General features: G+C 66.3%; 41 protein-coding genes and 3 pseudogenes. 11 read left to right on the forward strand and 33 right to left on the reverse strand.

Annotated features, from left to right (window positions below):
* The 16 genes and pseudogenes from NYP07_RS22375 to NYP07_RS22450 all read right to left on the reverse strand — a co-directional run.
* Positions 1–330: pseudogene (locus tag NYP07_RS22375) on the reverse strand (NAD(P)(+) transhydrogenase (Re/Si-specific) subunit alpha); the annotation flags it as partial.
* A gap of 298 nt (positions 331–628) precedes the next feature.
* A complete protein-coding gene (locus NYP07_RS22380) occupies positions 629–2,257 on the reverse strand; it encodes a long-chain-fatty-acid--CoA ligase (protein WP_268154142.1) in 1,629 nt (542 codons plus the stop codon).
* A gap of 4 nt (positions 2,258–2,261) precedes the next feature.
* Positions 2,262–2,522 carry a hypothetical protein gene (locus NYP07_RS22385; protein WP_268154144.1) on the reverse strand — a complete coding sequence of 87 codons (261 nt, stop codon included), beginning with the start codon at positions 2,520–2,522 and terminating at the stop codon, positions 2,262–2,264.
* Between the two features lie 136 nt (positions 2,523–2,658).
* On the reverse strand, positions 2,659–3,297 hold the full coding sequence (locus NYP07_RS22390) for a 3-oxoacid CoA-transferase subunit B (protein WP_268154146.1): 639 nt from the start codon (positions 3,295–3,297) through the stop codon (positions 2,659–2,661).
* 3 nt (positions 3,298–3,300) lie between these two features.
* Positions 3,301–4,008 (reverse strand): CoA transferase subunit A, encoded by a 708-nt coding sequence (locus tag NYP07_RS22395; protein WP_268154148.1) that lies wholly within the window; start codon positions 4,006–4,008, stop codon positions 3,301–3,303.
* Between the two features lie 34 nt (positions 4,009–4,042).
* Positions 4,043–5,458 (reverse strand): gamma-aminobutyraldehyde dehydrogenase, encoded by a 1,416-nt coding sequence (locus NYP07_RS22400; RefSeq protein WP_378990142.1) that lies wholly within the window; start codon positions 5,456–5,458, stop codon positions 4,043–4,045.
* A gap of 71 nt (positions 5,459–5,529) precedes the next feature.
* Entirely contained in the window at positions 5,530–7,170 is a 1,641-nt protein-coding gene (locus NYP07_RS22405; RefSeq protein WP_268154152.1) for a choline dehydrogenase, read from the reverse strand.
* The gene (locus NYP07_RS22410; RefSeq protein ID WP_268154154.1) at positions 7,167–8,489 is read right to left on the reverse strand and encodes an aspartate aminotransferase family protein; all 1,323 of its coding nucleotides are present in this window, start codon (positions 8,487–8,489) and stop codon (positions 7,167–7,169) included. The genes NYP07_RS22405 and NYP07_RS22410 overlap by 4 nt, the downstream gene beginning before the upstream one ends.
* A 182-nt stretch (positions 8,490–8,671) precedes the next feature.
* Positions 8,672–10,168 (reverse strand): flavin-containing monooxygenase, encoded by a 1,497-nt coding sequence (locus NYP07_RS22415; RefSeq protein ID WP_268154156.1) that lies wholly within the window; start codon positions 10,166–10,168, stop codon positions 8,672–8,674.
* A 101-nt stretch (positions 10,169–10,269) separates the two neighbouring features.
* Entirely contained in the window at positions 10,270–12,378 is a 2,109-nt protein-coding gene (locus tag NYP07_RS22420) for an outer membrane protein assembly factor BamB family protein (RefSeq protein WP_268154158.1), read from the reverse strand.
* 258 nt (positions 12,379–12,636) lie between these two features.
* Positions 12,637–13,335 carry a hypothetical protein gene (locus NYP07_RS22425; RefSeq protein WP_268154160.1) on the reverse strand — a complete coding sequence of 233 codons (699 nt, stop codon included), beginning with the start codon at positions 13,333–13,335 and terminating at the stop codon, positions 12,637–12,639.
* A gap of 46 nt (positions 13,336–13,381) precedes the next feature.
* Positions 13,382–14,566, reverse strand: coding sequence for a helix-turn-helix transcriptional regulator (locus tag NYP07_RS22430; protein ID WP_268154162.1), 1,185 nt, complete (start codon positions 14,564–14,566; stop codon positions 13,382–13,384).
* A gap of 300 nt (positions 14,567–14,866) precedes the next feature.
* A pseudogene (locus NYP07_RS22435) lies at positions 14,867–14,992 on the reverse strand (IS110 family transposase); the annotation flags it as partial.
* A gap of 311 nt (positions 14,993–15,303) precedes the next feature.
* Positions 15,304–16,023, reverse strand: a complete 720-nt coding sequence (locus NYP07_RS22440; protein ID WP_268154164.1) for a c-type cytochrome — start codon at positions 16,021–16,023, stop codon at positions 15,304–15,306.
* Positions 16,020–17,504, reverse strand: coding sequence for a flavin monoamine oxidase family protein (locus NYP07_RS22445; RefSeq protein ID WP_268154166.1), 1,485 nt, complete (start codon positions 17,502–17,504; stop codon positions 16,020–16,022). Before NYP07_RS22445 ends, NYP07_RS22440 begins: the two co-directional genes overlap by 4 nt.
* A gap of 31 nt (positions 17,505–17,535) precedes the next feature.
* Positions 17,536–17,811, reverse strand: a complete 276-nt coding sequence (locus tag NYP07_RS22450) for a hypothetical protein (RefSeq protein WP_268154169.1) — start codon at positions 17,809–17,811, stop codon at positions 17,536–17,538.
* 525 nt (positions 17,812–18,336) lie between these two features.
* Here NYP07_RS22450 and NYP07_RS22455 point away from each other — a divergent pair.
* Positions 18,337–19,683 (forward strand): APC family permease, encoded by a 1,347-nt coding sequence (locus NYP07_RS22455; RefSeq protein ID WP_268154171.1) that lies wholly within the window; start codon positions 18,337–18,339, stop codon positions 19,681–19,683.
* A gap of 8 nt (positions 19,684–19,691) precedes the next feature.
* Entirely contained in the window at positions 19,692–20,132 is a 441-nt protein-coding gene (locus NYP07_RS22460) for a phasin family protein (protein ID WP_268154173.1), read from the forward strand.
* A gap of 102 nt (positions 20,133–20,234) precedes the next feature.
* Here the strand turns inward: NYP07_RS22460 and NYP07_RS22465 are convergent, their stop codons facing one another.
* From NYP07_RS22465 to NYP07_RS22480, 4 genes are all read right to left on the reverse strand, one after another.
* A complete protein-coding gene (locus tag NYP07_RS22465) occupies positions 20,235–21,473 on the reverse strand; it encodes a patatin-like phospholipase family protein (RefSeq protein ID WP_268154174.1) in 1,239 nt (412 codons plus the stop codon).
* Positions 21,474–21,736: 263 nt separating this feature from the next.
* On the reverse strand, positions 21,737–23,191 hold the full coding sequence (locus NYP07_RS22470) for a TolC family protein (protein WP_268154177.1): 1,455 nt from the start codon (positions 23,189–23,191) through the stop codon (positions 21,737–21,739).
* A 15-nt stretch (positions 23,192–23,206) separates the two neighbouring features.
* Positions 23,207–26,266, reverse strand: a complete 3,060-nt coding sequence (locus tag NYP07_RS22475; protein ID WP_268154179.1) for an efflux RND transporter permease subunit — start codon at positions 26,264–26,266, stop codon at positions 23,207–23,209.
* A 10-nt stretch (positions 26,267–26,276) separates the two neighbouring features.
* On the reverse strand, positions 26,277–27,224 hold the full coding sequence (locus tag NYP07_RS22480) for an efflux RND transporter periplasmic adaptor subunit (RefSeq protein WP_268154181.1): 948 nt from the start codon (positions 27,222–27,224) through the stop codon (positions 26,277–26,279).
* 404 nt (positions 27,225–27,628) lie between these two features.
* On the opposite strand from NYP07_RS22480, the gene NYP07_RS22485 reads away from it, so the two are divergent.
* The 3 genes from NYP07_RS22485 to NYP07_RS22495 all read left to right on the forward strand — a co-directional run bounded on the left by NYP07_RS22485 (position 27,629) and on the right by NYP07_RS22495 (position 32,198).
* Positions 27,629–28,660 carry an AraC family transcriptional regulator gene (locus NYP07_RS22485; RefSeq protein WP_268154183.1) on the forward strand — a complete coding sequence of 344 codons (1,032 nt, stop codon included), beginning with the start codon at positions 27,629–27,631 and terminating at the stop codon, positions 28,658–28,660.
* Positions 28,661–28,825: 165 nt separating this feature from the next.
* Positions 28,826–31,189 carry an efflux RND transporter permease subunit gene (locus NYP07_RS22490; protein ID WP_268154185.1) on the forward strand — a complete coding sequence of 788 codons (2,364 nt, stop codon included), beginning with the start codon at positions 28,826–28,828 and terminating at the stop codon, positions 31,187–31,189.
* Between the two features lie 16 nt (positions 31,190–31,205).
* Entirely contained in the window at positions 31,206–32,198 is a 993-nt protein-coding gene (locus NYP07_RS22495; RefSeq protein WP_268154186.1) for a YCF48-related protein, read from the forward strand.
* A 280-nt stretch (positions 32,199–32,478) separates the two neighbouring features.
* On the opposite strand, the gene NYP07_RS22500 is transcribed toward NYP07_RS22495, so the two are convergent.
* From NYP07_RS22500 to NYP07_RS22545, 11 genes are all read right to left on the reverse strand, one after another.
* Complete coding sequence (locus tag NYP07_RS22500; protein ID WP_268154187.1) at positions 32,479–32,643, reverse strand: hypothetical protein; 165 nt, start codon at positions 32,641–32,643, stop codon at positions 32,479–32,481.
* Between the two features lie 159 nt (positions 32,644–32,802).
* A complete protein-coding gene (locus NYP07_RS22505) occupies positions 32,803–33,450 on the reverse strand; it encodes an aminotransferase class III-fold pyridoxal phosphate-dependent enzyme (RefSeq protein ID WP_268154188.1) in 648 nt (215 codons plus the stop codon).
* 15 nt (positions 33,451–33,465) lie between these two features.
* Positions 33,466–35,301, reverse strand: a complete 1,836-nt coding sequence (locus tag NYP07_RS22510; RefSeq protein ID WP_268154189.1) for a DUF1302 domain-containing protein — start codon at positions 35,299–35,301, stop codon at positions 33,466–33,468.
* A 44-nt stretch (positions 35,302–35,345) separates the two neighbouring features.
* Positions 35,346–36,710: a DUF1329 domain-containing protein gene (locus NYP07_RS22515; RefSeq protein WP_268154190.1), complete on the reverse strand. Its 1,365-nt coding sequence runs from the start codon at positions 36,708–36,710 to the stop codon at positions 35,346–35,348.
* 73 nt (positions 36,711–36,783) lie between these two features.
* Positions 36,784–36,948 carry a hypothetical protein gene (locus NYP07_RS22520; protein WP_268154192.1) on the reverse strand — a complete coding sequence of 55 codons (165 nt, stop codon included), beginning with the start codon at positions 36,946–36,948 and terminating at the stop codon, positions 36,784–36,786.
* Positions 36,941–38,134 carry a pyrroloquinoline quinone biosynthesis protein PqqE gene (gene pqqE / locus NYP07_RS22525; protein WP_268154194.1) on the reverse strand — a complete coding sequence of 398 codons (1,194 nt, stop codon included), beginning with the start codon at positions 38,132–38,134 and terminating at the stop codon, positions 36,941–36,943. Before pqqE ends, NYP07_RS22520 begins: the two co-directional genes overlap by 8 nt.
* A complete protein-coding gene (gene pqqD / locus NYP07_RS22530; protein ID WP_268154197.1) occupies positions 38,112–38,393 on the reverse strand; it encodes a pyrroloquinoline quinone biosynthesis peptide chaperone PqqD in 282 nt (93 codons plus the stop codon). Before pqqD ends, pqqE begins: the two co-directional genes overlap by 23 nt.
* Positions 38,390–39,097 carry a pyrroloquinoline-quinone synthase PqqC gene (pqqC, locus tag NYP07_RS22535; RefSeq protein WP_268154199.1) on the reverse strand — a complete coding sequence of 236 codons (708 nt, stop codon included), beginning with the start codon at positions 39,095–39,097 and terminating at the stop codon, positions 38,390–38,392. The genes pqqD and pqqC overlap by 4 nt, the downstream gene beginning before the upstream one ends.
* 17 nt (positions 39,098–39,114) lie before the next feature.
* A complete protein-coding gene (pqqB, locus tag NYP07_RS22540) occupies positions 39,115–40,047 on the reverse strand; it encodes a pyrroloquinoline quinone biosynthesis protein PqqB (RefSeq protein ID WP_268154201.1) in 933 nt (310 codons plus the stop codon).
* Between the two features lie 41 nt (positions 40,048–40,088).
* Entirely contained in the window at positions 40,089–40,163 is a 75-nt protein-coding gene (gene pqqA / locus NYP07_RS24180) for a pyrroloquinoline quinone precursor peptide PqqA (protein ID WP_378990140.1), read from the reverse strand.
* 131 nt (positions 40,164–40,294) lie between these two features.
* Positions 40,295–40,552 carry a hypothetical protein gene (locus tag NYP07_RS22545; RefSeq protein WP_268154203.1) on the reverse strand — a complete coding sequence of 86 codons (258 nt, stop codon included), beginning with the start codon at positions 40,550–40,552 and terminating at the stop codon, positions 40,295–40,297.
* A 367-nt stretch (positions 40,553–40,919) separates the two neighbouring features.
* Here NYP07_RS22545 and NYP07_RS22550 point away from each other — a divergent pair, with 367 nt between their 5' ends.
* The gene (locus tag NYP07_RS22550; RefSeq protein ID WP_268154205.1) at positions 40,920–41,606 is read left to right on the forward strand and encodes a TetR/AcrR family transcriptional regulator; all 687 of its coding nucleotides are present in this window, start codon (positions 40,920–40,922) and stop codon (positions 41,604–41,606) included.
* Between the two features lie 32 nt (positions 41,607–41,638).
* On the opposite strand, the gene NYP07_RS22555 is transcribed toward NYP07_RS22550, so the two are convergent.
* Complete coding sequence (locus NYP07_RS22555; RefSeq protein WP_268154207.1) at positions 41,639–42,400, reverse strand: TetR/AcrR family transcriptional regulator; 762 nt, start codon at positions 42,398–42,400, stop codon at positions 41,639–41,641.
* Positions 42,401–42,440: 40 nt separating this feature from the next.
* Between NYP07_RS22555 and NYP07_RS22560 the strand changes: the two genes are divergently transcribed.
* From NYP07_RS22560 to NYP07_RS22580, 5 genes are read left to right on the forward strand one after another with little or no spacing between them, the layout of a single operon-like run.
* Positions 42,441–44,144 (forward strand): methyl-accepting chemotaxis protein, encoded by a 1,704-nt coding sequence (locus NYP07_RS22560; RefSeq protein ID WP_268154209.1) that lies wholly within the window; start codon positions 42,441–42,443, stop codon positions 44,142–44,144.
* Positions 44,141–44,896: an SDR family NAD(P)-dependent oxidoreductase gene (locus NYP07_RS22565; RefSeq protein ID WP_268154211.1), complete on the forward strand. Its 756-nt coding sequence runs from the start codon at positions 44,141–44,143 to the stop codon at positions 44,894–44,896. The genes NYP07_RS22560 and NYP07_RS22565 overlap by 4 nt, the downstream gene beginning before the upstream one ends.
* A gap of 11 nt (positions 44,897–44,907) precedes the next feature.
* Positions 44,908–46,101 carry an acyl-CoA dehydrogenase family protein gene (locus NYP07_RS22570; RefSeq protein WP_268154213.1) on the forward strand — a complete coding sequence of 398 codons (1,194 nt, stop codon included), beginning with the start codon at positions 44,908–44,910 and terminating at the stop codon, positions 46,099–46,101.
* Entirely contained in the window at positions 46,094–47,161 is a 1,068-nt protein-coding gene (locus tag NYP07_RS22575) for a phosphotransferase family protein (protein WP_268154215.1), read from the forward strand. The genes NYP07_RS22570 and NYP07_RS22575 overlap by 8 nt, the downstream gene beginning before the upstream one ends.
* 45 nt (positions 47,162–47,206) lie before the next feature.
* Positions 47,207–49,336, forward strand: coding sequence for a TonB-dependent receptor (locus tag NYP07_RS22580; protein WP_268154217.1), 2,130 nt, complete (start codon positions 47,207–47,209; stop codon positions 49,334–49,336).
* A 40-nt stretch (positions 49,337–49,376) separates the two neighbouring features.
* Here NYP07_RS22580 and NYP07_RS22585 read toward each other — a convergent pair.
* Positions 49,377–49,514, reverse strand: a pseudogene (locus tag NYP07_RS22585) (IS630-like element ISCARN39 family transposase); the annotation flags it as partial.
* Positions 49,515–49,632 lie beyond the last annotated feature (118 nt).

The following is a 49,632-nucleotide window of genomic DNA, read 5'->3' on the forward strand; positions in this document are numbered from 1 at the left end:
GGTCAGGCCGGCCGCGGCCAGGGCGGCCAGGCCGTCGCGGTCGAAGGGGTTGAGCATGCCGACCAGGGCCGTGCCGGGCTTCATCAGCGCCAGCTCGTCGGCGCCGGGGGCGCGTACCTTGAGGACGAGGTCGGCAGCGGACAGGCAGTCGATGCCGCCAATCGTTGCGCCAGCCGCCACATAGGCCTCGTCCGGCGCACTTGCCCGCAGGCCCGCCCCGGCCTGGACGCAAACGCTGTGGCCCTGGGCCACCAGTTTCTTCACCACCTCGGGTGTCAGTGCCACGCGGTTTTCGCCCGCTGCGGTCTCGATAGGAACGGCAATGCGCATGTCAATGGCTCATCTCTGGGAATGCAAAGGGCTAGGGCCTGTGAACGCTACGGCAATAGACCGCGAAGGTCGTTCGCCAGGGGCCAATCAAGGCGCAGCGCGCCGCCCGCATTGATATGCGGGCCAGCGGTGCAACGCGGAGTGGCCCCTGGCGAACGACCTTCCCTTCGGGTTGTGGCCAGGAAGGCCGCGCGCGGCGTTGCAAATCCTCGCCGGGCGGCTAGCCCGGCTGCGGTTTGCGCCTTGCTCGCGGCCTTCCTGGCCACAACGCGGCCTACTGCCGTAGCGTTCACAGGCCCTAGGGCGAAACGCGCACGAGCAGGTCGCCGTAGGTTTCGCGCAGCTTGTTCTTCAGCACCTTGCCGGTGCCGCCCAGCGGCAGGGCGTCCACGAACAGCACGCGGTCGGGCACCTGCCAGCTGGGCAGCTTCCCGTCGAAGAAGGCCTTGACCGCCTCCTCCGTCACGTCGGCGCCGGCGCGCCGAGTGACGATCAGGATCGGCCGCTCGTCCCATTTCGGGTGGCGGGCGCCAATGGCCGCCGCCGCAGCCACGCCCGGATGGGCCATCGCCAGGTTCTCGAGCTCCACGGAGGAGATCCACTCGCCGCCCGACTTGATCATGTCCTTGGCTCGATCACGGATGACCATAAAGCCGTTGGCGTCGATGGTGGCCACGTCGCCGGTGTCGAACCAGCCGTCGGTGGTGAGCGCCGGGGCCTCCGCCTTGAAGTAGGTGTCCACGATCCAATGCCCGCGGATCTGGAGATTGCCCTGCGTCTGCCCATCACGCGGCAGCTCTCTGCCGTCGTCGCCGGTCAGGCGCAGCTGCACGCCGTAGGGCGGGCGCCCCTGGCCCTGGCGCAGCTCGGCCTGGGCCTGCGGGCTCCATGACTCATGCTTCGCCAGCAACTGGTTGAGCGTCCCCAGGGGGCTGGTTTCGGTCATGCCCCAGGCATGAACGAGCTCGACGCCGAACTCGTCCCGGAACGCGGCGATCATCGACGGCGGCATCGCCGACCCGCCGACGATGGTGCGCTTCAGGCTCGCGGGCCGGCTGCCGCGCGAGCGCAGCGCGGCAAGCAGGCCCGCCCAGATCGTGGGCACGCCGAACGCGACCGTGACCTTCTCGTCCTCGATCAGCCCGGCCAGGCTGGCGCCATCCAGGCCGGGGCCGGGCAGCACCAGCCGAGCCCCCTGCGCCGCGGCGCCATAGGGCACGCCCCAGGCATTGACGTGGAACATCGGCACGACGGGCAGCACGGTGTCGCGCGCCGAAACGCCCATGCCGTCGGGGCTGTTGCCAACCAGGCTGTGCAGCACGGTGGAGCGGTGGCTGTAGAGCACGCCCTTGGGATGGCCCGTGGTGCCGGACGTGTAGCAAAGGGACGAAGGCAGGTTCTCGTCGAGCACCGGCCAGGCGTAGCTGTCGTCGCCGGATGCGACGAGCTCGTCGTAGAAGCGCAAGCCCGGCAGCAGGGCCTGCGCCTCGTCCTCGCGCGGCCCCATCAACACCACATGCTTGAGCGTCGGCAGGCTGGGCGCCAGCTTGGCGACCGCGGGCAGAAACGTGCGGTCGACGAAGAGCAGCTTGTCCTCGGCGTGCTTGAAGATGTAGACGAGGGTCTCGGGCGAGAGCCGCGGGTTGATGGTGTGGCAGACCATGCCGCCGCCCGAGACGCCGAAGTAGATCTCCAGGTGGCGGCGGTTGTTCCACGCGATGGTGGCGCAGCGGTCGCCGGCCTGCATACCCAATTTGCCGAGCGCCGACGCGAGCCGCCGTGCGTTGCGCTCGACCTGGCCCCAGTTGCTGCGTTCCACGCCACCGGTCGTCTCGACGGAGACGATCTCCGTGTCTGCGTGATAGCGCTGGGCATGGGCGATCAGCCCGGAGATCAACAGCGGATCCCCCATCATCTTTCCAAGCATGGGTCTATTTCCTTCGAATGTTGCTGGTTTCCAGGGCCTGCCAGGAGACGTCGCCGGTGTAGCTGGACGCCTGCCAGGCCGAATGGGCGCAGAAGGCCGCGCCTTGCTGCGTGTTTGCCAGGCAGGCGGACGTCGCGCCAGCCGCGGCCATTGCATCGGGATCGGGCAGGTCGGCAGACAAGCCCAAGATCAACGCCGTCTCAGCGAACGCTGCGACGGCCAGCAGGCCCCACAGCAACACACTCGCACGTCGAACCGTCTTCATCGCCGTCTCCTTGCAATCCTGCCCGGGCCATGGCCGCGGCAGTCGATGACTCCGGGCCAGCTGCGCCGCGGGCATTCGCCCGCCGTCGGTGTCCCGGTGAATCCGATGGCTCGCCTCATGCGGGCCGATCGCCTTTTCAATGCAGCGGAACGCCCGTCCTCGCCTGCACCTGCTCACGCGTGACGCCCTCGGCCAGCTCGACGAGCTTCAGGCCCTGCGGCGTCACGTCCATCACCGCCAGGTCGGTGATGATTCGGCTGACGACGCCGACGCCGGTCAGCGGCAGCGTGCAGTTAGGCATGATCTTCAGGTCTTCGCTGCCGTCCTTCTTGCGCGCCACATGCTCCATCAGCACGATGACGCGCTTGACGCCGGCGACGAGGTCCATCGCGCCGCCCATGCCCTTGACCATCTTGCCGGGGATCATCCAGTTGGCCAGGTCGCCGCGCTCGCTGACCTGCATGCCGCCGAGGATGGACAAATTCATCTTGCCGCCGCGGATCATCGCGAAGCCCTCGTGGCTGCTGACGATGGACGAGCCGGGGATGGTCGTCACCGTCTGCTTGCCGGCGTTGATCAGGTCGGGGTCCACCTCCTCCTCGGTCGGGAAGGGGCCGATGCCCAGCAGGCCGTTCTCGCTCTGCAGCCAGACTTCCTTGTCGGCCGGCACGAAGTTGGCGACCAGCGTCGGGATGCCGATGCCGAGGTTCACGTAGAAGCCGTCTTCCAGCTCCTGGGCCGCGCGCGCGGCCATCTGGTCTTGCGTCCAGGCCATCGCTCAGCCTCCCTTCTTCTCGGACAAGGTGCGCTTCTCGATGCGCTTCTCGGGCTTGGCGTTCACGACGATGCGGTGCACATAGATGCCCGGCAGGTGGACGGCGTCCGGGTCGATCTCGCCGGTCTCGACCAGCTGCTCGACTTCGACGACTGTGATCTCACCGGCCATCGCGCAGGCCGGATTGAAGTTGCGTGCCGTGCGGCGGAACACCAGGTTGCCGCTCCTGTCGGCCTTGTAGGCCTTGACCAGCGACACCTCCGGGGCAAGCGCGCGCTCCATCACATAGGTCGCACCGTCGAACTCGCGCAGCTCCTTGCCCTCGGCCACCACGGTGCCCACGCCGGTCTTCGTGAAGAAGGCCGGGATGCCGGCGCCGCCGGCGCGCAGCTTCTCGGCCAGCGTGCCCTGGGGCGTGAACTCCAGCTCCAGCTCGCCGGCCAGGTACTGGCGCTCGAACTCCTTGTTCTCGCCGACGTAGCTGGAGATCATCTTGCGGATCTGGCGCGTCTCCAGCAGCTGGCCGAGGCCGAAGCCGTCGACGCCCGCGTTGTTGGAGATCACCGTCAGGCCCCTGACGCCGCTGTCGCGCAGCGCCGCGATCAGCGCCTCGGGGATGCCGCACAGGCCGAAGCCGCCGACCGCCAGCAGTTGCTCGTCCTTCACGACCCCGCGCAGCGCCTCGGCGGCGCTGGGGTAGACCTTGTTCATCGTGCCTGTCTCCGCTCAATGGAAATGGCTGCGCTCAACCGAGCTTGACCATGACGTGCCGCGCGACCGTGTAGTCCTCCAGCGCGTACATGGAGAGATCCTTGCCGTAGCCGGAGGACTTCAGGCCACCGTGCGGCATTTCGCTGGTCAGCACGAAGTGCGTGTTGATCCAGGTGCAGCCGTATTGCAGTTGCGCGGCCGCGGCCATGCCACGCGAGATGTCCTGGGTCCAGACCGACGAGGCCAGGCCGTACTCGGAATCGTTGGCCCAGCGCAGGGCTTCGTCCGCATCGTCGAAGCGCGTCACCGAGACGACGGGGCCGAAGACCTCGCGCTGCACGATTTCGTCCGCCTGCAGCGCGCCGGCCACCACGGTCGGCTCGTAGAAGAAGCCGCTGCCGCTGCCCGCGCGGCCGCCCGCGGTGACCTCGATGTGCTTCTGCGCCGCCGCCCGCTCGACGAAGGCCGCCACACGCTGCTGCTGCCGCGCCGAGATCAGCGGACCCAGGTCGTTGTCGTCGTCGTTGGGCTGGTTGAACTTGAGGCTCTTGACCGCGCTGGAAAGGTCGGCAACGAGCTTGTCGTAGACCTTCTTGCCGGCATAGATGCGGCAGGCGGCCGTGCAGTCCTGGCCGGCGTTGTAGTAGCCGAACACCTTGACGCCTTCGACGACGCTGGCCAGGTCGGCGTCATCGAAGACGATAACCGGTGCCTTGCCGCCGAGTTCGAGGTGGGTCCGCTTCACCGTGCCCGTCGCTGCCTGCAGCACCTTCTTGCCCGTGCCGATGTCGCCGGTCAGCGAGACCATCGCCACCTTCGGGTGATGGATCAGCGCATTGCCCACGCTCTGGCCGCGCCCGGTGACGACGTTGACGACGCCGGCAGGAAAGATGCCGGCAATGATCTTCGCCAGCCTCAGCAAGGTCAGCGGCGTCTGCTCCGACGGCTTGATGACGACCGTGTTGCCGCCGGCCAGCGCGGGCGCAAGCTTCCAGGCCGCCATCATCAGCGGATAGTTCCACGGCGCGATGGAGGCCACGACGCCGATGGCATCGCGGCGGATCATCGACGTGTGGTTGGCGACGTATTCGCCCGATGCGGCGCCGTGCATCGTGCGTGCAGCGCCGGCGAAGAAGCGGAAGCAGTCGGCGATCGCCGGGATCTCGTCCTGCAGCACGCGGATGCGCGGCTTGCCGCAGTTGAGCGCTTCGAGGGTCGCGAAATCCTCGGCGGCGGCTTCGATCGCATCGGCGAGTTTCAGCAGCAGGCGGGAGCGCTCCGCGGGGGTGGTCCGCGACCAGGCGGTGAAGGCCCTGGACGCCGCCTCGACCGCCGCGTCGACCTGCTCCACCGACGCTTCCGGGAGGTCGATCAACAGAGCGCCGGTTTTCGGATTGAGGACTTGTTCTGCGGCCGCCGCACCCGCGACGAAGTCAGAACCGATCAGCATTTCATGGTCAAACATTCTTCACTCCTGTTTCTCGGATGATTTCCGGTGCCACGCACCGCTACGACGTCTGCTTATGCGCTGGCGCGCTCGATATTTCGTGATTCCGTACTGCTGCCGCGGTCCGCTCGAATAATGAAGTCGGCGGCCTTCTCGGCAATCATGATCGTTGGCGCATTCGTATTGCCGCTGACGATGCTCGGCATGATGGAAGCGTCGACGACCCGCAGGCCGCTGACGCCGCGCACGCGCAGCCGGTCATCCACGACCGCCATCTCGTCGAAGCCCATCTTGCACGTCCCCACCGGGTGGTAGACGGATTCTGAACACTCCCGCAGATATTGATCGATCTGGTCGTTGGTCTTGGCTTGCGGGCCCGGCCCATATTCAACGCCGCGATAAGGATCGAATGCCTTCTGCGCCAGAATGTCCCGCCCTATCCGGATACCATCGCGATAGACGCGAATATCGTCCGGATCGGAGAAATAGTTGGGCTGCATCAGCGGATGCTGGGTCGGGTCGGCCGACCGTATCTTCAGCCAGCCGCGACTCTTGGGGCGGGAGATATTGAGGAATGGCGTGAAGCCATGTTCGGGAATGATGTGCCGACCGTTTTCACGGTACATGATCATCTCGAAGTGATACTGGATATCCGGGGCGACCAGATCGGGCTGGCTCTTGACGAAGGCCAGCGCCTCCACACCGTGATAGGCGCCCGGGCCTTCCTGGTTCCACAGATAGTGGGCCAGCGCTGCGGCCGCGCGAACGGGGCGCACATAGGTCAGCAGAGAATTCGGTTGCGTCGAGCGGCATTGCAGGCCGACGGCGAGGTGGTCGTGCAGGTTCTGTCCGACGCCCGGCAATTCCGCCTTCACGGCGATACCGACCGACCGCAGATGCGCCGGGTCACCAATTCCAGACAATTGCAGCAGCTGCGGCGAATTGATGGCACCGCCCGACAGCAGAACTTCCCGGTCTGCGCGAATGGTTTGCTTGCGGCCATGGCGAAGATACTCGACCCCAACCGCCCGACCATGCTCGACGATGACGCGGGTGGCCAGCGCCTTGGTGATGATCTTGAGGTTTTTTCTGTCCTTCACCGGATGGATATAGGCGAAGGCCGTGCTCGATCGAACCCCCTTTTCTCCATCGGCCTTGATCGTGCTGTCGCAGGGGCCGAATCCCTCCTGCTCGCCGCCATTGAAATCATCCCGGTAGGGATAACCGGCCTGAACACCCGCCTCGACGAAAGCCTTGGAGAGCGGATGCTGGACGCCGTAGCGGCTGGTATACAGCGGGCCACCTTTTCCGTGGATGGCGCTGTTGGGGCCATTCCAGTTCTCGGATTTAAGGAAATAGGGCAGGCAATCCTTGAACGACCATTCGCTGTTGCCCATGGCCTCCCAGTTGTCATAGTCCGTGGCGCTGCCACGGATATAGACCATGCCGTTGATGCAGCTGCAGCCGCCGAGCACCTTGGCGCGCGGCCAGTACAGGCGCCGGCCCAGCAGATGCTGCTGGGGCTCGGTGTAATAACCCCAGTCGATCTGCCCGGTCTTCATCAGTTGGAAATAGCCGGCAGGCATGCCGATGAAGGGGCTGCTGTCCCGGCCGCCCGCTTCGATGAGCGTGACTTCGACATCCGGATTGGCAGAGAGCCGGTTCGCCAGCACGCAACCGGCGGAACCGCCGCCGACGACGACGTAGTCGGTCACACGTTTCTCCTGAGCTCGGCGTCCACGATGCCGGACACCACGTTGACGAAGCCGTCGATGTCGGCTTCCGTCATCGGCGTCGACAGGAAGCCCTTGCCGTTGCGTGCGATGTGGAAGCCCTCGACGGTCAAGGCACGCTGCAGCGCCGCGACCCGGTCGGCTTCCTGCGGCGTCGAGAACCCGGAGCGGTAGTCGGTGATCGGCCGGGTGTGGCCGTAGACCTTGAAGCTCGACGCAAAGCCGGTGACCTGCCCCGGGAAGCCCGACCTCGCAAAGGCCTCGTTCAATCCGGCGACCAGCCGCTCGTTGAGCCGGGCCATGCGATCGATGGCGGCCTGGTCGAGCAGGTCCAGCGTGACCTTGCCGGCGGTCATCGACACGGGGTTGGCCGTGAAGGTGCCGCTCCACGGCAGGCCCGGCTTGCCCTCGCGGTGGTCGTAGACCCGCATGAACTCCCGCCGCCCGACGACGGCACCGACGGGGAAGCCGCCGCCGATGATCTTGGCGAGGGTCGTCAGGTCCGGGTTGATGCCGAGCAGGGTCTGGGCGCCGCCGACATGGGACCGGAAGGTGATCACCTCGTCGAGGATGAAGAGCGCGCCGATCTCGCGGGTCACGCGCTCGACCATGTCGATGAAGGGCCGGGACATTTGCACAAAGCCCAGATAGCTCGGCGCCGCGTCGAGCAGGACGGCGGCGATGTCGGCGGCGTTCGCACGGATGATGCGCTCGGCGGCCTCGACGTCGTTGAACGGGATCACGACGACGTCGTTGGTCACGCCCTTGGGAACGCCCTTCGAATAGCCGACCGAGTTCGGATCGCCGCCCCAGTTCGCGGGAGAGGAATCGAGGCTGACCTCGGCGTAGTCGTAGGAGCCGTGATAGGCCCCTTCCGCCTTCACGATCTTGGGGCGGCCGGTGATTGCGCGAGCGGCCTTGATGGCGCTCATCACCGCTTCGGAACCCGAGTTGCAGAACCTCACCTGCTCGAAGCTCGCCGCGCGGCCGCAAATCGTTTCCGCCAGGGCGACTTCCGGCTCGGTCGGCAGCGTGAAGGCCGAGCCGTTGCCCACCTGGCGACGCACGGCCTGGACGACCTCGGGATGCGCGTGACCGTGGATCAGCGATGCGAAGTTGTTCAGCAGATCGAGCCGCCGCGTGCCATCGACGTCGATGACGTAGGCGCCCTCTCCGCGCGCCGCATAGACCGGGAAAGGCTCCTGCCAGGGCATCGTGCGGGTGATGCCGCCCGGCAGCACCTTCAGGCCACGGTCATAGAGTTCCTTGGAACGAGAGGTCGGATCGGGCCAGCTCGCCATGTTGACCTCCGTCAGCCGCGCAGCATCGCGCCGAAGCGAACGATGCTGTGCTGCATGCCTTCGTGGAAGGGCTTGGCGCTTGAATCGGCCAGCATCTGCATGGCCCCGGCGATGTGGAGATCGAGTGACACGGAATGACTCTCTTGATTGATTGATCGAATGTTGCGCGGCGCCACCGGCGCTCAGCGGTAGGTCAGTGCTTCTTCGTCGGGCTGTACAGCCGGAAAGGAAACGCGCTCCTCGGCGTACTCCAGGCCGTGCTTCCAGGGATGGCGATCACCCTGCTTGGGCAGGAGGTGCAGTGATCGCATGAAGTAGCCCGAGTTGACGTTCTCCGTGTCGATCCACGGCAGGCGCTGCATGTCGGCGTCCGCGGCAGGCACCTTGGGTACCACCACGTTGTAGCCCTGCTTCTCCATGTGCTCGCAAATGCGGCACACCAGGTCGGAGACCAGATCCGCGCGCAGCGTCCAGCTCGAGCGGATGTAGCCTGCAACATAGGCCATGTTGGGAATGCCTTCCATCATCAAGCCGCGGTAGCTGACGCGCTGGGTGAAGTCCACCGCCTCGCCGTCCACAAAGAAGGGCACGCCGCCGAACATCTTCATGTTGAAGCCGGTGGCGGTGACGACGATGTCGGCATCCAGGTGCTCGCCGCTGGTCAGCTGGATCCCGGTGGCATCCAAGCGCTCGATGCGGTCGGTGACCACCGAGGCCTTGCCGGAACTGATGGCGGCGAACAAGTCACCGTCGGGAATGATCGCGATGCGCTGCTGCCAGGGGCGGTAGCTCGGGTTGAAATGTTTCTCCACGTCGAAGCCCTCGGGCAGGAGGGCGCGCGCCTGCTCGATGAGCGCAGCACGCATTTCCTCGGGATGCGCGAAGGAGATTTCCACCTCGCCGTCGACCTTGGCGATGAAGGCGCGGCGCATGATCTCGTGTATCCAATCGGCGGGCAGGTCAAGCGCGCGCAGTTGGGTTTCCAGCGGATGGATCGGCGAATCCGCGGACATGAAGGTCGGCGTGCGCTGCAGCATGGTCACGTGCGCGACGGAGTCGGCCAGTGACGGGATCAGCGTGGCTGCCGTGGCGCCCGAGCCGATGACGACCACGCGCTTGCCGGTGTAGTCGAGGTCCTGCGGCCAGTGCTGCGGATGCACCCACTGGCCCCTGAAGTCCGCCATGCCGGGCCACTCGGGCGTGTAGCCCTTGCCATGGTCGTAGTAGCCGGTGCACATCCAGAGGAAGGTCGTCGTCAGCGTCAGCGTCTCGCCCGAATGGAGGCGGGTGATCTCCAGCGACCAGCGCTGATCCTGGGACGACCACTTGGCGGCCGTGAGCTTGTGTCCGTAGTGGAAGTGACGCGCGAGGTGGTTCTCCTCGATCAACTCGCCGAGGTAGGAGCGGATCTCGTCGACCGTGCCGATGGCGCGGCCGGTTTCCCAGGGCTTGAAGCTGTAGCCATAGGTGTAGCAGTCGCTGTCCGATCGGGCGCCGGGATAGCGGTGCGTCCACCAGGTGCCGCCGAAGCCATCCATCTCGTCGAGCACGGCAAACGAGTCATCAGGGAAGCGCTTGTGCATCGCGTAGGTGGCACCGATGCCCGAGATGCCAGTGCCGATGACGATGAAGTCGAGGTGCTGGCCATTCACGAGCGCGGCCTGATGCGGATGGGTCATGGCGGGCCTCCTGGTCAGACGTCGCTCAATGCTTGGCCTTGGCGCCGGCGAGGTGGTCTGCCCAGGCGCGGTCGAGCACAAAGGCCTGCAATGCGTTGACCTCATCCATCGTGATGTCCTGGAACATCGGCATGCCCTGGTCCTTGCGCAGCCCGCCGATGACGATGCCGGCGAACAGCCCGTGTGTTTCGGCCGAGGCGAACCGCAAGTCCTTGATGTTGCCGTTGGAGCTGATGGCCTCGTGACCATGGCAGTACACGCAGCCCTTGCCCTCCCACAGGATCGCCCCGGCGTGGATCTGTTCCTTGTTCTCCGGCCGCGGGAGTGGGGGTTGCGGGAGCATGAGAGGCGCAGCCTTGGCGAGCGTCGCGGTCGCACCGAGCTTGAACGCCAGCAGACGGGACGGGGACGCAAGCGTTCGCGGGGTCGAGGCAATGCGCGTCAGGACCTGGCCGATGGATGTCGAACCACCGTTGCCGACCGGCATGAGGACGATCTGCTCTCCGTCCAGCGTGACGGTCGTCGGCGCCGCCATGCCGACCCCCCCCCGTGTCGAATGACCACAGGAGCTTGCCGGTGTCTGCCGCAAACGCTTCGAACTTGCCGTCGCCCGTACCTTGGAAGACCAGGTTGCCCGCGGTCGTCAGCGTACCGCCGCTGTAAGGAATTTCGCGCTTGACGCGCCAGCGGGCCTTTTGAGCGACCGGATCCCAGGCGATCAGCTCGCCATAGGGCCGGTACTTCTCATTCCCGGGCTCGTAGCCGAAGTAGTCGTGCGTGCTCAGGCCACCGATCATGTCCGGCTTCAACTCCGCCAGGGACGGCACCACCGCCGCACCCAGGTAGACGAGACCCGTCTGTTCGTTGTAGGCCATCGCGTGCCAGTTGTGCGCACCTGACGTCGACGGAAGGATCACGGCCTTGCCGTCCTTGTGTTCCCAGTAGCGCGCATCCGCCTTGAAGATCGGGCGCCCGGTCTTGGGATCGATGCCACTCGCCCAGTTGACGGGAACGAGGTTGTTGGCCGAGAGGAACTTGCCGGTCTTGGCGTCCAGCACATAGAAGAAGCCGTTCTTCGGAGCCGTCATCACCACACGCCGCGATTTGCCGCCGACGGGCAGTTCGGTCAGCATCAGCGGGGCGTTCGGCGAATAGTTCCAGCCGTCGTTCGGCGTCTGCTTGTAGTGCCAGATGTATTTGCCGGTGCTCGCGTCGAGCGCGACAACCGAGTTCGTGTAGAGCTCGTCGCCGTGACCCTTGCCCCGCATCGTGGGAACCCAGGGCCCCGGGCCGTCGACACCGATGTAGAGCTGGTTGAGCTTGGCGTCGTAGGTCATGCCGTCCCAGACGCTGCCGCAGCCATTGGTCTTCGAGTGCCAGTCCTTGCCCCAGGTCTTCACCGCTCGCTCAAGCTCGGGCGTCTTCTGCTTGCCGTTCGCGGGATCGTCCGGCACGGTGTAGAAGCGCCAGAGCGGCTTGCCCGTCTTCTCGTCGAAGGCATCGACGTGACCACGACCGACGCCGGTGTCGCCGCAGGTGTTGCCGACGAAGACCTTGCCGCCCCCGACGCGCGGCGCCATCGTCATCGCATAGAAGCCCGTCTCCTGGGAGGAGTCGCAGGCCTCGACAGCCCAGACCCGCTCGCCGGTCTTGCGGTTGATGGCGTAGAGCTTGCAGTCCGCCGAGGCGTAGAACACGTGATCACCGCTGACCGCGATGCCGCGATTGATGTTGTATGCCCAGCGAGGGACGCTCGGCCCATCGGTCATCTTGACCGGCGCCTCGAACTTCCAGAGCAGCTTGCCGGTCTTCAGGTCGTTGGCGAACACCTGCGTGCGGGGAGCGCCCTGGTAGATGACGCCATCGACCACGAGCGCATTGCCGGCCAGGCCGTCCTTGATCGGCATCTCGGCCACCCAGGCCAGGCCGAGCTGGCCGACGTTCTTGTCGTTGATCAGTTGCAGCGGACTGTTGTGCTGCATGTCGGCATTGCGACCGAGCAGAGGCCAATCCTGATTGGGGGCCGCCGGAGCGAGCGCCGTCGCCATGGCGCCAATGGCCACCACCAGAAGTCGACTCGCATGGGTCACACGTACTGCAATCTTCCTGCCCGCTTGCATGCGGGCCTGGGTCGTCGCTCTCGTCATATCGGTCTCCTCGGCCTCTCTAGGGCTGATTCTCATCAGCAGCGTGAAATCATTATTGGTCATTTGACCATTTAAATTTCACCGGGTAAACGCTAGTTTTCCTATGCACCTTCTTGACCATCGACACAAATATGGTCGGATGCCCAATGATTTTTCTATCGAAGCGTACGCCCCGGGAGACTGCGAAGCAACACGCACCGGACCGCCGGCATCGAAGGCGCGGACAGGCCTGGACGCAGTTCGATCCGGCCCGCGCGTTCAACTTCAGCCGGGCAACTTGTGGGGGTCGCAGGCGATCTCTCAGGCGCGCGACACCCATGCTCAAGCGGAAGCGGCACGCCCCTTGTGCCGATAGACGGCTTCACCGCTGATTCCCCGGCCGTTGGTGGCCGCCTCGTAGGCGCGGTAGGCGAAGAAGTACTGGGCGAACACCACGGCCCACACGAACTCGGCGATCGTCAGCCAGTTGAAAAGCACATTGGTCTCCTCACCAGGGAAGGCGATGTAGCCGCCCTCGAGGAGCGAAATGCCCCAAAGAGCAGCGAGCCCGGCGAGGATCGCAATGCCATGCCCCACGAGGCGCACGGCAAACAACCTGGCCGCGAAATAGAGCATGCACACATTGAACGGCAAGCCGGCCACCAGGTAGAACTGCTGCAGGGTCGGCGACTCCAACCACACCGTTCTGGCCGCCAGGGCGAAGGCCGCACCGCCGGCGAAGGCCGCGACGTCGAACTGCCAGGAAAACTTGCGGCCCTTGAACAGCTCGACGAATCCAAGCGTCGCGATCACGGGGAAGCCGACACCTCTGGAAAAGGCGTCGCAAAAAAAGCCGACCGCCGTGAAACTGGCGTTCTGCAACAGGATCCCCAGAAGGATGTTGCTGGCGGAAAAGCCGAGCACGATCCACTCCCAGCCCAGCAACTGGTTCTTGAGCTTGAGGAACCTGATACCGAAGTAGATGCCGGTAAAGATTAGTGACAAGGTCGCGATGACCGACACGAGGTCGCGTGCATTCATTTGATAACTCTCCGATTGGGGCCTGTTAACACTACGAGAGCAGGCCCTAAGCTGCGCTGCGCCAGGCGGCGACGGCGTTCAGCGTCCCGTCATGCGCGATGAACTTGGGCAGTTGATGGGGCTGGAACGAGGGCCGGGTTGCGCGTGCTGGCCGCACACCATCCGCGTCGCCCTTGACGAGGAAGGAACCACCCGAATAGTTGCGGGGCGAGACGCCCGTCCAGCGCTTGAATGCGTGCCGGAAATTCGCCGCATCGCTGTAGCCGAGCAGCTCGGCGATGACCTCGGTCGTGTACCGGGTGCTGGTCACGTATCCGATGGCCAGCTCCTTGCGAACCTCGTCGAGCAGCAGGTTGTAGGAGGTGTCCAGCGCTTCCAGACGGCGGCGCAGCGTCCGCTCCGACATGCACAGCGTCTTTGCGAGGCCGGGCAGCGTCGGCGGCTTGCCGGTCGACTTGCGCAGCACGTCCTGGACCCGCCGCGCCAGGTCGTACTGGATCGCGAAGTCGGCCATCAGGGCATCGCAGATGCTGGCGCAGGCCGTGTGCGTGGCGGCATGCGACTGAGGGAGGGCGGCATCGAGGCGCGACTCATCAAACCGGATCTCGGCCAGCACGCCTTCCGGCAACTGGGCGTCAACGTGCGTCGGAACGCGCATCACGCTGCGCAGATCGTCCAGCCCGCCGATGAAGCCAGGGCGGCAGGCCACTTCGGCGACCGGCATCGGCTCGCACATCACGTCGTCCAGCAGCGTCTTCAGCTTGGCCACTTCGAATTGCAGGCACTGCACCCGCATGTCCTCGTCCATCGCGTAGCGCTGGTGGAAGCCGATGCAGGCCATGCCGCGCTCCCGGCGCACGGACAGGTGGAACTTCAGATCGAGCAGCGGCGAATAGGCCTCGGCAATGTTCAGCGCCTGGCTCAGGCTCGGGCTGCTGAGCAAGGCATAGCCCGCGATGCCATACGCCGTCAGGCGCATCCGCCTGGCCAGGCGCAACGCGAATCCAGGCGCGCAGGCCGCCGCGATGACGCGGTGAACGGCGTACTGCTGGCGAATGGAAACCCGGGTTGCCGGCCCATCCAGCTCCACACTGACCCCCTCGATCCGGTCATGCAGCAGGCGCTGGTCCACGCCCTCCTCCAGCGCCAGCTGAATGCCCGTCGCGAGCTCCGAGCAGGACAGGGAAAGGTCGTCCGCCGTGAGACATAGCCGCTCAGTCCAATCCGTCATTGCCGACCCCAATGTTCTCAATGACTCAATCGTTGTTCATTTGACCAATATCAAACATTGGTACTTCCACCAGCAGATTAGTCAGTTGACACAAATTTACTCGCCGTGCTACCCACCTTGCAGCCGGCCTTCGGATCTTGGCGACAGGGGCGAACAGGTCGGCGCGCCGGGGATGCGGGAGCGCAGGCAAGCCCTGCGCTTGGCTCAAATGCTCAATGTGGAAGACATCTCCTGGCGCACGTGGCAGAGCCCGACCTGACGCAGGCCGGAGCGCTGGGGCGCGACGGGGAGTGCTCAGGTGTCGTTGACCAGCACGTTCAACCGCGCCCCGGCGTCGACCAACACCTTGTGCAGGCGGTCCTTCTCGGCACTGGCTGCGCCCACGAGCTTCTGGCGCTGGCGCGCCGCCAGGCGGAGCTCACGCATCAGGGTCAATTCCATGGCCGGGCTCCTGCCGCTTGAACAACAATCACAAGCGTGCGGGCCCGCGAAAGTGCCGCCGACCAACGGCCTGCCGGACAAGCCCGGCGGCTCTGTTTGATGTGGGCCGTCAGGCGCACCCAGCCCCTCACGGGACTGGACAGCGCTCGCAGGCATTCCTGGGTACCAGTGGACGACAGCGGGGCAACTTGGAGATCACGGCCCAAGGCCATCAATGAATTGATCGACCTCTACCCGCGCCGGCCCGAACACCCCAGAATCTTCCATCATCCAGGGTGCTCACGGGTTCATGCCACTTAGTCCGCCTTAGAAGCAGGCACGGCTTGCGCGAGCTCCGGCCTTGCGAGGTAGCTCGCCATATCCCCGATCTCCTGCTGCGAAAGAGCAGCGGCAATCGCTGGCATGGCCCCGCTGACATCCTTGCGTGCGCCACTTTTGAAGCGCGTGAGCTGATCGACCAGATAGTCGTAACCCTGCCCGGCCAGACGCGGATTCAGATCTTTACCTTCCAACTGCTGGCCATGACAGGCGACGCAGCCCTTGGTCTTGACCAGTGCTTCGCCGCGCGCCACGCGCCCTGCATCAGCACTGAACGTTGTGTTCGGCTGCGGCGCCATTTTTGCGAAGAAGGCCGCCAGGCCATCGATATCGGATTCCGACAAGCTCACGGCGAGCGTCGTCATCGTCGAATCGCTGCGCTCGCCGCTGGCGAAGGCCTTGAGTTGCTTCTTGATATAGGCTTCCGGCTGGCCGGCCAAACGTGGATAGCCTTGCGCGCGCGCATGACCTTCAAAACCGTGGCAGGCAATGCAAGCGTCGCTGACACGCGGCCACGGACCACCCAGCCGCTCGTTCTCGCGGGATATCTGCTCGAGCTGCCTGCCCAGTTGGAACAGGCTGTAGAGCTCCGGCCCGTAGACCAGGGCGGCGATAACAACGGCTGCCAAGATCAGGCCACCCGACAGGCTGACCAGCCAACGGCTGCGACTGCGCGATTTCGTTGTGGGATTCATCATGCAGCCCTCTTTGCGGCCACCGCCTGCAATGCCTGCAATGCCGCCTTGTGACCAGAGCGAATGGCGCCATCCATCGTGGTGATCCAGATGTCCGCCGTTTCCGTGCCCGCCCAGATCAGCCGACCGATGGACGGCTTCAACACATCGCCATACTTGGTAAGAAAGCCGGGGGGTATTGGCGATGTACAGCTCAAGGACCAGCGGTCGACCTTGCCCCAGTCATGGTCGTAGAAAGCGACGGGATGCAATGCTTCCTCGCCCAGCGCCTGGGCGTAGATCTGCGTGAGTTCAGCCTCGGCGGATTTGGGGTCGGATGGCAACGCACCGTTGTTGATAAAGGCCGAGATAACGCCGAAGGAAACATCCTCCGGTGAATTGTCGTAGGCCCACTGGACTGGGCCCTTCAACTGCGTGATCAACCCGCTCAGGCCCTTGTCGCGCCAGAATGCCTTCTTGTAGACATGCGCTGTCTTGCGCATTGGTGCATAGGCGGGAAAACGCCGCTGCATTTCGCGGCGTTTCTCCGGCAGTTGCGGCTCAAAGGCAATCTGGTGACACAGTGACGGCGAGAGCGCAACTATCACGCTGCGCGCGCGGATGACCCCTTTCGGTGTGTGGATGGCAGCCGGTCCGTCCTGCCAGTTCTCGATACGCAACACTGGGCTCGACAGCCGAACCTTGTCGCCCAGCGCCTCCGCCATCTTGATCGACAGGATTTGCGATCCGCCCGAGATGCGGGACTCTTGGGCACCGCCCTTGATGCCCTCGAGCTGTTCGTAGTGGTTGCTGGCCGAATTGATCAGAGATAGGTAATGCAGCAGCCCTAATTTCGACGGCGGCACGCCCGTCGTCGCCTGCGCGAGGAGCGAAAGATTGAACTGCTCTTCTGTTGAGAGATTCTTTGAGGCCAGCCAGTCGCCATACGACATGGCATCGAACTCGGCGGCGCGCGGCGCGGTCCATGGCGCCGCGGTCGGCACAGTCCGGGCCATCTCTTCAAGTTCATGCCGCAGCTTCGGATCGGTGCTCAGGCTGCCATCGAATTCAACAGTGGCGCGAACCCCGTTGGCCAGCAGCACGTACTTTCCCCGGTAGTAGGTGGGAAAAGTGCCGACACCCAACTCGCGGGCCAGATCAGCGATCGCGGTCTGACCCGGGCCGATCCACTGACCGCCGGCTTCCGAGAAGTACCCTTTGCCGAGGTCGTGATTCAAGGTCCGACCACCGACACGATCACGCGCTTCCAACACCAAGAAGGACTCGCAGCCGGCGCGCTTGAGGTCGCGCGCGGCGGTCAGGCCGGCCAGTCCGGCGCCGATGATGACGACGTCGAGAATTTCTCCCGTCTTGTCTGCGCCGCCGGCAAATGCCCGCCCAGTGCTCACGCTCGTGCCGGTCACGGTGGCCGTGGCGCTCGCGAGCTTGAGCAGTTGCCTGCGCCCGATGCCGACTTGGGCGTTGGATGAATTCTGCTTGTTCATATCTGTCACCTTCTTTTGTGTACGCCCGCCTTCAGAACATCCCGACTTCGCGAAAGTCCTCGCGCTTCAGCAAATCAAGGGGCTCTGCCAACTGGCCATCCATGTCGACCCAGCCGTTCAACGTCGCGCTGCGCGACCAGCCCAGCAGACGCTGGATTTCTTCCGGGAAGGTCTTGATCGTCTCGACCGGGACCGACAGATACTGGTTCTCCTCTTGCCGCAGGAACGCGAGGTCGAAAGCCATGGTGACGCCGGTTCGGGAGTCGTTGGAGCGGTTCTCTCCGCCGCCGTGGTAGAGCGATCCCAAGCAAAGGCCAATCCTGGTCAGCGGCCGCCGGAGCGAGGGCCGTCGCCATGGTGCCCAAAGCCGCCACCAGCAGTCGCAAAACGTTGGTCATTCGCACACCAATCTTCTAACCCATCCCCATGCTGGCCCGGGTTGTCGTACTAGCAATCTAGGTCCCCTCGGATCAAGGTGGCCTCATCCGCATGAACAACCTGAAAATATTATTGGTCATGCGACCTTGTTGCAGAAACAGGGTTAACGCTAGCTATCGCTGATGCATACATTCGGTCATCAGCACTCAGCGGTCGATTGGCCAACCTTTTTCAAGGAACGGCAGCACTGCGAGGCAACGCCCACCAAGCCGCTTGCATCAAGGAGGGCGCACATGCAGCACACGGGGACCACGAGAATTTGGCCTCAGCGCATCTCAACGCGGCCGACAGGCACCTAGTGGGCCCATGCGCGCCACTGCACATTGAGCCAAATTGGCAGCGAGAGGCAAGCCTCCATCGGCGCCACCTCGTTCGCTGCAAAGAGGAACAATCGATGTCGCAGGAAAACGCAATGCTGGGCAATGGCGCTGGACGCCTTCTACGAGTCCTGACGTACTGGGACCTGGTCGTCTATGGCCTGGCTTACATCTCGCCGCTGGGGCCCTTCTCCACCTGGGGATTCGCGCTGGCGCTGTCCGGCGGCGCGGCTCCGCTGGCCTTTGCCCTCGGCGCCGCGGCCCTGCTCTTCACGGCGATTTCCTACGCCAGCATGGCGAAGGAGGTCGCCGGCAGCGGATCGGCATTCGGCTACGCCCGGGCCGCCATGGGCGACATGATCGGATTCCTGACCGGCTGGATGGTGCTGCTGGACTACCTGCTGCTGCCGGCGCTGATGTACGTGCTGTTCGGGATCGGCATGTCCCTGATCGTGCCCGACGTGCCGCGCTGGGCCTGGATCCTCGTCATGGCCGCGTACAACATCGGCGTGAACTGGTTCGGCGTGAAGAACGGCGCCCGGTTCAACACCGCCACGCTGGTCGGCCAGTTCCTCACGCTGGCCCTGGTGATCGGCTGGACGCTCCACGCCATGCACACCCATCGGCTGCCGGTCTTCACCGCGGGTGCCTGGTGGGGGCCGGCGTCGAGCGGCCAGGGGGTGCTGGCGGCAACGTCGCTGTGCCTCATGTCCTATCTGGGCTTCGACGCCATCACGACCCTCACCGGCGAGGTCAGGTCGGAGCAGCGCCACCTCGTGGGCCGCGCGGTGCTGACGACGCTGGCCGCCATCGCCGTGCTTGCCGTCATGCAGGTCTGGATCTTCGCGGACCTGGCGGCGGGATTCGAGTTCAAGGACCTGGCCACGGCGAGCTTCGAAGCCTTCGCGGCGCGTGTCGATCCGGCACTGGCCCAGATCGTGACGCTGGCCATGTCGCTGACGCTGGCCTTCTCGATTTCGCCCCCCATGGTGGTTGCGGTCTCGCGGGTCCTGCACTCGATGGCCAGCCATCGCCAGATGCCGGCGTTCCTCGGGCATCTTCATCCCCGCTACGGCGTGCCGGATCGCGCCATCCTGGCGTCCGGCGCGCTGTCCATCGCGGTGGCCCTCCCCTTCGCCGACCATTTCGACACGCTGACCTCGATGGTGAATTTCGGCGCCATCCTCGCGTTCATCGCCGTGAACGCCTCGGTCATCGCCTACTACCGGATCAGGCGCGGCTCCCCCCGGCTGTTCGTGCACCTGATCCTGCCGCTCATCGGCATCGTCATCCTGCTGATGGTCTTGACGCAGATGAGCCGGGTCGCCCTGGCCGTCGGCGGGGCCTGGATGCTGGTCGGCCTGGTCGTGGCCGCCCTTCTGCGCGCCCGCGGCACCGGACTGTCCTCCGCTGAGGTCGGCTGAGGAGAACCATGGCTACCGCCCGCAAGAAGCCTGTTGCCGCCATGGCGACAACGCCCCCGGCGGACGAGATTCCCTCGCTCGACGCCCTGCGCAAGTTGGTCGAGAAATTCCAGGTTCCGGGCATCGAGTTCGAAGGGCTGGCCGACTGGCAGCACAGGGATCTCGAAGCCCTTGCCGAGACGAACCGCCAAGCCTACGAGGACATCAAGGCACTGGTCGAGCGCCGCAACGAGATCCTGCAGCAGACGCTCGCGCAATGGCAGGATGCACTGAAAAGCCCGCTCAGCAAGGAAGAGTTCGCCGAGCAGTCCGAGGCGGCGAAGCGCGGCATGCAGCAGGCGATCGACCACTTCCGGGAACTGTCCGAGATCGAAGAGAAGCTGCGCACCGACGCCTGGAAGGTCATGCAGGAGCAGCGGTGTCGCCGATCTGCTTGGCGAAGCCGATGATCTGGATCTCGAAGTCCTCGTCTTCCAGCTTCCCGACGCGCACCAATCGCCAGGCCAGGCAGGGTGGCCGGCGCACCCAAGCCCGCCGGATGTCCTGCTGAACTATCGGGCCGTGGGGATGCTGCTCAGCCGGGACAGCGATTCCAGCAGCCGCTGATAGGTGGGCGACACACGCAACGCCTGCGCGCCCGCCTGCTGCAGGTCTTGCACGTCCACGGCCTCGATGGTGAAAGCGGTCGGAACGCGCAGCAGTGAGTGGCGCATCTTGTCGTCAGGCACGTCATGCAGGCTGACATTGATGACGTGGATCTCGGCATCGGCTGCGAAGGGGCTGCCCGGCTGGCCGCGGGTGCGTTCGATCTCGGCACGCCAACGCTGGGTGTCGTCGTTCAGCAGGCCCAGGGTGATTTCGGTCTCGCGCGATGCAGCACCGAAGATCAGGGTCTCCAGCACCTGGGTCGTGGTCGGCACACGGTCGCTCTTGTCCACGCGCTCGGTCAGGCCACGCTCGGAATTGACGGTCACGAGCACCAGGCGCCGGATCGTGCCGGGCTTGACGTCGGCAAAGTTCGCGCTCATTGAGCCCAGCGTCACCATCCGGTCCAACATCAGCCTCACGCCGAGGTTGTCGGTCACGCCACCGTCGACGAGGTGGATGAAGGGCTTGTCCCTCGCGTTGCCAAAGGCCTCGGCCGTGCGCTGCAGCATGCGGCTGCGGTAGCTCTGGTCTTCCGGGTTTGCGGCCAGCGTAGCGGACGCTGATGCCGGGCGGGGGCAGGCGTCGGCGTGGTTCTGCAGGGTGACCGGCGACAGCAACAGCGGCACGGCGGACGACGCGGCCACGGCGAAGCTCAGCGGCGTGGCATCGAGGTCTGAGCAGATGCGCTGGAACTGCTCCACCGTGAAGTCGAATGGCGCGCCGCTGGTGAGGTCGGTCGCCGTGATCATCAGCTCGGGCGCCCCGGGGCGTCGCCGCACATCGGCAAAGGTGCGTCCCTGGAAGAGCTCGTCAAAGCGTTGCGCCAGGATCTGGCTGCGCCCGTACCACGGCGACGTGAGCCGGTACAGGCGCTGCGGCCACAGGGCCTCGCGGATCAGCCGGCTCTCGACGGGCAGCAGCAGGAAGTCGGGCTCGAAGCGGTCGAGCGTCTCGTCGCCGAAAGCTGCAAAGTGCGCCGCCAGGATGCTGCCTCCCGACACGCCGCTGATCATCGCGGTGTGGTCGAGCAAGGTGGTGGGCTGGCCGTCCAGCGTGAAGGCGGTGGCCTTCAGTTCGCGCAGCACGCCCAGGCCGAAGGCGGCCGCACGTGCACCTCCACCGGACAGCGTGACCGCCATCATCACCGGCTGGTTGGCAGGCGGCGGCAGCGGCTGCGGTCCAGTCTCGCTGGACAGGCCTGAGGCGGCGCTCGACAGTGGGGAGTTGATCCAAGGCCGGTAGCTGGAACATCCCGCGAGTAGTGCCAGAGCGAGCATCCCGGCCCCGGTCAGGCATTGACACCATCCACCCATGTCGCACCCGCCGCATCCAGCCCTCAAGGCCACCATCATTACCCACTTCAGCGCGGCCGGCGGAGCGGGAAGGCGAGCCGCTGCCGGTGCCGTCAGGGCCGCACCTGCGGCTGCCAGGCCGCCAGCGCGAGTTGCACCTGCGTGTAGGCTGCCAGGGTCTGGGCCTGCTGCTCAAGCCGCTGCTGTGCCGCCGTCAGGCGGTGCTGCCGCGCGGCCAGCACCGCGACCGCAGGCTCCAGGCCGTGGGCTTCGCGTCGGCTGGTATAGCGCAGCGTCTCGTCGGCCGCCTGCAGGGCGGCCTGGGCCTGCTGCCAGGCCTGCCACTGCGCCTGCCAGGCTCGCAGCGCAGACTCGCCTTCGGCCAACGCCGCCAGCACCGTTTTTTCGAACTGGGCCCAGGCGCGCTCATTGCCGGCCTGCACGGCAGCGGTCTGGGCGGCACGGCGGCCGCTGTCCAGCCAGTCCCACTGCAGCATCGGGCCGGCGGCGTAGCGCAGGGCATTGGCCTGGCCGAGGTTGCCGGCGGTCTGCTGCAGGCCCAGCGTGGCAGCCAGCGACAAGCGCGGCAGGTAGGCGCGCTCGGCCAGCACCTTTTGTCCGAGGCCGGCGCGCAGCAACGCATCAGCCCGCGCCACGTCGGGCCGGCGGGCCAGCAGGTCGGCGGGGACCGTCAGGGTGGCGTCGTCCGGCACGATCGGCAGGGCCGCCGGGACCTGCAGTGCTTGCATTGCGGCGCCAGGCCTGGCTGGCGACTCGCCCACCAGCACGGCCAGCGCGGCCCACTCGACCGACACTTGCGCCGCCCTGCCTGCATGCGCGGCGCGTTGCCGGGCCAGTTCGGCGGCAGCGGCGTCGGACTCGCGTGGGTCGGCCAGGCCGGCTCTGGCCCGGTCCCGCAGTTCGGCCAGCCGGCGTTCGGCCACGCCCTGCTGCTCGGCGGCCAGCAGAGTGGCCTGTTGCGCGTGGCGCAGTGCCACATAGCGGTTCACCACCTCGGCCTGCACCAGGGCCTGCGCGCCTCGCGCGTCGGCAGCTGCGGCATCCACGTCTCGTTCAGCTGCGGCCTGCGCAGTACCGGCGCGGCCGAACAGGTCGATCTCCCAGTTCAAGCCCTGGCCCAGGCTGACCAGGCGCTGTTCCGGCGGACGGGGCAGGCTCTGACGATAGGGGTCGACTTCGGGCAGTGCCGGCCGGACGGCCTGGGCCTGCACACCCAGGCTGCCTTGCGGGCGGGCCTCAGACTGCACGACGCCGGCGCGGGCGCGGGCTTCGCGGACGGTAGCCAGTGCGACCTGCAGGTCCAGGTTGCGGCCTTCGGCCTGGGCGACCAGGGCATCGAGCATGGGGTCGCGCAGGTCGCGCCACCAGGGCCGGCCAGAGGCATCGGGCGTGACGGTCCGCCCCGCGGCGGCGGGGAGTGCTCCGTCGTGGCGGACCTGCAGCGTGGGCAGTTGCGGTCCGGGCGCGACGGCGGCACAGCCGCCCAAGGCCAGGGCGAGTACGAGGGCGCAAAGCGAGAAGGCGCGGCGTTGAAGACTTGCGTTCATGATGGGGCGTCGTGTTCAGGCTGTGGACCGGCCCGGGGCGGGTACGTGGTAGGCCACGGCGTAGAGAGCGGGAATGAGGCCGAGGGTGATCAGCGTGCCAAGCGCCAGGCCGCCCATCATCACGACGGCCAGGCTGGTCCAAACCGCACCGCCGAAGAGGTAGAGGGGTACCAGGCCCAAGATGCAGACCATCTTGGTCATGACGATGGGGCGCAAGCGCTTCGCGGCGGCATCCTCGATGGCGTCGAGTGCGGCCATCCCGCTGGCGCGGGCCTCCTCGATGGCATCCAGCAGCAGCACCGCGTTGTTCACGATGATGCCGGCAAGTGCCAGCAGGCCCAGCGTACCCACGAATGTCAGCGTGGTGCCGGTGAGCTTGAGCGCCAGGGCCGAGCCGATGCTGACGAAGGGAATGCTGGCCAGCACGATGAAGCTCTTGCGCAGGCTCTCGAACTGCCAGACGAACAGCAGGAACATCGCCAGCGTGCAGGCGGGCAGCAGCGCCGAGATCGCGCCGTTGGCACTGGCGCTTTCTTCGATTTCGCCGCCAAGCGCAATGCGCACCTGACCGCCCTCTCGCAACGCGTTCGTCTCCGCAGCCACGGCGGCTGTCAGGGCCTGCGCGGTCCAGCGGGCGTGTTTCGCGGTGATTGTTACGGTGCGCTCCTGGTTGAAGCGCTGTAGCACCGAGGGCTGCGCGGCCAGCTGGATATCGGCCACCTGGCCCAGGGGCACCGTGCCACGCCCATCGGCCCGCTGCAGCGGCGCGGCGCGCAGTTGCTCCACGCGGTCGCGGGCGTCTGCGCCGCCACGCACCACCACGGGAAGCAGCGTGTCGCCGTCGCGGTACTGGGTGACCGCCTGTCCGGCCAGCAACAGATCAAGCTGGCGGGCAATGTCGGCGCTGGACAGGCCCGCAGCGGCAGCCTTGAACTGGTCCACCTGCACATTGAGCTGCGGCGTGGTGCGTTCGGCATCACTGCTCAGTTCGACGATGCCGGGCAGGCCGCGCAGGGCCTCGGTGAGCTTCGCCGCCGCAGCGTGGTGGGACTGGCCATCGGCACTCGACAGGCGAAACACCGCCAGGCCCGATTCAGCCGAGCCCATCGAGAAGCGCTTGGCCTCGAAGCGCACCTCCGGGAAAAGGCGAGGCAACTTGGAGCGCAGCTTGTCGAGGGCCTGGTCGTGGCTGTAGCCCGGCGCCAGGCTGAGCACGGCATAGGCCCGGTGGGCCGCAGGCGTCGGTGGGTTGAGCGCCAGGATGAAACGCGGGCCACCTTCACCCACGTAGACCGCCTGGCTCTGAATTTCTGGAAAGCGCTTCTTGTCGGCCAGGGCTGCGGAGATGCGACCGGCAGTCTCGAGCGTCGTGTTGCCGCTGCTGTCCGGCGCGAGCTCGATGCCCATCTGCAGCTGACGGCGCTCGGAAGCCGGCATCAGTTCGGACGGGACGTGCACAAACAGCCAGCCGGCGGCCACGAGCAACGCGACCATGCTGCCGATGTAAATCGTCTTGTGGCCCAGCACCCAGCGCACCTTGTCGCGGTACCAGCCGGTCAGGGCCTCAACGGCCCGGGCCATGCGGCTAAGTTCCGCATGATGACGGGCGAAGCGCTGGCAAAGCAGCGGCGTCACAGTGACCGCCAGCAGCAGCGACAGCAGCAAGGCGATGGCCATCACGATACCCATGCTGCGCAGGTACTCGCCCGTTTCAGTATGGCTGAGCACCAGCGGCATGAAGGTCAGGATGATGGCCAGCGACGAGACCAGCAGCGGCACGAACATCGACCGGCCGGCCCGCGCGGCCGCCTGCTCGCGCGATTCCCCCAGGCTCAAGCGGCGTTCCATGTCTTCGGCCACGACGATGGCGTTGTCGACGAACAGGCCCAGCGCAATGATGATGGCGCCGATGGAGATGATGTGCAGGTCGATGGACAGCAGCCTCATCACCACCAAGCTGCCGAGCACGGTGGTCGGCACGATGGCGCCGACGATCAGGCCGGTGCGCAGTCCGAGGAAGAGCACCACGATGCCCATCACGATGACCGTCGTCTCCAGGAACACCTGGCCCACCTGCTTGAGCTGCTTACCAACGACCTGAGCCTGGTCGGTGATGGGGACCAGAGCCATGCCCACCGGCAGCTGGCGCTCAAGCTTGCCGATCTCCGCGCGCAGGCGGTCGGCAAAGCTGATGACGTTGAGCCCGGAGCCCATCGAGACGGCAATCACGGCGGCCGACTGGCCGTCGACGAAAGCACCAGTGATGGCCGGGTCCACTGGCAGCCGCTCGACGCGCGCCAGCTGGCCCAAGGGCGTCCAGCCACCCTTGGGTAGAGCCACAGGGGTCTGAGCCAGGGCTTCAAGGCTGGCGGCGTCGCCGCTGACCTGCAGCGACAGCTCGGCACCGCCCGCCTGCACGAACCCGGCAGGCGCCACGATGTTGCGACGGGCCAGGGCGTCAGCCACGGCCGTGGGGGCCAGGCCCTGCGCAGCCAGCGCGGGCAAGTCAAGACTCACCTGCACCTGCTCGTCCCGCAGGCCGTGCAACGTCACGCGCTCGACGCCGGGCAAACGTTTAATGCGATCGCGCATCAGGCGGGCTTGATCGCGCAGTTCGCCGGGGGTGTAGCCGGAGCCGGTCAGGCCCAAGGTCAACACGGCGACGCGGCCGAACTCATCATCGAGCCACGGGCCGACTGCGCCCTGCGGCAGGCGCGGCTGCACCTCGGCCAGCCGGTTGCGCAGGCGCTGCCACACGGCGGGCAGGCTCTGCGAGCTGACACTGGGCTCCAGTTCGACATAGCTGAACGCCAGGCCCGGACGCACCGTGGTCTTGACCCGCTTGACCTCGGGCAAGGTTTGGATGGCCTCTTCAGCCGGGCGGGCCACGAGCTGCTCCATGCGCTCGACCGAGGCACCAGGCACCAGCGTGAGCACGGTGGCGGTGCGGATCGTGACCTGGGGCTCCTCGGTAGAGGGAAAGTCCAGGCCCAGCCACAGGCCGGAAAGAACCAGCAGGAGTGCCGCGAGGAAGGCGAAGCGCGGGCGCTTCAGGGCGTAGGCGGTGATGCTCATGACCACTCCTTCAGCGCAGACGGCTCACCGGGGTGACCGCCTGACCCGCTGCCAGGGCCAGACCACCGGCGAGCACGACCTGATCGCCAGCCTTGAGGCCGCTGCGCACCTCGACCTGCTCACCCTGCAGGGCGCCCAGCGTCACGGGGACATGCTCAGGCACCTGGCCGTTGGCCGGCAGTCGCAGCACCTGTCCCTGCGCAGGATGGGCAGCATCCATCTGTACCGCCCTCAGCGGCACCAGCAAGGCCACCGCCGCCGGGTCGCGCGGCCACAGCTGCACCGACACCGCCTCGCCGGTGGCCCAGGCATCCGGCGCACTCATCAGGACACGACGGCTGCCGCCGGCCTCCACGCGCGGCGACACCTGCAGCACGCGCGACGTGGCGCTGCCGGACGAGCCCGTCAAGGCCAGCGTCTGGCCAGCGGCCAGGGGCAGCGAACCAGGCACGGCCAGCCACATCTCGCGACCGCGACCTTCGAGCCCGATGACGACGGTGCCGGCGCCCACGGCTTGCCCCACCTCGAGCTGGCGCAACGCGACGCGACCTTCGAAGGGCGCGCGCAGTTCGGTCTGCGCATGGTTCCACGCGGCAGCGGCGCGCTGGGCCTGGGCCGCGGCGACGGCTTCGCCTGCAGACTGGACCTCGGCTTGCACGGCGGTCCACTCGGCATCAGTGGCCGCGCCGCTGTCGCGGGCGGCTTGCAGGCGCTTCTCGCGACGCTGGGCTTCAGCCAGCAGCGCCTGCAGACGTCGACCATCGGCTTCGCTGCTGGCGAGCTGGGCCTGCTGGGGAGCAGCGTCGATGCGCGCCAGCAACTGGCCGCGACGCACCGAAGCGCCAACATCCACCAGCACTTCGCGCACCACACCCGGCACGGCGAACGCCAGCTCGGCGCGCTCGCGGGCACGCACTTCGCCGGCAAAGGGAAGCCCGCCCAGAGGCGCTTGCTTCACGGTGGCCACGAGCACGGGTCGGACGGAGGGGGTGGGAGGCGGTAGCCCGGCAGGACTGCAGGCGGCCAGCAGCCAGGCAGCCCCGAGCATTACAGACAGAGAGAAGGCGGGCCGGAGGGCTGATGTGTTGTGGAGATTCATGGGCATGGCGAGTCCGGGCGATGGCCAGGGTTGCGACAAAGCGCAACTCTAGGGAACACCGCCGACAGAGAGGGAACCTTTTCGGCCATTTCTGGTACATTTCTGGCCGACATCTGCGCCCACTCTGGAACCCATGCGCCATACCATGATGTACTGAAAGTTCCGATGAAAAGGGCTTTCAGGCGTCATGTCGCAATGCCTCAGTGGCGCGGCAAGGTTCAAGACGTCGGGTCCGAAACGGCCAAGTCTCATCCCTCCATGTCATGACTGCCACCTCTGTCGCCCTTGACGCCCGTCATCAGGCCAACATCGTGCCCGGCGTGGCGCGTTCACTCCTGGCCCTCGCCGAGGACCGCGGGTTGCACGCTGAGCGCTTGTGCCGTGGCCTCGGCCTTGATGCGCACAGCCTGGCCCAGGCCGATGCACTGATCTCCCAGCAGCAAACCCGCGCCCTGGTGCTGCGCGCCCAGCGCATGCTTGACGAGCCGGCACTGGGCCTGGCCGTGGGCGCGCGAGAGACGCCAATCTCCTGGGGCCTGGCGGGCTTGGCGATGCTGACCTGCGAGACGCTGGGTGAGGCAGTGCACTACGGCCTCGAACGGCAGACCGAAGCCGGATCACTGCTGGAGCATCACCTCATCACTGATGGTGCGCGTGCCCACCTGACCGCCACATCGCGAGTGTTCGATCTGGAGATCGAGGCCTTCCTCGTCGAACAGACCTTTGCCGGCTCAGTGGCCGTCGTCCGGTCCATGTTGGGCCCCAACTTCCGCCCGGCGCAAGTTGATCTGGCCTATGTTGACGAAGGACACCGGCGCTTGTACGAGCGATTCTTCCGCTGCCCGGTGCGATTTCAGGCCGATGAACATCGGCTGACCATCGAGACTCGGTGGCTGCAGACGCGCTTGCCGGGATATGACCGCATCACCAGCGACCTGGTGCGCCATCAGCTCAATCAGCTGCTGACCATCCCCATTGGCCAGGACGACCTGCTTGAGTCCGTGACGAGCCGCTTGCGCCACGGACTGCACGAAGCGCCGCGCCAGGACGACATGGCCGGGCAGATCAATGTCAGCGATCGGACCCTTCGGCGGCGCTTGGCGAAGCGCGAGACCAGCTTTCGCGAGCTGCGCGATGCCACCCGCCTGGCCCGTGCGCGCGACTTGCTCGCCAATACGCCGATGAGCATCGCCGAAGTGGCGCAGGCCCTGGGCTATGCGGATGCACGCTCCTTCCGACGCGCCTTCAAGCGCTGGACGGGGCAGCTGCCCACCGCGCTGCGCGGTCGAGAATGACGGACGGCAGCTCTGGAAGTTCGGAATGCCGCGATGGCGGGAGGCCACCGAAACGCCCTGGCGGCACATGGTTGGCCGGAGGAGCCCGGATCATGGCCCAACCCCACCTGTACGGATCTGCACATATCCGTAAGCTGGCAGCTCACACTGCACGCGCATGCCCTCATGAATCTAAAGTCATTCGTTGCCGCGGCCGAACGCTGGCTGTTCCTGCACAGGGCCTGGGTTCTGGGCTTGCTCGCGGCAGTCACCGTGGTTTTCGGCATGTTTGCGCTGAAGCTGCACCTCGAGGCCGGCTACGAGAAACAGATCCCCCTGGGGCACGAGTACGTCGAGGTGCTGCATCGCTACGCCAAGGATCTGCCCGGAACCAATCGCCTGAGCTTCGTCGTGAAGGCCCGCCAGGGCAGCATCTGGACCAAGGAAGGGCTGACACGGCTGTTCCAGGTGACGGAGGCGGTGACGCTGCTACCGAACGTCGACCGGGCAGGCGTCCGGTCGCTGTGGACTCCGAACAGCTTCGTCAACGAAATCACCGAGGAAGGGTTCCGGGCCCAGCCCATCATTCCCGGCACCATCGTGCCCGAGGCGCTCGATGCCGCGACGATCGCGCAGATTCAGGCCTCCACGAGCCAGGGCGGATTCGTCGGCGTGCTGGTGTCCCAAGACCAGTCCGCCGCCATGATCACGGCGGAGCTGTACGAGGTCGACCCGCAGGGGCAGCACCTGGACTACGTCGCGTACAACGCCCAGCTCGAAGGCTTGCGCCAACGGTTCGAGGACGATCACTTCGAGGTGCAGATCATCGGCTTCGCCAAGCAGGTGGGCGATATCGCCGAGGGAGCCGCCAGCGTGATCCGCTTCTTCGGGCTGGCCATCGTGCTGACCATCGGCGCCGTCTACTGGTACTGCCATTCCTGGCGGTTCACGCTGCTGCCCATTGCCTGCTCGTTCACCTCGCTGGTCTGGCAGTTCGGCACGCTGCGTCTGATGGGGTACGGTCTCGATCCGCTCGCGGTGCTGGTTCCGTTTCTGGTCTTTGCAATCGGCGTGTCGCACGGGGTTCAGCAGATCAACTTCATCGTGCGTGGCTTGGCGCACGGCAAGTCGACCGAGCAGGCATCGCGCGACAGCTTCAGCGGCCTGCTGATTCCGGGCATGCTGGCGCTACTGATGGCCCTCGTCTCGTTCGTCACGCTGCTGCTGATCCCGATCCCGATGATTCGCGAGCTGGCGATCACGGCCTCCATCGGGGTGGGGTTCAAGATCATCACCAATCTTGTCATGCTCCCGCTCGCGGCGTCGTACTTGCACTTCGGCGCGGGCTATTCCGAGCGCGCTATGGCCAAGCGCAGCGCACGAGCACGGATCATCCGGACGATCGCCGTCGTTGCGCGGCCGCGCACCGCCATCGTCGTGACCCTTCTTTCATTCGGTGTCCTCGGGCTCTCGGCATGGCAGAGCCGGGACCGGATTGTCGGCACGCTGCAGCCCGGCGCGCCCGAGCTGCGCGAGGACTCGCGGTTCAACCGCGATGCCGTGGCCATCGCGAGCAATTTCGACATGGGGCTGGACTGGCTCACCGTCGTGTTCGAGGGCTCGGGCGAGCCTTGCAGCAACACCGCCATCGGGCGCTACATGGACGCCTTCGTCTCGCACATGCGTTCCGTGCCCGGCGTCGTGTCGATCGATTCGTACTCCGGCCAGCTGCGCACCTACAACCAGGGCTACAACGAGGGACTGCCCAAGATGGATGTTGTCCCCGCGGACCCGGCCAACTACGCGGCACTGAGCGCCGAGTTGGGAAGGGTGCGCGGCTACAACACCAAGGACTGCCGCATGACGGCCGCACACCTCTACCTGGCGGACCACAAGGCCACCACGATCAACGGCGTGACCGACGCGGTCAAGCGCTTCTCGAAAGACGAGCCTGCGCCGAAAGACGCCCGGCTGCGCCTGGCGGCAGGCAATGCTGGCGTGCTGGCTGCGACCAACGAGGAGCTCGAGCGCAGCGAGCTGCCGATGATGCTTTACGTCTACGCGACGATCGTCGTGCTCGTGCTGCTGGTGTACCGCGACGTGCGAGCTGCCATCGCGTGCTGCTTCCCGCTGACGGTGGCCACGTTTATCGGCTACTGGTTCATGAAAAGCGCCAACATCGGACTGACGGTGGCGACGCTGCCCGTGATGGTGCTGGCTGTCGGCATCGGCGTGGACTACGCGCTCTACATCTACAACCGGTTGCAGATGCATCTGGCCGACGGCGACCCGATCCACAAGGCCATGGAGAAGGCGCTCGAGTTCGAGGGGATGGCCACGATCTTCACCGCGATCACGCTCGCGGTCGGCGTGGCCACCTGGTCCTTCTCCGATCTGAAGTTCCAGGCCGACATGGGCAAGTTGCTCGCCTTCATGTTCCTGGTCAATCTGATCATGGCCTTCACCGCGCTGCCGGCGCTGGCCGTCGTGCTTGAGCGGGTCTTCAAGCGCAGGAAGCCGGCCTACGCGCCTTCCGTTCTCGTGCATTGACCGGGAGCCTCACTTCATGACCGCATTGATTCGCCTCGCGGCGCTCTCCTTCGTCTTCAGCTTGGGCGGTTCGGCGGCGTCAGCCGCGAACGAGCCTGCAGGGTCGCCGCTGCTCGAACTGCGCCCCAATGCGCAGCCGCCGGCGATCGCCCGCAGCCTGCTGCTCGGCCTGACGCGTGCCGGAAGCCGCGTGGTCGCAGTGGGCGAACAAGGGCTGATCGAGCTCTCGGACGACGATGGCAAGACCTTTCGCGCGGCCAAGTCCGTGCCCGTGCAGGTCACGCTGACCGCGGTTCATTTCGCCGATGCGAGTCACGGCTGGGCCGTCGGCCACCTCGGCGTCATCCTCGCCACCACGGACGGCGGCGAAACCTGGACCCTCCAGAGGCAGGACGTCGGCAAGGATCAGCCGCTGCTCTCGGTCTTCTTTCTGGACGGCAAGCGCGGGATCGCGGTCGGCCTGTGGTCGTTGCTGCTGACCACCGAAGACGGCGGCGGCACCTGGTCGCCCGTGAAGGTTCCGCCGCCGGCCGGAGCGTCAAGGGCAGACCGCAATCTCTTTCACGCGTTCGGCGATGCGCAGGGGCAGCTGTACGTGACGTCGGAATCCGGGCAGGTGCTGCGTTCAACCGACGGAGGGCACCAATGGTCGTACCTCGCCACCGGTTACAACGGCTCGCTCTGGGCCGGCACAGCGTTGCCGAACGGTGCGCTCGTCGTCGGCGGTCTGCGTGGCTCGCTGTTCCGCAGCGACGACCACGGCGCCACCTGGCGCGCCCTGCCGCTCGAAGAGAAGCGCTCGATCACCAGCCTTGTCGGCGACGGCACGGGCGGGGTCTACGGTGCGGGCATCGACGGGCTGTTCCTGCGCAGTGCCGATGGCATCGCCTTCTCGTCAAGCAGGCTGCCCGGCCGGCCGACGCTCACCGCAGTGCTGGTGACGACCGGCGGCGGAGCACTGCTGATCTCGAGCACAGGCCCGGTGGCGCCGCCAGCGCAGACCAAGTAGCGCAGCCGTGCGCGCCCTCAACCCTGTGACCCTGTCTCGCAAGAATTGGCTCTTCGTGGGTTGCGGGCGGGCGGTTGGGCTGCCGCCATGGCCTTCAGCCTGATCGAGACGGCCAAGCTCAATGGCTGGAGCCCTATGCCTACCTGCGCGACGTGCTTCAACGCATCAATGGGCACCCTTTACCGACCGCCGTAGGGCACTCTCCGGTGCTTGCCACCTTCCGACGCTGACTGTTTCCGCCCCACTGGCTTGCGTTCGCTGCGGGCTGTCTACACGTCGCCTATGTGCTCATGCAAGCCGGTAGCCGCTCTTCGAATCGCCCGACCGCCCGCGCGATCCGGTCCACGATCTCGTCCACATCAACCTGCGTGGCAATCAGCGGCAGCGCCATTGCGCACACGACGCGGCCATGGCCGCTGCGCAGCAGCAGGCGCTCTTCCTGCATGCACTGCTGCAGCAGGCCCGTGACCCGGGCCGGCGCTGAGAACGGCCTGCGCGCGCCGGGGTCCGCGTCGAACTCGATGCCGGCGAACAGCCCGCCGGCGGCTGAATGGCACCGGCCGAGCCCATGATCGGCTCCGCGATGAAGGCGGCGACGGCGTCGTCACCCTCGGCCTGGATCATGCGGTCCAGCTGCTCGGCGAGATGGCGCGAGAACGCCTCCTCGTCGCCGTCCAAGCTCGCCGGCCTCCGGTGCTATTCGGCGGCTTCGGCATGAAGCACGAAGTCCAGCGGCATGTGGAAACCGCGGTGCGTCACTTCCAGGCCGGTCAGGCTGCCGGCCATCACCGTCGCGCCGTGGTAGCCGCCCTTGCGCGAGATGATCTTCTTCTTGGACGGCTTGCCACGCACGAGGTGGTAGCGCCACGCCAGCTTGACCTGGGCGTCGTTGGCTTCGGATGGCGTACAGCACCCGCTCGAACCCCGGCGGCGCCAGCGCGACGAGCCGTTCGCTGAGCTGGATGAGCGGCTCGCTCGTGAGCACATTGAAGTTGTGCGAGAAGCTGACATCCGCCATCTGCGCCGCCGCCGCACGGACGATCTCGGCACGCCCGTAGCCGACGTTGCTGCACCAAAGCCCCGAGCCGGCATCGGTGAACTGCTGGCCGCGATCGTCGGTCAGGACCAGGCCCTGCGCCTCGCGCACCACCAGCACGTCGCGGCCTGGCTGGGTGCGCAGCGCGGAGAACGCGTGCAGCAGCCGTCGTTCATCCGTCCGGCGCAGCGACTCGTGATCCTGCAGGGTCGACATGTCCGAATCCACGCGTCAGAAGTTGTAGCTTGCGAAGAAGCCGAAGAAGTCCCTGTCCTTGAACACCTGCCGTTCGACCGGGCTCTTCTTGCCGCCGAAGTAGCTGGTGTAGTTGATGCCGAACTGCCAGACCGTCGGGTTCTGGTTCAGCATCAGGTACAGGTTGGCGGACTTGTTGCCTTCCAGGAACTGGGCCACGATGTTCGGCGTGTCGCCCTTCACGCTGTGCGAGAAGGTGACGCCGGGCGTCAGCTGCCAGCCCGGAATCAGGCCGTCATAGGTCCAGTTGAAGTCCAGCACATAACCCCATGACGTCGCGGTGCCGACCCGGGCCGCGATCGGGTGGTTGGGGTCGCTGCGGTCCAGGCCCAGGAAGTAGCCGGCCTGCGCGACCTGATCCACCTCGACGCCGTTGATGGTCTGCCGGATGCGGCCATTGACGACGCCGGGATAGCGCGTGAGCGCCGCCTCGATCGTCAGGAAGGCGCTGTCGGCACCGAGCAGGTTCAGCACGAAAGGATGCTCGCTCTTCTGCAGCTGCAGCAGCGCCGTCACGCTCGCCTGGTACTTCTTCATGTCCTTGTACAGCTCGCAGCTGGCCGGATCGATGGGCGCGGGATTGGTCGCGGCGTCCAGCGCACCACCGGCGCCGTAGCAGCCAGACAGCGTGACGGCGTCCTTCGGCCGATAGGTCAGCTCCGTGCCGATGGCCCAGTTGCCGAGCGGGAAGCTGCTCGTGAGGCCGTACATCTTGCGGTTCTCGAGGAAGCGCCATTGCAGGGCCGGCAGCGGCGTGTCGGCTGGAAGCCCAAGCTGGCCGTTGACGTTGCCGTTGACCATGGACCCGTTGGTGAGCACCGGCAGCTGGTCGTGGTAGTTGACCGCGAAGAAGCCGAAATTGGATTGCGTCCCTGCGGGCGCCCATTTCAGCGACAGGCCGTACTGGCCGCCCTTCCTGGGCGCCTTGTCGGCCAGCATCGGGATGCCGAAGTTCCCCGCGCCATAGATCGCCACCACGGCATCGTCCTGGGACATCTGGCGCGGCGCCCCCGGTGTGCTGTACTGGTCAGGCGCCGTCACGTTCGGATTGGTGCCGAGATAGGCCAGCGGCCCGCGCCCCTTGTCGTAGTAGTCGCCGGCACTGAAGTACGAGCCCACGGGCGGCACGCGCGAGCGGCGCCACTTGAACTGGTAGTAGGCCTCCAGGTTCACCGTGTCGCTGAGCGAGCTGCTGACGCTGAGGGCCTGCACGGGCAGGAAGGCCTCCTTGAGCTGGGTGCCGGGCACCAGCAGCTTCTGGATATCGAGCACATTGGTCGCCACGCCGCCGGTCAGGAAGAGCGCCTCGCCCCAGCTGATGACCTGCTGCCCGAGGCGCACCCGCCCATTGCGGTCGCCGATGGAGAAGTCCTTGCTGACCCACAGGTCCAGCAGTTCGGCGTTGTTGACGATCTGCTTCTTCGCGTCGTCGGACAGTTCGGTGCGTCGCGTGTCGTCGGCCTTGAAGTCCTTCTTCCACGTTCCGCGCGCGAAGAACTTCAGTCCCGAACTGTTCTTCAGCAGGAGCTCATGGGTGCCCTTGAGGTAGAGCGTGAACCAATCCCCCTTGCGGTAATTGAGGTTGCCGTCGTCGCCCGCGGACCACTGCTCGGGATCGGCCGTGCCTGCGCAGGCGGCGCTGTCCCCCACGATGCTGCAGCTCGGATTGCTCGACCGGCGTCCGCCACCGACCGTCACCGTGCTGTTGAACGATCCTTCGAACAGATCGTTCTTGAACTCCACACCATGCGCGTAGTCCGCCGCCGCCAGCGCCGCGACAAGCGCGGGCACACCAAAGATCTTGTTGTTCACCTGGTTCTCCTCGTTATGGTCCGTCGCTGTGGAATGCCGTCGCGTCAGCGCTCGCTGTTCGCGCGCAGGGACTCGGCGGTGTAGAACGACGGCTTCAGGCGCGCGTCCGTGCCGGCCTCCAGCATCACGCGGATGTCCTGGCCGCCACCCGCCACGATGTTGTCCGCCACATAGCGGCCGCTGACGAAGTCGTAGTTGTGGTACTCGATGGCCGAGGTGCAGACGCCGGCCTCCCAGGCCGGGCGGACACCGTTCTCCTTGTGGCGCCACAGCTTGCCCTGCGCGTCGTAGTCGTCGCCGACCATGGCATGCCAGGTGTCCTCGTCGAGATAGATGGTCTTCTTGGGCGAGGAGTGGCGCACACCCTCCTTGACGGTGCCGACGATCTCCCAGACGCGATGCAACTCGTAGCGGCGGAAGTCGGCGCTGACGAAGCTCGGCTTCAGCAGATCGCTGGTGGAGACGCCGGGGTTGGCGGTCTTGAAGTTGTTGTAGGGGACATAGACCTCCTTCTTGCCCACCAGCTTCCAGTCGAAGCGGTCGGGGTTGCCGGAGAACACATACGACGCATCCGCCGGCAGCTGGTTCTCGAAGCCGATCAGCGGCGCGTCATAGGCGTACAGCGGCAGCCGCCGCACGCGCCGCTGGCCGGTGAAGTAGTAGAAGCTTTCGGTGTCCTGCCCGAAGTAGTAGCGCTGCACGATGGCCTGCCCCGCCAGCGCGGCCGGTTCGCGGTAGGCGTAATACACGCCGGCCTGCACCATGCCCTCGGACTTGGGCGAGACATGGCCCTTGGCGGCCCAAGGGAAGTAAAACACCTGCTGCGCCTTCACCAGGATGCCCTTGTCCGAGCCGGGCGCCGGCGAGACGTAGGTGCTGATCGACTGGAAGTCGACCGCCACGCCCTGGAAACGCATCAGCAGGTTCCAGATCGCCTCGATGCCGCTCTTGGGCGCCGGGAACGGCACCGACGGCAGCACCGCTTCTTCCAGGGCCCATCCGTTCGCCGCGATCTTGGCCTTGCCCTCGTTCGCCTTTGTGTTCTCGACCACGTAGTCCGGCATCGCGCAGTTCCGATGCGAGGGGTACACCGGCATGGTGTAGCCCTTCACCGTCTTGAGCAGCTGGACCTGGCCGGGAAGCAGCTTGTCGGCGTACTTGTCCACATTGGACGCATCGATGGCGAACAGGGGCTTCTCGTCCTTGTGCGCCCAGTGGTCGCCGCGGTACTTGCCGAACGACCAACCGGAAGTCGGCGCCTCGCTGCCACCAAAGGCCGGAATCGTTCCGGCCGCATTGCCCGCCTTCTCGGCGCCGATCGGCGTTCGCTCTTGGGCGACGACCGCAACCGCAGACAGGGACAGCGCGGCATGGAAGCACGCTCGGATGGCTCGGGTGATCGTGGACACAGGCGTCTCCTGACGTTGAAGTTGTTTGGATCAGTCTATGAATTTCGACTTGGCGCAGACAGGTGATGGGCGGTCAGTTGGCGGTGCAGTGACGCCATTCCGGCCGGTCGACGACGACATTCAAGGCGAGCTCCGCGGCGATGGCCACCGGCAGATGGCGCAGGTGCAGCGCCAACACGGCCAGGTCGTGGACCGCGAGCGCCCAGCCCGCGTGAAGAGGCCCGGCGCACTCAGCCATGCGCCCGGTCCTCGGCGTCGCACCGCTCGCGCGAGTTGGCATCGGTGCGGTACACCAGCGCAAGCTGCCGTGCCAAGTTCGGGACGAACTTCAGCGGCTGCGCGACGATGCTGCTGCTGCCGCCGGCGCGCGCGATGAGGCTGTCCACCAGCGGACGGTCCGGGCTCTTGGGGCACACAGGATCGGTGGCGTCAGCAGCGCCGGTGATCAGATAGGCTTGGCACCGGCAGCCGCCGAAGTCGTGCGTGTGCTGATCGCAGCTGCGACAGGTATCGCTCAGCCAGGCAGAGCCGCGGTAGAGATTGAAGGTGGAGCTCTCGTACCAGATCTCGCTCAAGCTGCGGTCCTGCACGAAAGGTATATCAAGACCCGGCAGAACGCGCGCGCTGTGGCACGGCAACGCGGCGCCATCGGGCGCAACCAGCAGGAAAACCGCGCCCCAACCGTTCATGCATGCCTTCGGTCTCGCATCCTGATAGTCGGGAGAGACCCAGAGGATCTTCATGCGGCCGGCGAGGCGCGCGCGGTGGTCGTCGACGATGGCCTCCGCATGGACCAGGTCCTCGCGCGTGGGCATCAGCGCCTCGCGGTTCAGCCATGCCCAGCCGTAGTACTGCGTGTTGGCCAGCTCGAGGAAGTCTGCACCCATAGCCTCGGCCATGGCGATGATGCGCCCCACGTGCGGCAGGTTGTAGCGGTGCATCACGCAGTTCAGCACCATCGGGTAGCCCAGCCCCTTGATGATGCCGGCCACCTTGGCCTTCAGATCGAAGCTGCGCGTGGATGAGAGGAAGTCATTCAGCTCGCGGGTCGAGTCTTGGAAGGACAGCTGAATGTGATCGAGACCTGCCTCCTTCAAGGCGCGGGCTCGCGACTCGGTCAGGCCGATGCCGGAAGTGATGAGGTTGACGTAGAAGCCCAGCCCGTGGGCATGGGCCACGATCTCCTCGAGGTCGTCGCGCAGCAACGGCTCGCCGCCAGAGAGCCCGAGCTGCACTGCGCCCATCGCGCGCCCCTCGCTCAGCACCCTCCGCCATTCAGCGGTGCTCAACTCGTTGCCATGGCGTGCGTAGTCCAAGGGGTTGGAGCAGAACACGCAGTGCAACGGGCAGCGGTAGGTAAGCTCCGCCAACAGCCACAGCGGGGGGCCGACCATCTTGCCTTCAGCTGATCCAACCGCGTTCATAGGCGTGGCGCACGAAATTGCAGATGTCGTCGTGCAGGTCGGACTTGTCGAAACGCTCTTGCAACTCGCGGATCACCTGCTTCACGCTGCGTTGTCCGTCGCAGCAACACAAGATCTCGCTGGCCGGGCCGTTGAGCCGCACCATGCCTTCCGGATAGAGCAGCACCCAACTCTGCTGCACTGCCTCGTACTGCAGTCGGTACAACGACGACAGCGCCGGCTTGAGTTCCAGGAGCCGCTGTACCGAAACGCTGTTCACGGCCTCACCTGCTCGGGTAAGTCGTCGGGATAAGCTCGCTCGATAGCATCGAGCATGGCCCACAGGATGTCGAGCTTGAACTGCACGATCTCCAGCGCTCGCTTCTGGCGGCCAAGGCTGCCGCACCAGGTCTTCGCGATCTCCAGGCCGTGCTGCACGTCGCGCTCGGCGAGCGATATGCGGCCGCGGAAGTAGTGCAGCCCCTCGGGATCGATCCACGGGTAGTGCCCGGGCCAGCCCACCAGCCGGTCGGCATGGATCTTCGGCGCGAAGAGCTCCGTCAGCGAGGAGATCGCCGCCTCCTGCCACGGCGCCTGGCGCGCGAAGTTGACGTAGGCATCAACTGCGAAGCGCACGCCGGGCTGCACATGGACGCACGACCACAGATCTTGACGGCTCAGACCCACGGCTAAACCAAGGCGCACCCAAGCTTCGATGCCTCCCGCCCTGGCGCCTTCGTGATCGCCGCGGCCGTCGTGATCGATCAGGCGTTCGATCCAGCGGCGGCGCACCGCGCGATCGCTGCAATTGGAGAGGATTGCAGCATCCTTGATCGGGATGCACAGCTGGTAATAGAAGCGGTTCGCCACCCAGCCGCGCACCTGGAACGGCTTCAACTCGCCGCGGTTCAGGCGCTGGTTGAATGGATGATGGATGTGGTAGCCGCGTTCCAGCGCTCGAAGCTTCTGCTCGAACTCGTCCACGGTCCAGCAGGCTTCGCTCACAGCTCGATCTCCATGCCGTCGTGGGCGACCTCAATGCCGCACAGCGCAAGAATCCGCCGCTGTTCGCCGCATTCGTCGAGGATTGGATTGCTGTTGTTGATGTGGATGAGCACCTTGCGTCGCGTGCTCAGCCTGTCCAACACGGCGAGCATCCCCGGCGGCCCAGAGCGCCCGGTTTGCGACAGATGGCCCATGTCACTGGCAGACCGCGCGCCCAGGCCGGCGTCGATCATTTCGTCTTCGGTCCAGAACGTGCCGTCGACCATCACGCAGTCGGCCTCTTGCATCCACGCCAGCTCCGGATCGCCTACGTGTGCCAGTCCCGGAGCGTAGAAGACGCGTTTTCCTGTATTTGCGTCCTCGATCAGCAGGGCGATGTTGTCGCCCGCAGAGGCGCCCCAGCGGCGCGTCGAGTAGAGAGGCACGCTGCCGGGGATCGCCAGCGCCCGAACCTTGATCCCAGGGAAGCCCTCGACGTCCAGCGCTGCAGCGGTTTGCTCTCCGCCGATGGGGATCCTGTGCCAGCGCACACCGCAATAGTGACCCAGCGTAGTCAGGATAGGCAGTCCGCCGGACAGATCCTCGAACACCGATGACGTGCAGTACAACTCGAGGGGCGCTCCCTCGCGCAGGCTCAGCAGGCCAGTCGTGTGATCGACCTGAGCGTCTGTCAGCAAGACCGCGCGGATGGGACTGCCACGCAGGCCGCCACGCGGGTGTAACGCCGCGTTGCTGCGGATCTGGTGGCCAAGATCGGGGGACGCATTCAGCAGCAGCCAATGCTCCCCGTTGGGCGAAACGGCGATGGAACTTTGAGTACGGGCGGACGCCTGCAGGGTTCCGCTGCGCTGGCCGTTGCACAGCCTGCAGTTGCAGTTCCACTGCGGATAGCCGCCACCCGCACCTGAGCCAAGAACGAGGATCTTCATGGTCGTTGGGAGGTCATCGTCCGCAAGCTCGCCTCGGGGCGTCAGCGCGCCGCGACGTACATCGTGATCTCGAAGCCGAATCGAAAATCTTGGTATGCGGGGGTAGTCCAGGTCATGAGAATCTCCTTGGTGGGGCGATGGATGGGGCGAGGAAGAATGTGTGCACTTATGGCGGTGGATCTAAGTCATTGAGCAGCCTCCGGTGCGCGCAGGAGAAGGTGCGCCGTCCCTGGCAGGCCAGGGACGGTCAACCAACCACCTGCTCTCTTTGGGAACTCGGTTGACATGTCGACTGACCGCAGGAGATGACACGCGGGGTTGCGTACTCTCGACCGAGCATGGCCCGGGCGAAGAAGTAGTTGCTGCGGTGGCGCTCGCTGAGCGCATTGATATCGACCTGGCCTTCTTCGTCACAAGGGAAGACGAGGCCTCGGCCATCGCTGAAGAGCGACTCGAACCTGACCTCGAAATGCGATGACGGGATGTTGGCGTGCGAGATGTTCATGATCTGCTCCTTCGGCGCAAACGGACAGCGTTGCTGAGCCCTCTGGCGATGTCCTGGCTAGATGGCCCAGCCTGTCGTTTCATTTGATGCAAGTTTGGTCTATCGACCAATAAAAATCAACATCCAAGCGGCAGTAGAAACCCGCAAATATGGTCGCATGCACAATAATAAAAGTTCAGCCTCTGGAGAGCCGGAAGCTGGAGGGCGTTGTCCGACGCCCCCTACGCACAAGGGGCTGGCCTTCACCGGTTGCCCGCTGAAACCCCTGTCCGCCATGTCCGGCGCGCACCGCGCTGTCGCTGAAACAGGCAGAATGTTGTTCCATCGACCAGCGACGCGCGCGCCCTCCGGCCACAGGACCCAAGACATGACCAAGCCAGCAGGCCCAGACCACGAAGCCGACGACGCTGCGGCAGCAGTCCCGAGCGGTGTTCGCGCCGCGCAGTCGGAGCGCCGACGTGCGGACATCCTGAAAGCCTCCGCCGACGTCCTCGCGGAGGGTTACGCCGACTTCTCCCTGCGCAAGGTGGCCGCCGCGGCCGGTGTGCGCCTGAACACGGTGCAACACCACTTCGGCGACCTGGACTCGCTCGTGCTCGCGACGGTCGAGTCCTTGCTGGGGCGTTTCCTGCCCCGCATGCGACAGCTGGCTGCGGGCCAATACGACTCGCCCAGCGACGACCTGATGGTGTTCCTGGACGAAGCGTGGGTGGCGATTCGTGACACGAACATCCGGACCTTCAGCATCGAAGTCTGGGCCATGGGACTGCACCGGCCCTCCATCGGGCAGTTGGTCAGGCAGCTCTATACGGAGTACCGAAACTCGGTGGCGGCCATCGTGCATCGAGTCAATCCCGGCCTGACGGACACCGAGCTCCAGACGCTGGCCATGCTGATCTGCAGCTGGACGGAGGGCGCCATGGTCACGTCACACTGGAGCGATGGCGAAGCACCTTCGCTGAGCTTCGTCAGCCTTCGCATGAAGGCCGCCTGTCTCGCGTTGATTGCCCCCGCCGAGAACGCCGACCAGCGGCGACTCGCCCGCCAGGCCTGAACGCGCCGCCACGGCCGGGCAATCCGCGGAAGTCAACGGCGCGCGGCCGGATTCGCGACACCCACCAGCGCCAGCGAGGCCGACTTCATCCGGATGCTCAGCAGGCTCAAAGAGGGCACCCTTTCCCCGCCCCAGTGAGCCATCACCAGCGCGCCTTCGGTCCATGAGCAGATCAGCCGGGCCAGCACGCCGGCCTCGGCGTCCGTCAAGGCCGGGTTCACGCGCCGCAGGATCGCCGCCAGCGATGCCTGATATTCGCTGTACATCTGCTTGACCATCCCCTCGATGGCGGGCCGGCGCAAGGCCATCGTCCACAGTTCGAAGAAGAACACCCGGACGACCGCCTTCCGGATCGCGAGCCAGGCTTCGTCGAGGAAGACCAGCAGATCGTCGACGGGATCTTCGTTCTGGCCTCGACCCAGTTCCACGAAACGGGTCAGCAACTCGCGGCCGACGAATTCGAGCGTGGCATGGAGCAGGGAGTCGAGATCCTTGAAGTGATGCTGCACGGTATTGAGGCGCACGTCGGCCGCCGCCGCGACCTTGCGCAGGGAGAAGTCCGCGAAGCCCTCTGAAAGCACCTTGCCGGAAGCCTTCAGGATGTCCCGGCGACGGCGCTCGGACTGCAGCGCACGAGCGCCGCGAACCGGCACCTCGGTTTGCGGCCTGTCCGTTTCGTCAACCCTTGATGCCTTCGCCATGCCCAGCCCTCTCCGGCCCCCGGCATGAGCCGCAAGCCTTGTGGTCAAACGAACAACTTCATTGTTATCACAATGATAATTGTGCTTGGTCATTTGTACAATTTTAATGTACAAAGAACGACCAACAAGGAGCATGCTCGTGACAGAGGCTTGGAACCGCGAAGCTGAGATCGGCGCTGCCCTGGACCCGTCTGGCCACGCCCCCCGTCAACCCCCGCGCGCCTTCGGCGTCCGTCTGCCGAGGCTGTTGCAGCGCGTCCATCCGTCCATCGCGGCACGGCTCCATCTGGGGTTCGGGCTGGTGCTGCTGATGCTGCTCGCGGTTGGCGCCACGGGCTGGGTACAGACGGGCGCGATGTCCGCGGTGGCCCGGCAACTCGTCGAGGAGCATGCGCAACGCGAAACGCTGGCGAGCGACATGCAGATCGCGGTGCAGGACATGGTCATCGTGCTGGGCGGCCTGCGCGAGGCGGATGCGCCCGACGAGATCAAGCGCCTGCAGGACGACTACCGGGCCACGGTGGAGCGCTATACCGATGCGAATGCAAAGCTCGCACGGCTGTCCGCGTCGAGCGAGGCGGCACCGTGGAGCAAGCCGGCGGATGCCGTCCACGCGGCCGAGGCGGAGGCGCTTCCGCTGTTCGACAAGATGTCCGGGCTGGCCGGCACCGTGGACCGTGCGACGCTGACCGATTTCTATTCCACCCAGGTCTCCAACCCCCAGGCGCAATGGATGGACAGCCTCGCCACGCTGCGCGTGGCGATGGGCGAGTCCATGAGCGCCGCCGCCACCGAATCGTCACGGAGTGCCCGGGTGTCGCAATGGGTCACCGTCGTGATGGCCTGCGTGGCGCTCACCACCGGACTGCTGTTCGCGATCCTGATATCGCGCAGCATCACGCGGCCGCTTCGCCAGGCGGTCGCGCTGTCGAGGCGGGTCGCGCAGGGCGATGTTTCTGCGCAGGCGCGCTCACACCAGCTGGATGAAGTCGGTGCGCTGTTGAATGCGCTCGCGGACATGCAGGACGGGCTTCGCCGCCTCGTCGGCGACGTGCGCCAGTGCGCGGACAGCATCGGCGTGGCCAGCGACGAAGTGGCGGCGGGGAACTCGGACCTGTCCGGCCGCACGGAGCGCACCGCCGGCAAATTGCAGGAGACCGCTTCGTCGCTGCAGGAGCTGACCGGTGCCGTGCAGCAGAGCGCCGCATCCGCGGCGATGGCGAACCAGCTGGCGAGCTCGGCGTCGCAGACCGCCCAACGCGGCGGCCAGGTGGTGGAGCAGGTCGTGGCCAATATGGACGAAATCTCGGCGGCCAGCCGCAGGATCGCCGACATCCTCGGCCTGATCGACGGCATTGCGTTCCAGACCAACATCCTGGCGCTCAACGCCGCCGTCGAGGCCGCCCGCGCCGGCGAGCAGGGCCGGGGCTTTGCCGTGGTGGCCGCAGAGGTTCGCGCGCTGGCGCAGCGGTCGGCCAATGCCGCGGGCGACATCAAGCGCCTGATCGACAACAGCGTCGAGCGGGTTCAGGCCGGCACGCAGCTCGTCAGGCAGGCGGGCGACACGATGACCGAAATCACATCGGCCGTGCGCCAGCTCACCGATGCCATGGAGAACATCACCGCCGCGACGGCCGAACAGAGTTCGGGCATCGCCGAGGTGCACAGCGCCGTCGCGCTGCTGGACCAGGCCACCCAACAGAACGCCGCGCTGGTCGAGCAAAGTGCCGCGGCTTCCGAATGCCTGCGCAGCCAGTCCGCGCACCTGAACGCGTTGATGACGGCGTTCCGCCTCGCTCCGGATCAGGAGCAGCTCCCACAGGAGAAACAGACATGACATCGACAAAGCCCGGCGCGCTGGCCGGCAAGCGCGCGCTGGTGACGGGCGCTTCGAGCGGCCTCGGCGCCCACTTCGCCGTGCTGCTCGCGGCGCACGGCGCCGAGGTCGTCATCGCGGCGCGCCGCATGGATTCGCTGGCCGACGTCGCACGGCGCGTCGAAGCGCATGGCGTCGCGCGCTGCCTTCGCCTGGACGTCACGGACGCGGCCTCGCGGCAAGAACTCGCCGCAGCCGCAGGCCCCATCGACATCCTCGTCAACAACGCCGGCGTGGTGCGCGAGACGCCGGCCCTGTCGCACAGCGAGGACGACTGGGACGCCGTGCTCGACACCAACCTCAAGGGCATGTTCTTCCTGGCCCAGGCGCTGGCACCGGGCATGCGCGAGCGCGGTGGCGGCAGCATCATCAACGTGGCCTCCATCCTGGGCCTGCGGCAGGCCGCGGGCGTGGTGTCGTATGCGGTGTCCAAGGCCGGCGTCATCCAGCTCACCCAGGCGCTCGCACTGGAGTGGGCGCGCCACGGCATCCGCGTGAACGCGCTCGCCCCCGGCTATATGGAGACCGAGCTCAACCGGCATTTCTGGCAGAGCGAAGCCGGACAGGCCCTGATCAAACGCATCCCCCAGCGCCGCCTCGGCCAGCTGCACGAACTCGACGGGCCGCTGCTGCTGCTGGCGTCGGACGCTTCGCGCTACATGACCGGCGCCGTGCTCGCCGTCGACGGCGGCCATCTCGTCAGCACCCTGTGAAGGACATCCACATGTTCACCCCCTGCCCCACCGAACGCAGCCAGGCGATGGCCGACCGCGTCGAGGCTTTCGTGCGGGACGTCGTGATCCCGTACGAGCGCGACCCGCGGGCCGGCGCACACGGCCCCGAAGCCGGCCTGGTCGCCGAACTGCGGGCGAAGGCCGTTGCCGCCGGCGTGCTGACGCCGCAGCTCCTGCCCGACGGCGGCCACATGACCCACCTCGAGACCGCCGCCATCCTCAAGCGCGCGGGGCTCTCGCCGCTGGGCCCCGTGGCCACCAACACGATGGCGCCGGACGAAGGCAACATCTTCCTGCTCGGCAAGGTGGCGACACCGGCACAGAAGCGCCGCTTCCTGGACAAGCTCATCACGGGCCAGGCCCGCTCGGCCTTCTACATGACCGAGCCGGCCTCCGAAGGCGGCGCGGGCTCGGACCCTTCGATGCTCGCAACCACCGCCCGGCGCGACGGGGCCGACTGGGTGCTGGACGGGCGCAAGATGTTCATCACCGGTGCGCAGGGCGCCGAGGTCGGCATCGTGATGGCCCGCACCGGACAGGGCGAGCAGGCGAAGGCCACCATGTTCCTCGTCGACCTGCCCGACCCGGCGATACGCGTCGAGCGCGTGCTCGACACCATCGACAGCTCGATGCCCGGTGGGCATTCCCTGATCGTCATCGACGGCCTGCGCGTCCCGGCGGACCAGATCCTCGGCGAGGTCGACGAGGGCTTTCGCTACGCGCAGCTGCGGCTCGCGCCGGCGCGGCTGTCGCACTGCATGCGCTGGTTCGGCGCCGTCGTGCGCGCGCAGGAAATCTCCACCGCCTACGCCACCACGCGCAAGGCCTTCGGCAAGCTGCTGGTCGACCACGAGGGCGTTGGCTTCATGCTGGCGGACAACCTGATCGAGCTGCAGCAGGCGGCCCTGATGATCGACTGGTGCGCGGGCGTGCTCGATGCCGGCGCCACGGGCAGCGTCGAGAGCTCGATGACCAAGGTGGCGGTTTCCGAGGCGCTGTTCCGCATCGCCGATCGCTGCGTGCAGATCATGGGTGGCATGGGCGTCTCGCGCGACACCGTCGTCGAGCAGGTGTTCCGCGAGCTGCGCGCCTTCCGCATCTACGACGGCCCCACCGAGGTCCACAAATGGTCGCTGGCCAAGAAGATCAAGCGCGACGCGCTGGCAGGGGCATCGCATGGCTGAAGCAAGCTCCGACTTCGCCGGCACCACGCCCGTGCGCGAGCAGCATCGCTTCGACGAAGCCCGCCTCGCTCAGTGGATGGCCGCCCACATCCCGGGGTTTGCCGGGCCCATGCATGTCGAGCAGTTCAAGGGCGGGCAGTCGAACCCCACCTACCGGCTGCGCACGCCGGGCGCCGACTATGTGCTGCGCCGCAAGCCGCCCGGCGCGCTGCTGAAGGGTGCCCATGCCGTGGAGCGCGAGGCGCGCGTGATGGCCGAGCTGGGGGCCGTCGGCTACCCCGTTCCGCGCGTTCATGCCCTGTGCACCGACGAGGGCGTGATCGGCAGCTGGTTCTATGTGATGGACATGGTCGAGGGGCGCATCTTCTGGGATGCGAGCTTCTCGACGCTGCCCCGCGATGAGCGCCCCGCCATGCTGGATGCGATGAACGCCGCGCTCGCCGCCCTGCATCGCATCGATCCGGCCGCGGTCGGCCTGGCCGACTATGGCCGCCCCGGTGGCTATGTCGCCCGGCAGCTGGCGCGCTGGTCGCAGCAGTATCTGGACGACGAACTCGCCGGCCGCCACCCGGCCATGGACCGCCTGGTCGATTGGCTCCGGGAGCACCTGCCGGCGTCCGGCGAGACGGCGATCACGCATGGCGACTTCCGCGTCGACAACATGATCTTCCACCCCACCGAGCCGCGCGTGCTGGCGGTGCTGGACTGGGAGCTCTCGACGCTGGGCGACCCGCTGGCCGACTTCGCCTATCACGCCATGATGTACCGCATGCCTCCCGACATCCTCGGCGGCATCGCCGGCGTCGACCTGCAGGCGGCCGGCCTGCCGGACGAGGCCGCCTACGTCGCGGCCTACTGCCGCCGCACCGGCCGTGACGGCATCCCTGACCTCGACTACTACATCAGCTTCAACATGTTCCGCTTCGCCGCGATCCTGCATGGCATCAAGGGGCGCGTGGCCCGCGGGACGGCCGCCAGCGCCGACGGCGAGGTCATGGGCGAACGGTTTGCCCGCGTCGCGACGATCGCCTGGGAGCAGGCCTCGCGTGTTCATCGCTAGCCCGATGCGTCTTCAAGACATGCCGCCACCAGAGAGTCGAACCTCATGCGCATCCTCGTGTTCATCAGCTGCCTGGCCTATCCCGCGCTTTCGTTCGGACAGTCGGGGCCTTCCACCCTGAACGACCTGCAGGCCCTGCCGCCGGTCGTCGTCACCGCGACGCGCACCGAGCTGGCCGCCTTCGATGCACCCGCCTCGATCAGCCGCATCTCCAACGAGGAAATCCGCGGCGGCCACGCGCTGGTCAACATCTCCGAGGCCCTCGGCGGCGTGCCGGGCCTGCTCGCGCGCGACCGGCAGAACTACGCGCAGGACGTGCAGATTTCGGTGCGCGGCTTCGGCGCGCGCTCGACCTTCGGCATCCGCGGCGTGCGGCTCTATGTGGACGGCATCCCCGCGACGCTGCCGGACGGCCAGGGCCAGATCTCCCATGTCGAGCTGGGCTCGGTCGACCACATCGAGGTGCTGCGCGGCCCGTTCTCGGCGCTGTACGGCAACTCGTCGGGCGGCGTGATCCAGGTCTTCAGCGAGGAAGGCGGCGGCGCGACGCGGCTCGGCTTCGACGTGGCGACGGGCAGCCACGGCGTGCTGCGCGTCGGCGCCAAGGCCTCGGGCACGGTCGGCGGCGTGGGCTTCGTCGTCGGCGCCAGCCGCTTCCGCACCGACGGCTACCGTGACCACAGCGCCGCGGACCGGCGCCTGGGGAATGCCAAGTTCACGCTGCATCCCGATGCCGACAGCAAGCTGACCCTCGTCGTCAACAGCGTCGCGCTGCCCGAGGCGCAGGATCCGATGGGCCTGTCGCGCGCGCAGTTCGAAGCCAACCCGCGTGGGGTCGACCCCTCGGCGCTGGCCTACAACACGCGCAAGACCGTCAACCAGACGCAGGCCGGCCTGATCTACGAGCGGCAGCTCGACGCGGCCAACAGCGTGCAGCTCATGGCCTACGGCGGCCACCGCGGCGCCGAGCAGTTCCAGTCGATCCCGAAGGCTGCCCAGGCCCCGGCCACGCACCCGGGCGGCGTCATCGATCTCGACCGCGACTACCGGGGCGCGGAAGTGCGCTGGACGCTGAAATCCGCGCTGCTCGACGCGCCGCTCACGCTGGTCGGCGGCATTGCCTACGATGGGCTGGACGAACACCGCCGCGGCTACCAGAACTTCATCGGCAACACGCTCGGCGTGGTCGGTGCGCTCCGCCGCGACGAAAACAACACGGTATCGAGCCTCGACGAATACCTGCAGGCCGGCTGGCAGCTCACGCCCAAGTTCAGCCTGAACGCTGGCGTGCGCCACAGCCGCGTGGCCTTCAAGTCGACCGACCACTACATCTCCACCGGCAACCCTGACGACAGCGGCCGCACCGACTACGGTGCCACGCTGCCGGTCGTCGGCGCGATGTATACGCTGAACAGCGACGTTCATCTCTACGCCACCGCAGGCCGCGGTTTCGAGACGCCGACGCTCAACGAACTCGCCTACCGCTCCGGCGGCCAGACCGGCCTGAACTTCGGCCTGCAGGCGGCGACCAGCAACAGCGTGGAGGCCGGCGTCAAGGCGCGCCTCGGCGAAAGCCTGGGCGAACTGAGCGTCGCCGCCTTCGAGACGCGTACCAGGCACGAGATCGTCACGCAGACCAACACCGGCGGCCGCACCACCTACCAGAACGCCGGCGGCACGAAGCGCACCGGCCTGGAACTGGGCTGGTCCGCCAACTGGCTGCAGGACCTGAAGGCGCAGGCCGTCGCGACGCTGCTGACCGCCAAATACACCGACGCCTTCCTCACCTGCACGGCCACGCCCTGCGCGGCTCCGAACGTGCGCATCCCGGCCGGCAACCGCATTCCGGGCATCGCGCGCGGCTCGCTGTTTGCCTCGCTCGGCTGGCTGCCGGCCACCGGCTGGCGCGGCGGCGTGGAACTGCGCCACCTGAGCGGCGTGCCGGTCAACGACGCCAACACCGATGCCGCCGGCAGCTTCACCGTGGCGGCCCTGCACGCGGGCTACAACTACAGCGCAGCGCACTGGGAGCTTTCCGCCTTTGTCCGCTGCGACAACCTGACCGACCGCAAGTACGCCGGCTCTGTGATCGTCAACGAAGGCAACAGCCGCTTCTTCGAGCCAGCGCCGGGGCGCACCTGGTTGCTTGGCACCTCGGCCACGATGCATTTTTAGGCGGCTCATCCAACTATTGAGCTTTACCTAAAGCACGACATCACCACAGCTCAGCTTGCTTCCAGCATGCGGTGATGATCGATTTGCGCTTCTGCCCGCTCTTGAGCTTGCGCCGTGCGGTGTCCTTCAGCTCGCTCAGCGTGTCCGGGCAGAAGTTCGCCAGGGCGTGGCGCTTGATACCAATTCGCGTTCAATATATTAGATACAATTTCCATCCACGCAACATCCGGAGGCGTGGATGAAGAGTCTGATCGTCAGCGACAAGGCCACCATCAGCCGACTGGCCGAGCGGCTCA

Source organism: Pelomonas aquatica, from assembly GCF_026712205.1.
Lineage (GTDB): Bacteria > Pseudomonadota > Gammaproteobacteria > Burkholderiales > Burkholderiaceae_C > Pelomonas > Pelomonas aquatica.

What these genes read in the sequence shown, in the direction of transcription:
- NYP07_RS22400 (WP_378990142.1), bottom strand. Translation starts at nt 5,458, where the DNA reads ATGCTGATCGGTTCTGACTTCGTCGCGGGTGCGGCGGCCGCAGAACAA.
- NYP07_RS22475 (WP_268154179.1), bottom strand. Translation starts at nt 26,266, where the DNA reads ATGAGCATCACCGCCTACGCCCTGAAGCGCCCGCGCTTCGCCTTCCTC.
- NYP07_RS22430 (WP_268154162.1), bottom strand. Translation starts at nt 14,566, where the DNA reads ATGACGGATTGGACTGAGCGGCTATGTCTCACGGCGGACGACCTTTCC.
- NYP07_RS22440 (WP_268154164.1), bottom strand. Translation starts at nt 16,023, where the DNA reads ATGATGAATCCCACAACGAAATCGCGCAGTCGCAGCCGTTGGCTGGTC.
- NYP07_RS22390 (WP_268154146.1), bottom strand. Translation starts at nt 3,297, where the DNA reads ATGGCCTGGACGCAAGACCAGATGGCCGCGCGCGCGGCCCAGGAGCTG.
- NYP07_RS22470 (WP_268154177.1), bottom strand. Translation starts at nt 23,191, where the DNA reads ATGAACGCAAGTCTTCAACGCCGCGCCTTCTCGCTTTGCGCCCTCGTA.
- NYP07_RS22420 (WP_268154158.1), bottom strand. Translation starts at nt 12,378, where the DNA reads ATGACCAATAATGATTTCACGCTGCTGATGAGAATCAGCCCTAGAGAG.
- NYP07_RS22550 (WP_268154205.1), top strand. Translation starts at nt 40,920, where the DNA reads ATGACCAAGCCAGCAGGCCCAGACCACGAAGCCGACGACGCTGCGGCA.
- NYP07_RS22455 (WP_268154171.1), top strand. Translation starts at nt 18,337, where the DNA reads ATGTCGCAGGAAAACGCAATGCTGGGCAATGGCGCTGGACGCCTTCTA.
- NYP07_RS22505 (WP_268154188.1), bottom strand. Translation starts at nt 33,450, where the DNA reads ATGTCGACCCTGCAGGATCACGAGTCGCTGCGCCGGACGGATGAACGA.
- NYP07_RS22460 (WP_268154173.1), top strand. Translation starts at nt 19,692, where the DNA reads ATGGCTACCGCCCGCAAGAAGCCTGTTGCCGCCATGGCGACAACGCCC.
- NYP07_RS22555 (WP_268154207.1), bottom strand. Translation starts at nt 42,400, where the DNA reads ATGACCAAGCACAATTATCATTGTGATAACAATGAAGTTGTTCGTTTG.
- NYP07_RS22395 (WP_268154148.1), bottom strand. Translation starts at nt 4,008, where the DNA reads ATGAACAAGGTCTACCCCAGCGCCGCCGAGGCGCTGCGCGGGGTCGTG.
- pqqE (WP_268154194.1), bottom strand. Translation starts at nt 38,134, where the DNA reads ATGAACGCGGTTGGATCAGCTGAAGGCAAGATGGTCGGCCCCCCGCTG.
- NYP07_RS22570 (WP_268154213.1), top strand. Translation starts at nt 44,908, where the DNA reads ATGTTCACCCCCTGCCCCACCGAACGCAGCCAGGCGATGGCCGACCGC.
- NYP07_RS22560 (WP_268154209.1), top strand. Translation starts at nt 42,441, where the DNA reads ATGCTCGTGACAGAGGCTTGGAACCGCGAAGCTGAGATCGGCGCTGCC.
- NYP07_RS22580 (WP_268154217.1), top strand. Translation starts at nt 47,207, where the DNA reads ATGCGCATCCTCGTGTTCATCAGCTGCCTGGCCTATCCCGCGCTTTCG.
- NYP07_RS22415 (WP_268154156.1), bottom strand. Translation starts at nt 10,168, where the DNA reads ATGACCCATCCGCATCAGGCCGCGCTCGTGAATGGCCAGCACCTCGAC.
- NYP07_RS22545 (WP_268154203.1), bottom strand. Translation starts at nt 40,552, where the DNA reads ATGAACATCTCGCACGCCAACATCCCGTCATCGCATTTCGAGGTCAGG.
- NYP07_RS22495 (WP_268154186.1), top strand. Translation starts at nt 31,206, where the DNA reads ATGACCGCATTGATTCGCCTCGCGGCGCTCTCCTTCGTCTTCAGCTTG.
- NYP07_RS22380 (WP_268154142.1), bottom strand. Translation starts at nt 2,257, where the DNA reads ATGCTTGGAAAGATGATGGGGGATCCGCTGTTGATCTCCGGGCTGATC.
- NYP07_RS22425 (WP_268154160.1), bottom strand. Translation starts at nt 13,335, where the DNA reads ATGAATGCACGCGACCTCGTGTCGGTCATCGCGACCTTGTCACTAATC.
- NYP07_RS22575 (WP_268154215.1), top strand. Translation starts at nt 46,094, where the DNA reads ATGGCTGAAGCAAGCTCCGACTTCGCCGGCACCACGCCCGTGCGCGAG.
- NYP07_RS22385 (WP_268154144.1), bottom strand. Translation starts at nt 2,522, where the DNA reads ATGAAGACGGTTCGACGTGCGAGTGTGTTGCTGTGGGGCCTGCTGGCC.
- NYP07_RS22410 (WP_268154154.1), bottom strand. Translation starts at nt 8,489, where the DNA reads ATGGCGAGCTGGCCCGATCCGACCTCTCGTTCCAAGGAACTCTATGAC.
- pqqB (WP_268154201.1), bottom strand. Translation starts at nt 40,047, where the DNA reads ATGAAGATCCTCGTTCTTGGCTCAGGTGCGGGTGGCGGCTATCCGCAG.
- NYP07_RS22565 (WP_268154211.1), top strand. Translation starts at nt 44,141, where the DNA reads ATGACATCGACAAAGCCCGGCGCGCTGGCCGGCAAGCGCGCGCTGGTG.
- NYP07_RS22520 (WP_268154192.1), bottom strand. Translation starts at nt 36,948, where the DNA reads ATGGCTGAGTGCGCCGGGCCTCTTCACGCGGGCTGGGCGCTCGCGGTC.
- NYP07_RS22485 (WP_268154183.1), top strand. Translation starts at nt 27,629, where the DNA reads ATGACTGCCACCTCTGTCGCCCTTGACGCCCGTCATCAGGCCAACATC.
- NYP07_RS22445 (WP_268154166.1), bottom strand. Translation starts at nt 17,504, where the DNA reads ATGAACAAGCAGAATTCATCCAACGCCCAAGTCGGCATCGGGCGCAGG.
- NYP07_RS22500 (WP_268154187.1), bottom strand. Translation starts at nt 32,643, where the DNA reads ATGCAGGAAGAGCGCCTGCTGCTGCGCAGCGGCCATGGCCGCGTCGTG.
- NYP07_RS22465 (WP_268154174.1), bottom strand. Translation starts at nt 21,473, where the DNA reads ATGATGGCGGTCACGCTGTCCGGTGGAGGTGCACGTGCGGCCGCCTTC.
- NYP07_RS22490 (WP_268154185.1), top strand. Translation starts at nt 28,826, where the DNA reads ATGAATCTAAAGTCATTCGTTGCCGCGGCCGAACGCTGGCTGTTCCTG.